Below are 46611 nucleotides of genomic sequence, written 5' to 3' on the forward strand. Positions count from 1 at the left end.
CCTTCCGCGCCCAGCGAGCCGAAGACCTCGTCGGTCGAGATGTGGTGGAAGCGGAAGCCTTGCTTTCGAGCCTCCGGCAGCGCCCGGTAATGCCGCAGCGCCTCCTGCAGCAGCGTGAAAGTGCCGACGACATTCGTCTCGATGAAGGCGGCCGGCCCGTCGATCGAGCGGTCGACATGGCTCTCCGCCGCCAGATGCATCACGATGTCCGGCTGGAAATCGGCGAAGATCGCCTGCATCCGCTCACCGTCGCCGATATCCGCCTGCTCGAAACGATAGCGGTTGCTGCCCGCAACAGGATCCAGCGAGGCCAGATTGCCGGCATAGGTCAGCTTGTCGACGACGCAGACCTCATGCCCGGTCTCACCGATCAGCTTCCGCACAACCGCCGAACCGATGAACCCGGCGCCGCCGGTGACGAGATAACGCAAGGGCACGCCGCAGAACTCCGAGAAAGCCGGTCTCTTCAGCCGCAAGGCTCAGGGCAAGGACCAGCCTTGGGACGGCGTGTCAAGCATCGCGCCTTCGCCGCCTCTCGTCCCGGTCAGCCCTTGAAATGCTTGGAGAGCTTGAGGGCCTGGCCCTGATAGTTCGATTTCAACCCGGCGCCATAGAGCGCCTCCGGCCGCGCCGCCATGGTTTCGTAGACCAGCCTTCCGACGATCTGGCCGTCCTCGATGATGAAGGGCACATCGCGGGAGCGGACCTCAAGCACGGCACGCGCACCTTGTCCGCCGGCGGCGCCGTGGCCGAAGCCGGGATCGAAGAAACCCGCATAGTGCACCCGGAATTCGCCGACGAGTGCATCGAATGGCGTCATCTCCGCGGCATAGTCCGGGGGGACGTGCACGGCTTCCTTGGAGGCGAGGATGTAGAACTGGCCAGGGTCGAGAATCATGCTGCGCGAGCCGTCGGCCGGAATCGGCTCCCAGAAGTCGACGGCGCGATAGGCGCCGACGCGATCGACATCGATCAGCGCGGTGTGATGCTTGCCGCGATAGCCGAGCAGCCCGTCGAAACCCGAGAGATCGACGCTGACGGCAACGCCCCCCTGGAAAGAAGGTTCGGCGGCGCTGACCAGCGTCTCGCGCATATGGACATCTTCCAGAGCGCGGTCATCGAGCCTCGTCTCGCCGGCGCGGAAGCGGATCTGCGAGAGCCTGGAGCCGGACCGCACGAGCACCGGGAAGGTGCGCGGCGAGATCTCGATGAAGAGCGGCCCCTCATAGCCATCCTCGACCAAGTCGAATTCACGCGCGCGATCGGTGATGACACGCGTGAAGACGTCGAGACGGCCGGTCGAGCTCTTCGGATTGGCGGCGGCGCGCAGGCCCTTGGGCAGCTTCAGGCCTTCCATCAGCTCGGCGATATAGACGCAGTCCGTTTCCAGCACCGCGCCGCGCGTCAGATCGATCTCATGCAGCGAGAGATCATCGATCCGGCTGCGCACCGTGCGCTCGGGGCCGGGCAGGAAGCTGGCGCGGACGCGATAAGCGCGATCGCCCAGCCGCAGATCAAGGCTCGCCGGCTGGATCTGCCCCTCGGCAGGCGGCCGGGCGAGCCTGATCGTGCCCTGCTCGATGAAGGCGCGGATGGAGCTGTCTGGCTGGATGCCGGGCGTGAAGGGCAGCATGCAAGGTCCGCGAGGATAATCGATCATAGCTAGCGAAGCGCTCCGGAAAGGCCAAGCACGGCCGAGTGCGTGCGGGCAATAGCCACAGGGTTGTCCACGCCAGAATCAGGACGGGGACGCATTGACGCTGCCGCCGGCAGGCCGATAACTGAGCCGTGGCGGCAGATGTCGTCACAGGCTAGAGAATCGGACCGAAAAGTGGATTCCACTTTTCGGGCAAATCCGATGCGACAGCAAAGAGATAGATCGCCACTTTGCGTCCGGAACGACGCGCGGCGATCTAGCCGGAGCCTCGACCATGTATCAGGCACAGACGCGCGGCGTGCGTGTGACCGTGGCGCCGTCCTTCCTGGAAGCGGAATCCTCGCATGCGCAGGGCCGCTATTTCTGGGCGTACGCGATCGAGATCGTGAATCTTTCGACGCAGACCATTCAGCTGATGACTCGGCACTGGTTCATCACCGACGGGCGCGGCGAGATGCACGAGGTGCGCGGTGAGGGCGTCGTCGGCAAGCAGCCGGTGCTTAGACCGGGCGAGAGCTTCAACTACACCTCCGGCTGTCCGCTGACGACGCCGGACGGCTCGATGCACGGTTTCTACGCCATGCAGGATGAGAGCGGCACGATCTTCGACGTGGAAGTGCCGCTCTTCCCGCTCGACTCCCCCTATGTGAAGAAGGTTCTGCATTGACCGCCTCCGCTCAAACCGGGCAGCGCTACACGCCGCTCGAGATGCTCGCCCGCCTCGTCGCCTTCGACACGGTCAGCGACAAATCCAACCTGTCGCTGATCGATTTCGTCGAGGATTATCTCGCCGGCTGGGGCGTGCCGTCCGTGCGCTTCCCGAATGCAGCGGGCGACAAGACGGCGCTGTTCGCGACCGTCGGCCCGCAGGATCGCGGCGGCGTCGTGCTGTCGGGGCATACCGACGTCGTGCCGGTTACCGGCCAGGCCTGGAGCCGCGACCCGTTCACGCTGCACGTCGAGAACGGCCGCGCCTATGGCCGCGGCGCCGTCGACATGAAAGGCTTCCTCGCGCTGGGGCTGGCGCTCGTGCCGGATTTCCTCGCCGCCGACCTCAACACGCCGATCCACCTGTTCCTGTCCTATGACGAGGAGGTGACCTGCCTCGGCGTCGTCGATGGCATCGCCGCGATGGGCAAGACGTTGCCGCGGCCGCGCGCGGTCATCGTCGGCGAGCCGACCTCGCTCGACATCTGCGACGCGCACAAGGGCGTCAGAACGTTCCAGACCGTCATCAAGGGCTTCGCCGCGCATTCCTCCAAGCCGCAGCTCGGCGCCAGCGCCGTCCATGCCGGGGCGCTGCTCGCGGCCGAGCTCGACCAAATGGCCGAGGACGCCAAGCAGAAGCTGGATGCGAGCGGTCGCTTCGACCCGCCCTACGACACCGTCCATATCGGCTCGTTCCATGGCGGCATCGCCCGCAACATCCTGGCCGATCACAGCGAGATCCTCTGGGAGATCCGCACCCTGCCGACCTCCGATCCCGAGGCGGGTCCCGCACGCTTTGCCGGCGTGTCGGACAAGGTTCAGGCGCGCATGCGCTCCACCGCACCGAGCGCGGCGATCGAGACGGAAATGACCTCGGATGTGCCGGGGCTCGCGCCCGAGCCGGGCTCGGAGGCCGAGCGGCTCGCCATGCGCCTGTCCGGGCGCAACCACACCATCGCGGTCGCTTATGCGACAGAGGCAGGGCATTTCCAACATGCGGGGCTGGCGACCGTGGTGTGCGGGCCCGGTTCGATCGACCAGGCGCATCAGCCCGACGAATACATCACGCTGGAGCAGCTCCAGGCCGGTGAGGCGTTCATGCGCAAGCTGATGGCGGAGTGCCAGCAGGGTTAGGCTGTCCGCTGGCGCTCACGTCGCCCTCTCGTCGTCATGCTCGCCCTTGTGGCGAGCATCCCTACGTCTTGAACACAGCCTTCGGTCGGCGAAGCGAAGACGTGGATGGTCGGGACAAGCCCGACCATGACGGGAGTGCCGTGCTTGGAGATTCCCAGGTCGCCGCCTTGCGGCGCCCGAGAATGACGGCGAGGTCACAGCCCCGCTGACAATCCGTCCTCGACCTCGGCCGGGTCGAAGCTGTAGCGCCGCGAGCAGAACTCGCAGGTGACTCCGAGCTTGCCGTCATCGGCGATCATCGCGCGGCGGTCCTCGGGAGAGAAGCCGCGCAGCATCGTCAGCACGCGCTCGCGTGAACAGCGGCAGGCCTCGCGGACAAGGGCCGGCTCGAAGACACGGGCGCCGCGCTCATGGAAGAGCCGATAGAGCAGGCGCTCGCTCTCCAGCATCGGGTCGAGCAGCTCATGGTCCTCGACCGTCTCGACCAGCGAGCGCGCCTCCATCCAGGCATCATCGCTGATGCCGTCGGGGTCGCTGCCGGTCAGGATCTCATGCCCCTCGGGCGCATCGCCGGGATGGATGTCGGCCGCGCGCAGGCGATCGGGCGAATGCGGCATGAACTGGACGAGGATGCCGCCGGCGCGCCATTGCGGCCGGCCGCCGGTCGTGACCGTGCCCACGCCGAGCCGTACCCGGGTCGGGATCTGCTCGGACTGCCGGAAATACTGATGCGCCGCCTCTTCGAGCCCCTGCCGCTTCAGCGCGACGATGCCCTGATAGCGGGTCGTCGTCGTGCCCTGGTCGACGGTCATGGCGAGATGCCCCTCGCCCAGCAACTCGCCGGTCGAGAGCTTCTCGCGAGCGATCGCCTCGGCGAGCTTGGCTTCGTCGATATGGGCGACGGCGCGGAAATTGTCCGGCGCGTTGAAGTCGACAACCATCATCGAGATGGCGCCGTCGCTCTTGGTCTGGAGCTGGAAACGGCCCTCGAACTTCAGCGCCGTGCCGAGCAGCACGGTCAGCGCAGCCGCCTCGCCCAGCACGCGCGAGACCGGCGCGGGATAGTCGTGCCGCTCGAGAATCGTGTCGATCGAGGGGCCCAGCCGCGCCACGCGGCCGCGCACGTCGAGATCGGGCACGGCGAAGGGCACGACCCGATCGTCGAGCCCCGCGGTAACGCCTGCGTCGTTGGCGGCCATCAGGCCGCCACTCCGCCGAAGCACCAGGCCAAGATGCCCTTCTGCGCATGCAGCCGGTTCTCGGCCTCGTCGAAGACTGCCGATTGCGGGCCGTCCATGATCTGGTCGGTGACCTCCTCGCCGCGCGAGGCCGGCAGGCAATGCATGAAGATCGCGTCCTTCTCGGCACGGTCCATCAGCCTCTCGTCGACCTGATAGGGCCGCAGGAGGTTGTGGCGCGTGCCTTCCTCGTCGCCCATCGAGACCCAGCAATCGGTGATGACGCAATCGGCGCCCTCCACCGCTTCCTCGGGCCGGCTGGTCAGCGAGAGCTTCGCGCCCTGCTTCTTGGCCCAGGCGATCAGGGCCGGAGGCGGCGCGAGTTCCTCGGGCGTCGCGATGGCGAGCTCGAAATCGAGCCGGCCGGCGGCATGGACCCAGGAGGTCAGCACGTTGTTGGTGTCGCCCGTCCAGGCGATGCGCTTGCCCTGGATCGAGCCCTTGCGCTCCTCGAAGGTCATGACATCGGCCATCACCTGGCAGGGATGCTGGCGCTTGGTCAGCCCGTTGATCACCGGCACGGTCGCATATTTCGCCATCTCGACCAGCGAATCGTGATCGAGGATGCGGATCATGATCGCATCGACATAGCGCGAGAGCACGCGGGCGGTGTCGGCGATCGTCTCGCGCTCGCCGAGCTCGATCTCATGGCCCGCGACCATCATCGGCGAGCCGCCGAGCTCGCGGATGCCGACGTCGAAGGATACGCGCGTGCGCAGCGAAGGCTGCTCGAAGATCATGGCGATGACCTTGCCTTCGAGCAGGCGATCCCCCGCAGCGGCCGGTGTACGGCGTCGCGATTTCATCTCCTCGCCGGCGCGCAGGATCGCGCGCAGCTCACTGCCGGAGAAATCGGAGAGATCGAGGAAATGGCGCGTCACGGGCGCTTCCTTCGCTTCGCGGGGTGGGTGGGTTGAACTTATTCGGCGGCCGGGCGCTTCAGCGACGCCTCGACGGCGCTCGCGGCCTTGTCGAGCCGCGAGACCGCCTCGGCGACATCCGCCTCGGTGATGATCAGCGGCGGCAGCAGGCGCACGACATTGTCGCCGGCGCCGACCACGAGCAGACCTTGCGCACGGGCCTCGTTGACGAAGTCGGTGTTCGGCGTGTGGAGCTTGAGGCCCAGCATCAGCCCCTCGCCGCGGATCTCGGCGACGACCTCCGGATGCTTGTCCTTCAACTCGGCCAGCGACTGCTTCAGCCGCAGCGAGATCTTGCCGACATTCTCGATGAAGCCCGGCGCCAGCACGACGTCGAGCACGGCATTGCCCACCGCCATGGCGAGCGGGTTGCCGCCGAAGGTGGTGCCGTGCGTGCCGAGCGTCATGCCGGAAGCGGCTTCCTCCGTCGCGAGGCAGGCGCCCATCGGGAAGCCGCCGCCGATGCCCTTGGCGATGGACATGATGTCCGGCATGACGCCGTACATCTCATGGGCGAAGAACTTGCCGGTGCGGCCGACGCCGGTCTGGATCTCGTCGAAGATCAGCAGCAGGCCGTGCTCGTCGCAGAGCTCGCGCAGGAGCTTGAGGAAGCGGGCCGGTACGGAGCGCAGGCCACCCTCGCCCTGGATCGGCTCGATCATCAGCGCGGCCGTCTCGGGCGTGATCGCGGCCCGCAGCGCCTTCTCGTCGTCGAAGGGAACCTGATCGAAGCCTTCGACCTTGGGGCCGAAGCCGTCGATATATTTCTGCTGGCCGCCGGCAGCGATGGTCGCCAGCGTCCGGCCGTGGAAGGCACCCTCGAAGGTGATGATGCGGTAGCGCTCGGGATGGCCCTTCGCGGCGTGATATTTCCGCGCCATCTTGATGGCGCACTCGTTCGCCTCGGCGCCCGAATTGGTGAAGAAGACGCGCTCGGCGAAGGTGGCCTCGCAGAGCCGCCGCGCCAGGCGTTCGCCGTCCGGCGCGCCATAGAGGTTCGAGGTGTGCCAGATCTTGCCAGCCTGCTCGGTCAGCGTCTTGACGAGATGCGGATGGGCGTGGCCGAGCGCGTTGACCGCGATGCCAGCGCCGAAATCGAGATACCGCGTGCCGTCAGCCGTGATCGCCCAGGGGCCTTCACCGCGCTCGAAGGCGACGGGGGCGCGGGCATAGGTCGGCACGAGCACGGACTGGCTGGCGGAAGCAGGAGCGGGAGCCATGGGGCGAAAATCCTCGCGAAGAGAGACGGGGTGAGAACGGATGGGCGCTGGATTGAGAACGACGATCCGGGATGGGTGCTGCTGGCATGCAGCCATGATACGACCCGGGGACGACGTTATCGTCGCACCCAGCTCCTGACCTCTCGTCGCGCCGTCATCCGCATCGTTCGGGGCCTTGATCCGCAAACATAAGCGCCGCCCGAACGGGGCGGCGTCACCTTGTGGATAAATATGCTTAAGGCGGCCGGAGCTGTCAATTCAAAGCCGCGCTGTCGGTGTTGCCGAAAGGATTCGCTTGACGGYGCAATCGCGAATCGCCTGGGGAAAAGCTGTTTTCGGATTCGCCGACTCTTGTTCGCGAGTCACCGCAGCTTGTATGGTCTGCCTTGTCAGATACGACATTTCGTGCGGCGTCCCCTGTACCGTCTGTTGCGGCAGCAACGGCATTGTCCCCGTGACAAGGCCGCTGATCCCGGATTCCGTCACGAAGCGCCCTTAAAGGCTGGCCTCGCAAGGGCTGGCCGGACAAGACAGGTGATGCGGATGAACGAAGCCGGAGCATGGACTGACGAACGCGTCGAACTGCTCAAGAAGCTCTGGAGCGATGGGCTGAGCGCCAGCCAGATCGCCGCCGAGCTGGGCAATGTCACGCGCAATGCGGTGATCGGAAAGGTTCACCGTCTCGGCCTTTCTGGCCGAGCCAAGAGTGCGGCCCAGCCGGCCGCGCCGCGCAATGCCGCACCCCGCAAGGCGCCGCCGCGCTCGCCGAGCCATCCGATGGCGAGCCCGGCCGCGAACGCCACGCGCGGCGCCCACGCGCTGGCCCCCGCCTTCGCGCCGGAGGCCGAACTCGAGGCCGAGACTGCGCCGCTGCCTTCCGAGGATGTGGTGATCCCGTTCTCGGAGCGCGTCACCATCATGGAACTGCGCGAGTATATGTGCCGCTGGCCGATGGGCGACCCGACGACCCCTGATTTCCGTTTCTGCGGCGCGCGCTCGCAGACCGGCCTGCCCTATTGCAGCCACCACTCGCGCATCGCCTACCAGCCCGCCGCCGACCGCCGGCGCGACCGGAGCAAGGTACGGGCCTGAGCCGCGAGCAATCTCGGACACAGAAAAACCGGCCTTCGGGCCGGTTTTTTATTGCGCGCCCGGAAAGCACGTCATGGTCGGCGTTGCCCCGACCCTCTCCGGCCGAAGGAGCCGCCGGTGGCGTCGCGTCATGAGATTCCCGGGTCTGCGCTTCGCCGCGCTGAGGAATGACGGCAGGAGTCCACCCCCTCAAAGGCGCCGACGGTTCTCCAGCGATCGGCTCCAGCGCGAGAGCGCGAAGCAGATCAGCCAGTAGATCGCGCCGGAAAAGGCATAGGCCTCCATGTTCATGCCGACCCAGTTGGGATCGGCGAGCGAGGCCTGGGCGATGCCGAGCAGGTCGAGGATCGAGACCACCAGCACCAGCGTGGTGTTCTTGATCAGCGCGATGAACTCGTTGGTCATCGCCGGCAGCGAGATGCGCAGCGCCTGCGGCAGGACGATGAGGCCCGTCGCCTTCCAGTAGTTGAGGCCGAGCGCTGTGGCCGCCTCGCGCTGGCCCTTGGGAAGCGCCTGCAGGCCGCCGCGCACGGCTTCCGCCATATAGGCGGCGATCACGAAGCCGAGGCCGATCACGGCGCGCGCCAGCCGGTCGATGCCGATGCCGCCCGGCAGGATCAGCGGCAGCAGCAGCGAGGCCAGGAAGATGACGGCAATGATCGGCACGCCGCGCCAGAACTCGATGAAGACGATGCTGATCAGCCGGATGACGCGCAACTGCGACTGGCGCCCGAGCGCGAAAAGGATGCCGAGCGGGATCGCGATCAGGCTCGAATAGATCGAGATGAACAGGGTCAGCATCAGCCCGCCCCATTCGCGCGTCTCGATATAGCGCAAGCCGAACCCACCCGAGAGCAGCCAGATGCCGAGCGGCGGCAGGATCACGAGCATGGCGATGCCGAGCTTCAGCCTGAGTCGCTGCGGGGCGAAAACGACTGCCGCGATGCCGAGGACGAAGGCGATGCCCGCGATATCAACCCGCCAGCGTTGGTCCGGGGGATAGAGCCCGTACATGAACTGGCCGAAGCGGGCGCGGATGAAGACCCAGCAGGCACCGCCGGGCGCGCAATCGGCCCGCGTCGTGCCGACCCAGGTCGCGTCGATCAGCGCCCAGCGGATCAGCGGCACCGCGACCCAGGCGATGGCAAGCGCCAGGACAACGCTGACGAAGCCGGTGAAGGGCGTGCCGAACAGGCGCTCGCGCCAGAGGGAGAGGGACGAGGCGCGGTTCATCGCGTCACCAGGGCGATACGGGCATTGTACCAGTTCATGATCGCCGACACCGCCAGGCCGATGACGAGATAGACGGCGAGCGTCATGGCGATGATCTCGATGGCCTGGCCGGTATTGTTGAGCGCCGAGCCCATGAACAGGCTGACCACGTCGGGATAAGCGATGGCCGCACCGAAGGACGAGTTCTTCAGAACGTTGAGATACTGGTTGGTCAGCGGCGGGATCATCACGCGCAGCGCCTGCGGGATGGTGACGAGGCGCAGGATCTGCCCCGGGCGCAGCCCCAGGGCCGATCCGGCCTCGGTCTGCCCATGCGAGACCGACTGGATGCCGCCGCGCACGATCTCGGCGATGAAGCCCGCCGTATAGGTGACGAGTGCCGCGAGCAGCGCGACGAATTCAGGGATGACGGCGAAACCGCCGCGATAATTGAAGCCGCGCAGTGCCGGAACGTCCCAGCGCGTCGCCAGCGTCGCCCAGACGATAGCCAGCAGCGGGATGGCGAGCAGCAGGGCGAGGCCGACCCGCAGCGTCGGTGCGTGCAGCCCGGTACGCTCCTGGCGCCGGCGCGCCCAGATCGAGAAGGCCCAGTAGGCGAGGACGCTGACGAGGATCACGAGGCCGGCGACCCGGAAATTCTCCAGCCCTTCCGGAAGCGGGATCGTCACGCCGCGATTGTTGAGGAAGGCGACGCCGAACAGGCTGATGCTCTGACGCGGAGCCGGCAACGCCGCGATGATGCCGAAATACCAGAACAGCACGAAGAACAGCAGCGGGATGTTGCGGACGAACTCGATATAGGCCCCGGCAATGGTCGAGATCAGCCAGTGCGATGACAGCCGGGCAATGCCGACGACGAAGCCGAGCAGCGTCGCCAGCACGATCGCGATCACCGTCACCAGCATGGTGTTGGCGACGCCGACCCAGAACAGACCGAGGATGTTGTCGGCCTGGGTATAGCCGGTCAGGACGAAGGGCACCTCGATGCCGGAGGTGCGCCAGAGGAAGTCGAAGCCGGAGGCGATGCCGGCCTTGACCATGTTCTCCGAGGCGTTGCGCACGAAGAAGACGGTCATGCCGACGAGAAAGACGACGACCGCGATCTGGTAGATCCAGTCGCGGACGCGCTTGTCGTTGATGAGAGAGAAGAAGCTGCTCACGCCGGCCTCGATCGGGAGTCGCGGGCGTCATCCCCGGGCGCCGCGAAGCGCAGTCCCGGGAATCTCGTGACGCTCAGCCTGGTTTCCGAGATGGCCGGGTCAAAGCCCGGCCATGACGTGCTTCAAGCGGCTCTCACTGGAAGGGCGGGGTGAAGAGCAGGCCGCCCTTGGTCCAGAGCTGGTTCTGGCCGCGCTCGAGCTTCAGCGGCGAGCCCATGCCGACGGTGCGCTCGTAGCTTTCGCCGTAGTTTCCGACCTGCTTGATCGCGTTGTACATCCAGTCGTTCGACAGCCCCATCATCGCACCGAAGCCACCCTCGGCGCCGAGCAGGCGGCGCACTTCCGTGTTCTTCGAATTGGCCTTCATGTCGTCGACGTTCTTGGAGGTGACGCCGAGCGCCTCGGCGGCGATCGTGCCGTTCAGCACCCAGCGCACGATGAGCTGCCAGCGCTCGTCGCCCCAGCGCGTCACCGGGCCCTGCGGATCGTTCGAGATCGGCTGGGTCAGGATGATGTGCTCGTCGGGGTTCTTGAGCTTGGCACGCTGGCCGGCAAGGGCGCCCACGCCGGCCGTATAGGCGTCACAGCGGCCCGAATCATAGGCGGTGATGGCGTCGTCGTTCTTCTGGAAATTGGTGATGGTGACCTTGAGATTGCGCTCGCGGAACCAGTCGGCCGCGTTCTTCTCCTCGGTCGAGCCGGCAGCGACGCAGACCGAGGCGCCGTCGAGGCCAGCGGCTTCCTTCACGCCCGTCGACTTGCGGACGACGAAGGTCTGGCCCTCGTAGAAATTGATGCCCTGGAAATTGAGGCCGAGCGTGGCGTTGCGCGAGAAGGTGATGGTCGAGTTGCGTGAGAGCACATCGACCTGGCCCGATTGCAGAATCGGCCAGCGCTGCTGCACCGAGGTCGGCGTGTACTTCACCTTGCTGGCATCGCCGAGCACCGCGGCGGCGAGCGCCCGGCAGTAGTCGACGTCGAGACCGGTCCACTCGCCCTTGTCATTGGCGAAGGAGAAGCCGGGCAGGCCGAGATGCACGCCGCATTCGAGATTGCCGCGTGCCTTGACCGCATCCAGCGTCGGGCTCGGGGCGAGCTGCTGCGCCTGCGCAAGCGAGATTCCGGCGGCAAGCACGCCCGCCACGCTCAAAATTCTGATGGTCATATCCGTCTCCCCGAAGCCATTGGCGGCCTTCTGTGCTGGAAGCGGGACTATGCAACAGCCGCACCGAAAGCGATAGCACCCGGCACGTGCTCGCTTCGGCGCGGCACCTGAACCCTGTCGAAGGCTGTCAGGAGGCCCGTGCAGCCGAGATTTCGGAAGGCTGATCGCGGCCGGCGTTCCGGCGGCCTGAGCCGAACGGCTCAGTTGCCGAACACGGTGTTGAGCTGGCTGCCGACCATGATGAAGGTGGTGCGCTTGGCCACCTCCTTGAGGCTGACCGCGCCGATATAGGTCATCGCCGAGCGCACGCCGCCCATCAGTTCCTGCATCGTGCCCTCGACCGGGCCGCGATAGGGCACCTCGACCGTCTTGCCCTCGGATGCCCGGTACTTGGCGACGCCGCCGGAATACTTGTTCATCGCGGTGTCGGAGGACATGCCGTAGAAGGTCATGGCGACCGGCACCTTCTCGCCGCCGCGCTCCTCGTAGCGGATCTCGCCCTCGCATTCGTCATGGCCGGCGAGCATGCCGCCCATCATCACGAAGTCGGAGCCGCCACCGAAGGCCTTGGCGACATCGCCGGGCACGGTCAGGCCGCCATCGCCGCAGACCAGGCCCTTGAGCCCGTGCGCGGCATCGGAGCATTCGATGATCGCCGAGAGCTGGGGATAGCCGACGCCAGTCATCTTGCGGGTGGTGCAGACCGAGCCCGGGCCGATGCCGACCTTGATGATATCGGCCCCGGCGAGCAGCAGCGCCTCGGTCATGTCGCCGGTGACCACGTTACCGGCCATGATCGCCGCCTCCGGGAAAGCGGCGCGCGTGGCCTTGACCGTGTCGACGAACTTCTCGGTGTAGCCGTTGGCGACGTCGAGGCAGATCTTGCTGATCGGCGACTGAGCATGGACCGCCTTGAGCTTGTCATGGTCGGTGTCGGTCGTGCCGAGCGAGTAGAAGGCGTTGGCCGATCCCGGCTCGCGGAAGAAGGCGATCAGCTCCTCGGCGCTGTAGTGCTTGTGCAGCGCCACCATGGCGCCGTGCTTCAGCAGCGCCCGCGCCATGCTCATCGTGCCGACCACGTCCATGTTGGCGGCGATCAGCGGGAAGCCCTTCCACTCCTTGCCCGTATGGGCGAAGCGGAAGCTGCGCTCGACATCGACTTCGGCGCGGCTGCCGAGCGTCGAACGCTTCGGACGGATCAGCACGTCGCGGAAGTCGAGCTTCGGGTCGTTTTCGATGCGCATGATTGGCCTCTGATGGCGTTCCGGGGGGCTGGAGCCGGAATCCCGAGGGCTTTTGCTCGGGTGACGCACGCGGAAGAGGCGTGCGCCGACACATAGCGCCCGGCCCCTCGCGATGCAATCCGGGGTCTTCCGGCTCAGGCCGAGGCAGGCGAGACCGGCGGCCTCGCGTTCTTGCGGATGGTGTAGAGCGTTGCGCCGATCACGATGACAGCGCCGATCCAGGTGGTGAGCGCCGGTATCTCGGCGAAGAAGACGAAGCCGGTGAAACTCGCCAGCAGCAGGCGGCTGAAGTCGAGCGGCGCCAGCGCCGCCGCCTCGCCGACCTGATAGGCGCGGGTGATCAGCCACTGCCCGGCGGTGCCGAACACGCTCAGGACGACAAGCCAGAACCACTGGTTCGGCGTCGGCGGCTGCCACCAGAGCCAGCACGGCACGGCGAGCAGGGCGATCAGCACGATGCCCTGGTAGAGCAGGATGGTGTCCGTGCGCTCGCTTGCCGCCAGCTTGCGGACGCTGACGGTGATGCCGGCGCCGAAGATGGCCCCGGCGACGGAGAGCAGCGCATAGATATCGAGCCCCTCGCTGCTCGGACGCAGCATGATCAGCACGCCGATGAAGCCGATGATGGTCGCGGCCCAGCGCCGGCCATCGACCGCTTCCTTCAGCACCAGCACCGCGGCGATGGTGACGAAGAGCACCTGGCTGAAGCCGATCGCCGTCGCCTGCGCGAGCGGAATCTTGACCACGGCGGTGAAGCCGCAAAGCATGGAGAGCAGCGTGATCACGCTGCGGAAGATCTGCAGGCCGAGACGCTCCGTATGCAGCGCACGGCGCAAGCTGCCCGCTGCGAAGGCGAGCAGGATCGCGGTCATGATCACCTGCCGGATCAGCAGGATCTGCACCAGCGGGATCGCCTGGCCGACATGCTTGATGCCGGCGACCATCACCGCATAGACCAGCAAGGCCGAGATCATGAAGACCGAGCCCCGCAGATTGGGGCTGGCGCCACGCCACCAGTGCCGCAGCCGGCGCAGGGCCTGTCTGCGGCCCCCCGGCACCTCGGCGAGGACGATCGGACCGGGCGCGTCGGGTGCGACCAACTCGTCGGCGAGCGGCGGCGCAGCCGGCTCCTGCCAGGCGGGCGCTTCGCCTTCCACATCCGTCCGGCTTTGCCGGCCGGCCTGCCGATCCTCGCTCATCGCCCCTCGACTCGGCCGGCATCGGCCGGTCCCGCGTTTCCGCTTCGCGCAAATCATTGATGAAGCGCGGCAATCCGGCCAATGACAATGTCACATGACCGGGTTGTGCCGGCGGCGCGGCCGGAGCGGAGCCGGCATTTCCCGCCAGGGGGTGGGCAACCTCACCAACAGGCTCTAGGAGGGCTCCGGTTTCTGTGCCGCGGAGCACGCGCTTGAAAGTTCTGCTCGAGGATTTCGCGAACGGTGTTCGGGCCCTGGCGCCGAGTTGCTTCCCCTATCGGCGTTTCGCCCTGGCACTGGCGCTAGGCGGACTCGGGGGCTGGCTGTTCGTGCAGGCGCGGCTGCCGCTGCCCTGGATTCTGGGCTCGATGGTGTTCTGCACGGCCGCAGCGCTGATCAAGCTGCGCGTCGCCGCGCCGCCGGTGATCCGGCCGCCGATGACGGCGGTGATCGGCGTGATGCTCGGCGCCTCCTTCAAGCCCGATGTCGTAGCTCAGCTGCCGAACTGGCTGCCGACGCTGGCCGGGCTCGTGCTGTTCATGGTCGCCTGCGGCCTGTGCTGCGTCGGCTATTTCCGCCGCGTTGCCGGCTTCGACCCGGTCACCGCCTTCTTTTCCGGCATGCCGGGCGGGCTCATCGAGATGGTGACGGTCGGCGAGGAGAAGGGCGGCGATGCCCGTATCATCGCCCTGATCCACTCCGCCCGCATCCTGCTGGTGGTCATGACCCTGCCCTTCATCGTGCAATGGATCGGCGGCGTCTCCCTCGGGGGCGGGCGTGTCGCCGGACCATCGTTCGCGCAGACGCCGCTCGGCTCCGAACTCTGGCTCATCAGCTGCGGCATCCTCGGCGTGATCGCCGGTCACTGGCTAAAGTTTCCGGCTAAATACCTGCTCGGACCGATGCTGGTCAGCGCGATCGTCCATGTCACCGGCCTCAGCGCGGCGGTGCCGCCGGCGGAGATCGTCAATGCGGCGCAGCTTGTGCTCGGCGTTACCATCGGCTGCCGCTTCGTCGGCACGGCGCCCCGCATCATCCTGCGTGTGCTGCTGCTCTCGGTCGGCTCGACCGTGATCCTGCTCGCGCTGACGCTGAGCTTCGCCTGGCTGGTCGCGCTCGTCTCGGTGCACGGCCATGTGCCGCTGATCCTTGCCTATTCGCCGGGCGGCCTCGCCGAGATGAGCCTGATCGCGCTGGCGCTGCACACCGAAGTCGCCTTCGTCGCGGCGCACCACATCGTCCGCGTCTTCCTGGTGATGGTCTCGGCCGGGCCGATCTTCGGGCTGATCGGCCGCCGCGAGAAGACCGCGCCGGCGGAATAGCGCCGCGCCAACCGGCTCCGGCGACCAAGCGGGCCGGCTCCTGCGACAATTCCGCCATCTTGGCGTTTTGCATGACCGGTCTGCACCAGCCGCCGAAAGCGGGGCGTCCTCTGGCCGGTGCCGCTCGGCGAAGCTAGGGTGATTCGAACGACAGGGGAGGCTGACGAACATGAACCAAATCGATTTAAAGAACCGCGTCGCCATCGTCACCGGCGGAGCGCAGGGGATTGGGCGGGCCGTCGCTGAGCGCTTCGCCGCCAGCGGCGCGACGGTCGCGATCTGGGATGTCGACGGAGCGCTCGCGGAGAAGGCCGCCGCCGAGATCGGCCATGGCGCCATCGGCGTTGCCGTGGACGTGACGGACGCAGCCGCCGTGCAGAAGGCGAGCGACGCGCTCGAAGCGAAGCTCGGCAGCATCGACATCCTCGTCACCAGCGCGGGTATCGCCGGCCCCAACCACAAGACCTGGGAATACCCGCTCGAGGACTGGGCGCGCGTCATGAAGCTCAATGTCGACGGCACGCTGCATTGTTGCCGGTCGGTCATTCCCGGCATGGTCCAGCGCAACTACGGCCGCATCGTCCTCGTCGCCTCGATCGCCGGCAAGGAAGGCAACCCTAACGCCTCGGCCTATTCGGCCTCGAAGGCCGCGGTGATCGCGCTGACGAAATCCCTCGGCAAGGAGCTCGCCGACAAGGACATCGCCGTGAACTGCATCACCCCGGCTGCCGCACGCACCCGCATCTTCGACCAGATGAGCGAGGAGCATATCGGCTACATGCTGGCCAAGATCCCGCGCGGGCGCTTCCTGCTGCCGGAGGAGGTTGCCTCGATGGTCGCCTTCCTGGCCTCGGCCGAAAACAGCTTCACCACCGCCGGCGTCTTCGACCTCTCGGGTGGACGGGCGACCTACTGACGCGAACGCCGAAAATCGAGCTGCGCCGGCCGGTAGGATTTCCTGGTCCGGCGCAGCGCCTGAATGCCCGCGCCCCACCCTGCGCCAGATAGACGCACAAATATCTTGATCATGTTTACGCCTCGGTAAGGCTCTCTTTTCACCCTGAAGGGGCAAAAGGAGATAAAACGATGATCAAGATGGCGCTCTCAACAGCCGCCCTCGTCCTTCTGACGGCCTCGGCAGCTCAAGCCGTCACCGCCAAACCGCTCGGACAGTTCAGCGACTGGAGCGCGGCGACCTATGAGCAAGGCGATACGCAGCGTTGCTTCATCATGAGCACGCCATCGACTGAAGAACCTTCCAGCCTGCGCCACGGGGAAGTGTTCTTCTTCATGCAGACGGGCGGCAGCGACAGCAATACGGAATCGAGCTTCCAGACCGGCTACGACTTCGCCAAGAACTCGGTCGTCACCGTCACCATCGGCGACGACAGTTTCCGCATGCTGACCGAAGGCAACAACGCCTGGCTCGAGCGGCTGGAACGCGAGCCGGCGCTGCTCGCTGCGATGCGGGCGGGCAACAGCATGGTGCTGGAAGCGCGCTCCGCCCGCGGCAATGCGACGACCTACACCTTCTCGCTTGCCGGCGTCACAGCCGCCTCCCGCATGATGCAGCGCTGCAATACGGGGGCGGCACAGAGCTAGAACAGGACCTTTGCGAAAAACCGGTTCCCAGTTTTTCGTATCCTGCACTAACCTCGCGCCATGACGCAGATGCTTCCTTCCGCCGCCGTCCTCGGTGCCCGCGCCTTTGCCGCGCTTGCCGGCCTCAACCGCTTCAGCGACGAGCCGGGCAAGCTGACCCGGCTCTATCTCTCGCCGGCGCATCGGCAGGCGGCCGAATGGGTCAAGGGCGCGATGGAAGTGGCCGGGCTCACCGCCTTCATCGACGCCGCCGGCTCGGTGCAGGGACGGCGCGAGGGCACGGTCCCCGGCGCGCCCGCCGTGCTGATCGGCTCTCATATCGACACGGTGAAGGATGGCGGCCGCTTCGACGGCAACCTCGGAGTCGTCGCCGGCATCCTCGCGGCGCAGGCGCTGCGCGATGCAGGGATCAGCCTGCCGTTCCCGCTCGAGATCCTGGGCTTCGGCGACGAGGAGAATGTCCGCTTCCCCACGCACCTGTCGACCTCGGAAGCCCTGGCGGGCGCTTACGATCCGGCGTGGCTGGAAGCGCGCGACAGCGAGGGCGTGAGGCTCGGCGATGCGCTCGTCGCCTTCGGCGGAAACCCCGAGGGCATCGCTGCCCTCGCTCGCAAGCCCGGATCGATCCAGGCCTATCTTGAAGTCCATATCGAGCAGGGCCCGGTGCTGGAGGCGGAGAACGAGCCGGTCGGCATCGTCACCGCCATCAACGCCCAGAGCCGGGCCCGGGTGCGCGTCACCGGCGAGGCCGGCCATGCCGGCACCGTGCCTATGGCGCTGCGCAAGGACGCGCTGACGGCCGCCGCCGAGATGGCGCTGGCGCTGGAGGAGATCGCGGCTGGCCATGAACTCGCCGTCGGAACGGTCGGTGTGCTCAGGGCCGAGCCCGGCGCGACCAATGTCGTGCCCGGTGCGGCCGAGTTCACCATCGATTTCCGCGCACCGAAAAACGAGACGCTCGCAGCAATGGAAGCCGCGATCCGCAGCCGCTTTGCCGGGATCGCGGCACGCCGCGGCGTCGGGCTCGAGATCGTGCCCTATGCTAAGGCCGATGCGGTCCCGATGGACCCGCGCCTGCAGGACGCCTTCGCGGCCGGCATCGCCAGGACTGGCAGCAATATCGCCGGCCGCAAGCTCCCGTCCGGTGCAGGGCATGACGCCATGACCATGGCGGCGATCGCGCCGGCGGCCATGCTGTTCGTGCGGAACGAGAAAGGCATCAGCCATTCGCCGCTCGAGAACATGAGCGAGGAAGACGCCGGCATCGCTATCAAAGTCTTGATCGAAACGCTGTTGGAACTGGCCGAACGGTCAAAGTAGAAGAATTCCGGCCGCGACACCGCGCGCCATTCCGCGAGAAACCGGAAAGGCCTACGAGAGGCGCGCCGCAGGAGGCTGGCCATGGATTTCGAGAACTTCTTCCGCCGGGAACTTGAGGGGCTGCACCGCGAGGGCCGCTATCGCGTCTTCGTCGATCTGGAGCGGCAGGCCGGCCGCTTCCCGCTGGCCACCTATCACGGCGAGAGCGGGCCGCGCGAAGTCACCGTCTGGTGCTCGAACGACTATCTCGGCATGGGGCAGCATCCGAAGGTTCTCGCCGCGATGCATGAGGCGCTCGATGGCTGCGGCGCAGGCGCAGGCGGCACCCGCAACATCGGCGGCACCAATCACTACCACGTCCTGTTGGAGCGCGAACTCGCCGATCTGCACGGCAAGGAAGCGGCGCTGCTGTTCAACTCCGGCTATACGTCCAACTGGGCCTCGCTCTCGACGCTCGCGGCCAGGCTTCCCGGCTGCGTCGTCCTGACGGACGCGCTCAACCATGCCTCGATGATCGAGGGCATCCGCCATTCGCGCGTCGAGAAGCATATCTTCGCCCACAACGACCCGGACGATCTGCGCCGCAAGCTCGCCGCGCTCGATCCGGCAAGGCCGAAGCTGATCGCCTTCGAGTCGGTCTATTCGATGGATGGCGACATCGCGCCGATCAGGGAATTCTGCGACATCGCCGACGCATTCGGCGCGATGACCTATCTCGACGAAGTCCATGCGGTCGGGCTCTACGGACCGCGCGGCGGCGGCATCTCCGAGCGCGACGGCCTCACCGACCGGCTGACCCTGATCCAGGGGACGCTGGCGAAGTCCTTCGGCGTGATCGGCGGCTACATTACCGGTTCGGCCGCGCTCTGCGACTTCATCCGCAGCTTCGCCTCCGGCTTCATCTTTTCCAGCTCTCTGCCGCCGGCGGTGGCGGCGGGCGCCATCGCAGCGATCCGGCATCTCAAGGAGAGCTCGGCCGAGCGCGAGCGCCAGCAGGATCGCGTCGCGGCACTGCGCGGCAAGCTCAACGCGGCGGGCATTCCGCATCTGCCGAATCCCAGCCACATCGTGCCGGTGATGGTCGGGGAGGCGAAGGCCTGCAAGTCGATCAGCGACGAGTTGCTGGCGCGCTTCGACATCTATGTCCAGCCGATCAACTATCCGACCGTGCCGCGCGGCACGGAGCGGCTGAGGATCACGCCCTCGCCCTTCCATTCCGACGCCGATATCGACCGTCTGGTCGCCGCGCTCGGCGCGATCTGGGCGCGGGACGGGCTGAAGCGCGCGGCCTGAAGCTGCAGAGGTGTCATTCTCGGGCTAGACCCGAGAATCTCCGGACGAGAAGGCGCCGGAGCCTCCTCCGGCACGAGATGCTCGGGTTAAGCCCGATCATGACGCCTTGCGAGACCGACAATCTCAGAGATTGAAGACGCGGTGCGGGACGAATTCGCCGTTCTCGACCGAGCCGGTCGCGATCAGCGTGCCGGCGCAGGTGGCATAGGCGGCTTTCAACTCGATGGGCGCTCCGGCGCCGCGGAGCAGGGCGCTCTGGCCGCGCTTGATGCGGGCAGCGGCATCGCGGTGGATCACGATCTCCGGGATCAGCGTCAGCGCCGCCTTGACCGGCTGAAGGGCCGCCAGCGCGCTCTCCGGGCTTTCGCGCAGTGTCTCGACGCTCGCCGCTTCAGCCACCGTGAAGGGGCCGACGCGGGTGCGGCGCAGATGCGCGACATGGCCGAGGCAGCCGAGCGCAAGGCCGAGATCGCGGGCGATGGCGCGGACATAGGTGCCCTTGCCGCATTCGGCCTCGAAGGTCGTCGTGGCGCCGTCATGGCTGACGATGGCCAGCGCATCGATCTCGACGGGTCTGGCCTGCAGCTCGACCTCCTCGCCGTCGCGGGCGAGGTCATAGGCGCGCTCGCCGGCGATCTTGATCGCCGAGAACTTCGGCGGGGTCTGCAGGATGGTGCCGGTGAAACGCGGCAGCAGGGCTGCGATGGCGGCCTCGTCCGGACGCTGCTCCGAGGTCGCGATCACCCGGCCCTCGGTGTCGTCCGTATCGGTCTGCGTGCCCCAAGAGACGGTGAACTGATAGGCCTTGCGGCCATCCATGACGAAGGGAACTGTCTTGGTCGCCTCGCCGAGCGCGATCGGCAACAGGCCGGACGCCAGCGGGTCGAGCGTGCCGGCATGGCCGGCCTTCTTGGCGGAAAAAGCCCTCTTCACGACGCTGACCGCATGGGTCGAGGTCATGCCGATCGGCTTGTCGAGCACGACCCAGCCATGAACGTCGCGCTTCTTCGGACGCGGCGCCGGAGCGGCGCCCTGATCCTGGACGGTTTCGGATGGATTCTCAGCGGTCATCGTCACGGCGGTCGTCTTCGGAGGTTTGGTCTTCGTGGTCCTGGTCGATCTTCAGGCGCTGGACCTGCGTATCGCGGCGCACGGCATCGGTATCGAGCAGAGCGTCGATACGCTCGGCCTCGGCGAAGCTCTCATCGGCACGGAAGCGGATGTCCGGCGCGTATTTCAGGTTCACGCGATGGGCGATCTCACCGCGCATATAGCGCTTATTGGCCTCGAGCGCCTTGAGCACCGGCTTAATATCCTGCCCGCCGAGCGGCATGATGTAGGCGGTGGCGAGCTTCAGATCGGGCGAGAGGCGCACCTCAGGCACAGTGACGACGTGCTTTGCCAGCACATCGTCATGGATGTCACCGCGCGCGAGCATGTCGGCCAGCGCATGGCGGATCAGTTCGCCGACGCGCAATTGCCGCTGGGAAGGGCCGGAAGGTTTTGCAGGTTTGGCCATGGTTCTCGTTTTCCGGGATCGGACCGGATGGACGGGTCAACGTCATTGGCCGGGCACGAGGCCCGGCCATCTCTATGGGAGCGCGGATGAACAGGGATAGGCTGCCCGGGTCAAGCCCGGACAAGCCGCCCCATTCTCAGAGGCTGCGCTTGATCTCTTCGACGCGATAGCACTCGATCACGTCGCCGACACGCATGTCCTGGTAGTTCTCGAAGGACATGCCGCATTCCTGGCCGGCCACAACTTCCTTGGCGTCGTCCTTGAAGCGCTTGAGCTGACCGAGCTTGCCCTCGTGAACCACAACGTTGTCGCGGATCAGGCGGACATTGGCGCCGCGCTCGATCGTGCCGTCGGTGACGCGGCAGCCGGCGATCTTGCCGACCTTCGAGACGTTGAAGATCTCGAGGATCGACGCGTTGCCGAGCATGGTCTCGCGCAGGGTCGGCGCCAGCAGGCCCGACATCGCATCCTTCACATCATCCATGAGGTTATAGATGATGTTGTAGTAGCGGATCTCGACGCCGGCCCGGTCGGCCGCCTCGCGCGCTTCCTTATGCGCACGGACGTTGAAGCCAACCACGACCGCGCCCGAAGCCTGGGCGAGCGTGACATCCGACTCGGTGATGGCGCCGACGCCCGAAGAGAGCACACGGGCGCGAACCTCGTCGTTGCCGACCTTCTCAAGCGCGCCGACGATGGCCTCGACCGAACCCTGCACGTCGCCCTTGACGACCAGCGGGAACTCCTTGCGGCCAGCGCCCTCCTTGAGCTCGCGCATCATCTCGGCGAGCGAGCGGCCGGCGCCGGAGGCGGCGCCACGGGCTGCCTGACGATCGCGACGCTGACGCTCGCGGTACTCCGTGATCTCGCGGGCGCGGGCCTCGGACTCGACCACCGCAACGCGGTCGCCGGCCTCGGGCGTGCCGTTGAAACCGAGTACCTCGACCGGCATGGAGGGCGGAGCCTCCTTCACCTGCGCGCCGGTATCGGCGATCAGGGCGCGGACGCGGCCCCATTCGGCACCCGCCACGACGATGTCGCCGGTGCGCAGCGTGCCGCGCTGGACGAGCACGGTCGCGACCGGGCCACGGCCGCGGTCGAGCTTGGCCTCGATGACCGTGCCTTCGGCCGGACGATGGGGATTGGCCTTGAGATCGAGCACCTCGGCCTGCAGCGCAATCGCTTCCAGCAGCTTGTCGAGGTTGTGGCCGGTCTTGGCGGAGACCTCGACTTCGAGGGTCTCGCCGCCGAGGGTCTCGACCTGGATCTCGTACTGCAGCAGTTCGGCGCGGACGCGATCCGGGTTGGCGTCGGACTTGTCGACCTTGTTGATCGCCACGATCAGCGGCACGCCGGCCGCCTTGGCATGATGGATCGCCTCGGCCGTCTGCGGCATGACGCCGTCATCGGCTGCCACGACCAGCACGACGACGTCCGTCACCTTGGCGCCGCGGGCGCGCATCGCCGTGAAGGCGGCGTGGCCGGGGGTGTCGATGAAGGTCACCTGGCTGCCCAGCGGGGTCGTCACCTGATAGGCGCCGATATGCTGGGTGATGCCGCCGGCCTCGCCGGTGACGACCTTGGTCTTGCGGATCGCGTCGAGCAGCGAGGTCTTGCCGTGGTCGACATGGCCCATGATGGTCACGACCGCAGGCCGCGACTCCAGGGTCTCGTCGGTATCCGGCGTGTCGAACAGGCCTTCCTCGACGTCGGATTCGGCGACGCGCTTGACGGTGTGGCCCATTTCCTCGGCGATGAGCTGGGCGGTGTCGGCATCGATCACGTCGGTGATCTTGTGCATCGCGCCCTGCTTCATCAGCAGGCGGATGACATCGACGCCGCGCTCCGTCATGCGGTTCGCGAGTTCCTGGATGGTGATCGTCTCGGGGATGATCACCTCGCGCATCACGCGCTCTTTCTGCACGTCCGAAGCCCGATGGCCGGTCATGCGCTGCACGCGCCGGCGGAACGAGGCGACCGAACGTGTCCGCTCGTCCTCGCTCCCGGTCGCCGTCGATAGCGTCAGGCGACCGCGCGGCTTGTCGTTGGTGGTCTTCGGAGTCTTGGGCGCCGCCGGAGCGGGGCCGCGGCCGGCACCGGCGCCCAGGCCGGGACGGCGGAACGCGGCCTTGACATCGACGTCATCCGAGCGATTGCGCGGGGCGCCGCTCGACGGAGGAGCCTGACGGGTCGGACGAGCAACAGCCGGCTCTGCAGGGGCCGAGGAATCCACACGCGGCGGACGCGGCGAATCGGAACGAGGCGGACGGGAGTCCAGCCGCGGCGGACGCGCGCCAACGTCGCGACCTGGACCGGGCGAGCGCGGCGTGAACTCGCGCGGGCCGGACGGGGCCGGACGGCCGTAATACTGGGTCGGCTGCGGCGCGGGCGCCTGGGCCGGGGGGGCTGCCTCGCGCGGAGCGGCGGGCGGTGCAGCCGGGCGAACAACCTGCTCATCACGCTGGCGAGCAGCGCTCTCGGCGCGACGCTTCTGGTCGTCCTCCTGACGGCGGCGATCCTCTTCCTGGCGCTGGCGGGCAGCGGCGGCATCGCGCTCCTGGCGCTCGCGCTCAATGGCGGCTGCGCGCTGGCGTGCCTCCTCTTCAGCGACGCGGCGCGCCTCGGCCTCGGTGCTGCGCGCTTCGGCGAGAGCGCGCTGACGGGCGTCCTTCTCCTCGTCGGAGAGGGTGCGCAGCAGCATGCTGCCAGCCGGGCGCTGCGGAGCCTGCGGGCTCGGGGCAGCCGGGCGCTGCGGAGCCGCCTGCGGGGCAGGAGCCTGCGGAGCGCGTGGCGCGACCGGTTCCTTCACCTCGTGACCGGCGGCGCGGCGCTTGACCTCGACGACGACCTGCTTCGAACGCCCATGCGAGAAGCTCTGTCGAACAGTGCTCTGCTCGACAGGCCGCTTCAGCGACAGGGTCTTGGGCGGGTTGACGGTCAAAGTCTTGTCGCCCGGGTTTTTGGTATCGGTCATTCCGCGTTCGGTCCTGCCGGTTCGGTCGTGTCTTCAATATCGTTCGGGTCGGATGCGGCGGTATCGTCCGTCCGATACCGGACGAGCCGACGCCAGCGCGAGAGTACGCCCTCGGCCGCTGGTCCCGGAGCAAGCGCGGCATGTATCACATGTGCGCGCCCCAACGCCAATTCCAAATCCGCTGCCGCGAAAATCGCGACGACGGGCAATTCGCGGGCCTTGAGCCCCTCGGCCTCGCGAGCCGCCGCCAACCGGCGGACAGCCTGGCCGATCTTGCGCTTGCCGTCCTCGGCGCCATCGCTCGCGGCGATTACCGCAAGACAACGGCCGGTTTCGATCAGCGCCTCAACCTTGGCGAAGCCAGCGGTAACCAGCCCAGCCTTGTTGGCCATCGACAGCGCCTGCAGCGTGTCGCGGTACATCAGTCCGTCGACAATATCCGGCAAATCCGCCGGAACCGCGACCTTCGCCTTGAGCGAACGCTCGAAGGCTTTCCGCTTGATCGCCTCGGCAACGGTCTTGCGGCTGAGGCTCGCCCAGACGCCGCGTCCGGGAAGCTTGCGCCGCAGATCCGGCACGAGCACGCCGTCCGGCCCGGCGACGAAGCGGATCAGGTCGTCGGGTGCCTTGACGGCCCGTGTGACGACGCAGCTCCGCTCCGGCCCTTCCTTCTGCGCCGCCGCTTTCACCGCGAGGGCTCCACTCAGGCCTCGGCCTCCTCGCCGGCCTCCGCCTCAGGCTCCTCGGCCGGCGCCTCGACCCAGCCGGCGTGGACGCGCGCGGCCATGATGATGGCTTCGGCATCCTGGCGGGAGAGATCGAAGCCATCGAGATAGCCGGCATGGCGAGTCGACTCGCCGTCCTTGCGCTCGGTCCAGCCGACCAGATCGTCGGTGGCGCAGCCGGCGAGATCCTCGACGGTCTTCACATCGTTCTCGCCGAGCGCGACCATCATGGAAGTGGTGATGCCCTCGACCTCGCGCAAGGCGTCCTCGACTCCGAGAGCCCGACGCTTCTCGTCGAGCTCAGCCTCGATCGTGGCGAGATGTTCCTGCGCGCGGGTCTGGATTTCTCCGGCGGTCTCTTCGTCGAAGCCCTCGATCGAGGCGAGCTCGCTGAGTTCGACGTAGGCGAGCTCCTCGACATTGCGGAAGCCTTCCGAGGCCAGCAGCTGGCCGACCGTCTCGTCGACGTTCAGCGCGTTCATGAAGATCTCGGTGCGCTGCACGAACTCCTTCTGGCGGCGCTCCGACTCTTCCTGCTCGGTCAGAATATCGATGTCCCAGCCCGTGAGCTGCGACGCGAGGCGCACGTTCTGGCCGCGGCGGCCGATGGCGAGCGAGAGCTGCTCGTCCGGCACGACGACCTCGATCTTGTCGGCTTCCTCGTCAAGCACCACCTTCGCGACCTCGGCCGGCTGCAGCGCATTGACGACGAAGGTCGCAACGTCCGGCGACCACGGGATGATGTCGATCTTCTCGCCCTGCAGTTCGCCGACCACGGCCTGCACGCGCGAACCGCGCATGCCGACGCAGGCGCCGACCGGATCGATCGAGGAATCGCGGCTGATGACCGCGATCTTGGCGCGCGAGCCCGGATCACGGGCGACCGCCTTCACCTCGACGATGCCGTCATAAATCTCAGGCACTTCCTGGCCGAAGAGCTTGGCCATGAACTGCGGATGGGTGCGCGAGAGGAAGATCTGCGGACCGCGCGGCTCGCGGCGCACATCGTAGACATAGGCGCGCGCGCGATCGCCGACCTTGAAGGTCTCGCGCGGGATCATCTCGTCGCGGCGGATGATCGCCTCGCCACGGCCGAGATCGACGAAGACGTTGCCGTATTCGACGCGCTTGACCGCGCCGTTGACGATCTCGCCGATGCGATCCTTGTACTCGTCGTACTGGCGGTCGCGCTCAGCTTCGCGCACCTTCTGGACGATGACCTGCTTGGCCGACTGGGCCGCGATGCGGCCGAAATCGAAGGGCGGCAGCGGATCGGCGATGACGTCGCCAACCTGGGCGGCCGGGTTGTGCCGCTTGGCCTCGTCGACGGTAATTTCGACCGCCGGATTCTCGACGGTATCGACCACCTGGAGGTGGCGGGCCAGGCGCAGCTCGCCGGTCTTGGTGCTGATCTCGGCATGGACGTCGGTCTCGGCGCCGTAGCGCGAGCGGGCGGCCTTGGCGATGGCATCCTGCATGGCGTCGACGACGATCTGGCGATCGATCGACTTCTCGCGCGCGACTGCGTCGGCGATCTGCAGCAGTTCGAGCCTGTTGGCGCTGACGACCATGACGCTCACTCCTCTTCAGTGTCGTTGTTCTGCGGGGCCGTCTTGCCGGTCTTGCCCGGCCGCGGTCCCAGCGATTTCCCTCGGCCCTTCTTCGGGCCGGCGATCTCATCGGCGGCAGGCATCTCCGGCGGCAGGCCGGACTTGCCGCGACGCAGCGATTCGGTGACGAGCGCATCGGTCAACACCAACCGGGCCTCGGCGATCAGCCGCATCGGAATGGCGACGTCGCGCTCTTCCTCGCTCTTGGCGTCGTCCCGCGTCAGCAGAGCGTCCTGACCGGAAGCGCCGCGCAGGATGCCGCGGAAGCGCTTGCGGCCCGCGACCGGCTCGCTCGTGTCGATCTTGGTGAGGTGGCCGGCCCAGCGCTCGAAATCGCTCGCGCGCACCAGCGGCCGGTCGATCCCCGGCGATGAGATCTCGAGATGATAGGCCGCCTGAATGGGATCGTCGACGTCCAGCGCCGGCGAGATCGCCTGACTGATCTCCTCGCAGCCCTCGACGGTCATCGAGCCGTCCGGCTGCTCGGCCATGATCTGCACGGTGCAGCCGTTCTGAGCAGTGACGCGCACGCGCACCAGCCGATAGCCGAGATCGGCGATCGCCGGCTCGACGATCGCGGCGACGCGCGCAGCCACGCCGTTCTCGACGACGAGGCGCGCTTCCTGATTGGGCGCTGCTGTCGGTTCGCTTGGTTCGTTCATGGTCCGGGCCGTCCCGTCTGCCTCCGGCGGGTTGCGGCCAATAAAAAAGAGCGGGCCGGCCGGCCCGCTCTTGATCATCGGCGTTAACCGATACCAGAGCTGTTGGCCGCTATTTAGTCCGCATCGCCCCGATATGCAAGCTCCGAGCGTTGGCGATAACCCAATGGTCATCCTTGCCTGCCAGTCTGGCCGACGGGATAGCGGTCGAGGACAGAGTATGAGTACGGTCGCAACGTTGCTGCGGGATCTCGAGGCGACGATGGCACGCGGCTCGGGTGACGAGCGCGCCGTCATCCTGTCACGCCTGACGGATCTCTTCCTCGCCACGGCGACCGACATGGACGAACAGCAGGTCGGCGTCTTCGACGCGGTCATCGGGCGGCTGTCGCGAGCCATCGAGCTGCGCGCCCGGATCGAGCTCTCGGAACGGATTTCGCCTGTGCCGAACGCGCCGAGCGGCGTCGTGCGCCAACTCGCCCTCGACGAGATCGCGGTGGCGCGCCCCGTCCTGGTGCAGTCGCCGCGGCTGACCGACCAGGATCTTGTCGCGGTGTCGGCAGCCAAGGGCCGCGACCACATGCTCGCCATCACCGAGCGGCCCGATCTCGGGGAGCCCGTCACCGATTTCCTGATCCTGCGCGGCGGACGGGTCGTCACCCATGCGGTTGCAGCCAATCAGACGGCGCGGTTCTCGCGTCATGGAATGGGCGTTCTGGTGATGCGCGCGGCCCAAGACGATGCACTCCAGGCGACACTCGGCTTGCGGCGCGATATCCCGCCGGAGCTGGTTGGGCAGTTGATGACCGCCGCCAAGAATTCCGCACGCCGCCGCCTGAGCGAGAGCCTGGAGCCGACGCTGGCCGGGGACGTCGACGGTGCGGTCGAACGCGGCGCCGACGCCATCGCGGCCGGCGGCCAGATGCCCGGCGAACTGGGCGCCATCAGCGCCGCGCTCGTCGAGATCCGCGAGCTGAACGAAGCCGGGCTGCTCGACGAGGCCAAGGTGCGCGATTTCGCGCGGCAGGGCGCGACCGAGCACGCCACCTGCGCCGTCGCGGTGCTGGCGCAGCTCGGCCTGCCGGCGAGCGAGCAGGTCATCCTCGGCAGCGACAGGGAGGCCGTCCTGATCGTCGCGCGCGGGCTCGGCTGGTCTTGGGAAACGACGGCAGCCCTGATCTCGCTGCGCAAGGACTTCGGCAAATCGCAAGCCGCCCTTGATCGCGCCCGCGAAAGCTTCCGCAACCTCGCCCAGAGCACGGCTCAGCGCGTGCTCGGCTTCCTCAGGATGCGCGACGCAAAGCCGTGAGATAGCTGGAGATGCGGCCCTCGCGAACCGCCTTCGCCTCGTAGCGGGTGCGAATCCAGCCGGGATAGGGCGTGCGCCAGTCTCCCGGCCGCTCGTCCGTCCAGTCGAAATCGGGCGAGACCAGCAGCCGCGACAGCGTCCAGCCGACATAATCGTCGATGTCGCTGGCGAAGCGGAAGCGGCCGCCGGGACGAAGCGCGCGCGCGAACAAGGAGAGAGTGTGCTCTGAGACGAAGCGACGCTTGCGCTGGCGGCGCTTCGGCCAGGGATCGGGATAGAGCAGGTCGATCGCATCAAGGCTGCCAGCCGGGAAACGCGGCAGTAGCAAAGCGGCATCGTCGTCCCAGACGCGGATATTCGTCAGCCCCTCCCGCTCGGCGACGGCGAGGAACTTGGCCATACCGTTGATGAATGGCTCGACCCCGATGAAGCCGATCTGCGGGCTCTCGCGCATCCGCATCAGCAGATGCTCGCCGCCACCAAAGCCGATCTCGAGCCGCACGGCCTCGACAGGCCCGGGAAAGAGCGCCTTCAGATCGGCGATCTCGCCCTCGGGCAAGCGCAGCCGCGGCAGGGTGTGCTCGATCAGGTGGCTCTGGCCGTCGCGCAGCGCCTTGCCCTTGCGGCGGCCGTAGAAAGCCCTTTCGTCGTGGTCGGGGTCGTGGGTCATGATCCGTGTTCGTACCGCATTATCCGATAGAGCGCCGTCATTCCGGACGCAGCGACGCGGAGATCCGGAGACCTCCGACGGATCCCGCGTCACGCCCGCGATGACGGCGGTGTTTCAGCGACCTCATCCATCAAGTCAAAGAAAAAGGCCGGGTGGACCCCGGCCTTCTCGCTCATGACCCGGCGAGGTCGTTTCAGTTGACGGCCTTCTTCAGCGCGTCGACGAGATCGGTCTTCTCCCAGGAGAAGGAGCCGTCGCGGCCGGCCTTGCGGCCGAAATGGCCATAGGCCGAGGTCTTGGCGTAGATCGGCTTATTGAGGCCGAGATGGTTGCGGATGCCGTTCGGCGACAGATCGACGAGCTTGCCGAGGATGTCCTCGAGCTTGGCCTCGTCGACCTTGCCGGTGCCATGCAGGTCGACATAGATCGACAGCGGCTTGGCGACGCCGATGGCATAGGAGAGCTGGATCGTGGCGCGGTCGGCGAGCTTGGCCGCGACGACGTTCTTGGCGAGGTAGCGCGCCGCATAGGCCGCCGAACGATCGACCTTGGTCGGATCCTTGCCGGAGAAGGCGCCGCCGCCATGCGGGGCTGCGCCGCCATAGGTGTCGACGATGATCTTGCGGCCGGTAAGGCCGGCGTCGCCGTCGGGACCGCCGATCACGAACTTGCCGGTCGGGTTGATGTGCCAGACGGTGTCCTTCGAGATCCAGCCTTCCGGCAGGGCCTCACGGATATAGGGCTCGACGATCTTGCGGACGTCGGCCGAGCTCAGCGACTCGTCGAGATGCTGGGTCGAGAGCACGATCTGGGTGACGCCGACCGGCTTGCCGTTCTCGTACTTGACCGTGACCTGGCTCTTGGCGTCGGGGCCGAGCTTGGCGGCGTCGCCCTCGCCCTTCTTGCGGGCAAGCGTCAGGGTCTCGAGGATCTTGTGGGCGTAGTAGATCGGGGCGGGCAGCAGCTCGGGCGTCTCGCGGCTGGCGTAGCCGAACATGATGCCCTGGTCGCCGGCGCCGACATCCTTGTTGCCGGCCTCGTCGACGCCCTGCGCGATATCGGCCGACTGCGGATGCAGCAGCACGTCGATCTTGCAGGTCTTCCAGTGGAAGCCGGACTGCTCGTAGCCGATGTTGCGGATCGCCTTGCGGGCGGCCGACTTCACCTTCGACTTGATCTGCTTCTCGTCGAGATGGGTGCGGACCTCGCCGGCGATCACGACACGGTTGGTGGTCGCCAGCGTCTCGGCCGCAACGCGGACCTTGGACGGCTCGTAGCCGGCCTTTGCCGCTTCCTTGAAGAAGAGATCGACGATCTCATCGGAAATGCGGTCGCAGACCTTGTCGGGATGTCCCTCGGAGACGGACTCGCTGGTAAACAGATAATTCTGGCGTGACACGGTCGGAGGATCCCTGAATCAGCACATGGAAAAGGCTGGCGCATGACACCAGCCTCAACAAACGCGCCGTCATCGCAGCGGACGCGTTCGGCGTCAAGTGGAAAAATCCGTTAATAGAAAGGCACGTTCGTCAAAACGAACGAAAACACCTCGGAATCACGCATTTTCAGTGTCTTGCTCGGCCAGCGCCTCGACGAGATCGATGATCCGCCTCCGGACGCGGCCGTTCTTGATGCGCGTGAAGGCCTTGGTGAGCTGCACGCCTTCGCTGGTCGCGAGGAAGTCCGAAATATATGCCGTCGCCGCGGAATCGGCGAAACCGCCAGCCGGCATGTCGCCCGTGGGCGCGCCATCAAAGAAAAAGGACACCGGCACGTCGAGCATCTTGGCAATCTGCTGCAGACGGCTCGCGCTGATTCGATTAGAACCCTTCTCGTATTTCTGAACCTGCTGAAAGGTCAGACCCAGTGCGTCACCCAGCTTTTCCTGGCTAATACCGGCAAGCATTCGACGCATGCGGACGCGGCTACCAACATGCTTGTCGACCGGGTTGGGGACTTTCTTGATCATGATTAACCTGCTCTTACGTCAGTCGTCATGACCAGGAGCCGCCATCCTGGTCGGCGCGGAAACGTTGGTGTATTATAGCCGTCACGGACGGTCCACTCTTTCTCGCAAAATTTGTTCCAAATGGGATGATCAGCTTTTTTTGAAGCGAGAAAGCATCAAAAAAACGAGCAGCATGCCGGCGAAAACGGCATCCCCACCCCGGGAATAGGGTGTCACCGGCCCGCTGCGCGGGAGTGGGGCATCCAGTACGCCCTCCACGCCCAGAGGCAGGCTCGCGACGACCCGGCCATAGGCATCGACCACCCCGGAGATACCGGTATTGGCGACCCGGACGAGCGGCAGGCCTTCCTCGACGCTGCGCAGCCGCGCCTGGGCAAAGTGCTGATAGGGGCCGCTGGTCTGGCCGAACCAGCCATCATTGGTCACATTCAGGAAAAAACCTGCGCGGGGCCCGCGCGGAGCGACCTCTCCCGGAAAAACGGCCTCATAGCAGATCAGCGGAGCCGCTACGGGAAGTCCCTTGACCGCAAGGGGCGCCCGGCTCGTTCCAGCTGCAAACCCGCCGGGAACGGAAACGAATTCGGAGAGTCCGACGCGGCGGATCAGCGCATCGAGAAAAGGCGGAAGATACTCGCCGAAGGGGACCAGATGGAGCTTGTCGTAGCTCGCGACGATGACGCCCTCGTCGTTGACGACCTGAATCGCATTGTAGATCGGCGGCCTGCCCTCTCCCGGCAGCATTTCGCCAGCCCTCGCGGCGCCCGTGATCAGGGTCACGTCGGGCGGCAGGGCGGCCGCGATGCGGGACAGCGCACCCGGCGTGCGGCCCAGCAGGAAGGGGAAGGCGGATTCCGGCCAGATCAGATGCGTGACCGATTGCAGGCCGGGCGTCGTCGGGCTCGTCGCCCGATCGCTCAGCGCGAGATACTGGTTGAGAATGGCTTCGCCGTTGCGGCCGTTGAACTTGGCGTCTTGCGCCAGGTTGGGCTGCATGAGCCGGAGCTTCACGCCCGCCACGACCGGCGACGGACCGGACGGGATGCGCCAGACGCCAAAACCGAATAACGCCGCGACAGCGGCCAGCGCGATCAGCGGAGCCACCCACCGACCAGCCGGCGTCTTGGCCGTGCCGATCACCGCCGGCGCTGCACCAATGGCGACAGCGAGCAGCGTCAGGCCGTACAGGCCTGCGAGCGAAGCGAACTGGGCGAGATGGATCTCCCCCGCCAGCATCATGCCGTAGACGTTCCACGGAAAGCCGGTCAGCACATGGCCGCGAAGCCATTCGCTCATCGCCAGCGCTGCGGCCAGGACGAGAATGCGCCGGGCTCCTTCGGGCCAGAACAGGCGAGCGGCGCCAAAAGCCAGGGCCGGAAAGATCGCCAGAAAAGCCGGCAGCGCGACGACCCCCAACGGCATCGCCCAGGCGAATTTGTCGGCTTCGACGAGGAAGGCGGCGCCGAGCCACCACAATCCGGCGAGGAAGAATCCGAAGCCCCACCACCAGCCAGCAGCGAAGGCTGCACGGAAGCGGCCGACGGCAGTGGTGCCAACCGCACCGTCAAGGAGCCAGACCGCCACTGTCATCGGGACAATGACGAGCGGCCAGAGATCGAGGGGCGGCAAGGCAAGCGCACCGCTTGCTCCCGCGAAAAGCGCAATGAGCCGCTTGCGCCATCCCCAAGCGAGAATGACGGCTTCCGCAAGCCCCGCCACGCGCATCAGCCAGGCTCCATCGCCGTTTCTTCGGGGGCCGTCTGGCTGCGGCGATGGATCGTCAGGCGCTTCACGCGGCGCTGATCGGAATCGAGGATCTCGAAGGTCAGCCCTTCCGGCCCTTCGACGATCTCGCCCTGCGCCGGAACACGCCCGGCCAAGGTCACGATCAAACCGCCCAGCGTGTCGATGTCATCGGCCACCTCGTTCCGAGAGAGATCGACGCCGGTCGCACGCTTGAGTTCCTCCAGCGTCGCGCGCGCATCCGCGGCGAAGCTGCCCTCGCCGGTCGGTGCGATCGGGATCTCCTCGAGATCGTGCTCGTCCTCGATGTCGCCGACGACGATCTCGATCAGATCCTCGATCGAGACCAGTCCATCGGTGCCGCCATATTCGTCGATGACGAGCGCGATGTGGGTGCGCGTCGCCTGCATGCGGACCAGAAGATCGACCGCAGGCATCGAGGGTGGAACATAGAGCACCGGTCGCAACAGCTTCGTCGCCGAGAGCGGTGGCGTCAGGTCGACCGCGGCAAGGTCGTGCGGGACGGCAAGCTTGCTTCCGTCTTCGGAAGGCTCGTCCCCTTCGGGGCGGGCCTTCTCCGCGATATATTCCAGAAAGTCGCGGATGTGGACCATGCCGCGCGGATCGTCGAGCGTATCGTCGAAGACCGGCAGGCGCGAATGGCCGGCAGTCCGGAAATGCGCGAGCAATTCGTCCAGCGTCGCGTCCGCCGGCACGGCGACGATGTCGGCGCGGGGGATCATGACGTCGCTCACACGGCGCTCGCGCAGGCTCAGCACATTGCTGAGCATCGCACGCTCCTGGGCGGAAATATCGGCGAGCTCGCCGTTCGCTTCGGCCAGGGCCTCGACGATCTCTTCACGCGCCGTGCCGCCGGCACGCAGGCCGAGACGTTCGAGGAATTGGCCGAGCCAATGGCCGAAGCCGCGGCCATTGGTTTCAGACTGGGATTGTCGACTGTCGTCGCTCATGGCTGCGGGGACTGTATGCTGGAAGGGGCCGGCGCGGCGATGAGCTCGCCATCGGCATAGGGGTCGGCGATGCCGAGGCTGGCGAGCGCCTCGACTTCGAGGGCTTCCATGCGGCGCGCCTCGTCGTCGGTCTCATGATCCTCGCCGAGCAGATGCAGCAGGCCATGAATGACCAGATGGCGCAGATGGTCGGCGATGTCCTTGCCTTCCGCCCGGGCTTCGCGCTCCACCGTCTCGAAGGCGATAACGATGTCTCCGAGCAGCGGGCTGGCCGAAATGCGTTCCGGCGGGGCCGCCGGGAAGGACAGCACGTTCGTCGCCTTGTCGAAGCCACGCCAGTCGCGGTTGACGGTGCGGATGCGCTTGTCGTCGGTCAGCAACAGGCTGAGCTCGGCCCCCGCCATGGGCTTGCGCGGCGCCACGGCAAGGCCCGCGGCCAGCGCCTCGCTGATCACTGCCCGCAGGCTCGCGAGATTGCCCACGGCCTGCCACCGGCGCGACTGAGCCCTCAGATCGAGATCGAGTGACATCGTCTCGGGTCGCGGCGCCGAGCGCCGCCCGCGAGGTCGATCATTCATCGCGGCCGCTCCCGCGCCAACATCCGCTTCAGCCCTTCGCTGTCGCCCTCGCGGTGGAAATCCGCGGGCGAATCGGGATTGCGCAAGCGCTCCTCCCGTTCCTCGCGCTCATGGCGCGACGCCGTCTCATAAGCCATGACGATGCGTCGCACCAGTTCATGCCTGACGACATCCCCCTCCTCGAAGCGGGCGTAGCCGACGCCGTCGACGTCCTTGAGCAGCTTCACAGCCTCGACGAGCCCGGAGCGCTGGCCCGGCGGCAGGTCGATCTGGGAGGGATCGCCGGTGATGATCATGCGCGAGCCTTCGCCGAGGCGCGTGAGGAACATCTTCATCTGCATCGAGGTGGCGTTCTGTGCCTCGTCGAGCAGCACGACGGCGTTGCTCAAGGTACGGCCGCGCATGAAGGCGAGCGGCGCGATTTCGATCATGCCGGTCTGGAGACCGCGCTCGACGTGGCGCGCCTCCATGAAATCGTTGAGCGCGTCATAGATCGGCCGGAGATAGGGGTCGACCTTCTCGCGCATGTCGCCGGGCAGGAAGCCGAGCCGCTCGCCCGCCTCCACCGCCGGGCGCGACAGAATCATGCGCTCGACCACGCCCTGCTCGATCAGCGAGACGGCGTGACCGACCGCGAGCCAGGTCTTGCCGGTGCCTGCCGGGCCTTCCGCGAGCACCAGTTCGTGACGCTTGAGCTGGCGCAGATAGGCGTCCTGCGCCGCGTTGCGCGCCCTGACCGGTCCGCGCTTGCGGGTGACCACGGCATCGAAGGAGGCCTTGCCGACATCCGCCGCCGGGAAGAGCGAGCGCTGGATATTGCTCTCCTCGATGGCACCATCGACCTCGCCGAGGGTGACGGAGGCGCCGGCCTTGGCGCGGGCGTAGAGCGTCTTCAGGACGCGGCCCGCCTGCTCGGCGGTCTCGCGCGGCCCCTTCACCGTGGCGTGGTTGCCGTTGGGATTGACCACGACGCCGAGCCTGCGCTCGAGATGAGCGAGATTCTGGTCGTACTGGCCGAAAACAAGGCTGGCGAGGCGGTTGTCATCGAAGGACAGCACGACCTCGGTGGCCGGCAACCCGTCGCGGCCCGCGCCCTCGGGGCGGGCTGGCGACACCTCGCGTCGCGGGGTCCGGTCGGGTCTTTGCGTCGTCGAATCAGCCTGTGCCAAATGCGTCATCTCCGTAGAGAGGGCTTTTGCGCCCGTTCCCGTCGGGCAGGAGCGCCCGGCCGGGTCGTCTCGCAGCATATCCGAACGCAACAATCTCAGCCTGATGACAGGCGAGAGCCTTCCAGCAGGAGATGGGCACGAACCGCAGCGCGCTCAAGCGGCCATGTCCTTTCCACCCGTTCCATCCGTCCGCCCTGCTTCCGCCAGCCGGCCGAAGAGCGAATTGGAACCCGCACGCTCGATCGTCACCTGGACGATGTCGCCGATCTGATTCGTCTCGCTCTCGATCTGCACAGCCTGCAGATACGGTGACTTTCCGGCAAGCTGACCGGGATGGCGGCCGGCCCGCTCCAGCAAGACATCCACAGTTCGCCCGACCATCGCGGCGTTGAAAGCCTGGCGGTGATGCTCGATGCGCTCCTGCAGCCGGTAGAGGCGCTCATCCATCACCGCGCGCGGAATCTGTGCGTCGAGCTCGGCCGCCGGCGTGCCGGGGCGCGGCGAGTACTTGAAGGAATAGCTCGAGGCGAAGCCGATCTCGTCGACCAGACGGATCGTATCCTCGAAATCGGCGTCGGTCTCGCCGGGGAAACCGACGATGAAATCCGACGAGAGCGCGATATCGGGACGCGCCTGGCGGATGCGTTCGATCAGGCGACGATACTCGTCGCCGGTGTGCTTGCGGTTCATCGCGGCGAGGATGCGGTCCGATCCGGCCTGCACCGGCAGATGCAGGAAGGGCATCGCCTGCGGCAGGTCGCGATGGGCGGCGATGAGGTCATCGTCCATGTCGCGCGGATGGCTCGTCGTGTAGCGGATGCGGGCGATGCCCGGCACCTCGGCAACGCGGCGCATCAGCCGCGCCAGACCCCAGACCGCCCCATCCGGTCCCTCGCCATGATAGGCGTTGACGTTCTGGCCGATCAGCGTGACGTCGCGCACGCCGGCCTCGGCAAGACGCTCGACCTCGGCGAGAACCTGGGCGACGGGGCGCGAAAACTCGGCGCCGCGGGTATAGGGCACGACACAGAAGGCGCAGAACTTGTCGCAACCCTCCTGGACCGTGACGAAGGCGGAAACGCCGCGGGCGCGGATGATCTGCGGCTTCGGCGCCGGCAGGAAGCCGAACTTGTCCTCGATCGGCAGGTCGGTGTCGACGACCCGCTTCCTCGTTGCCTCGGCCAGCAATTCCGGCAGGCGGTGATAGGCCTGCGGCCCGACCACGAGATCGACGGCAGGCTGGCGATGCTGGATTTCGGCGCCCTCGGCCTGGGCGACGCAGCCGGCGACGACGATCTTCGTCTCCTGCCCCTCGGCCGCCTGGGCGTTCTTGATGTCGCGCAGCTTGCCGAGCTCGGAGTAGACCTTCTGCACCGCGCGATCACGGATATGGCAGGTGTTCAGCAGGATCAGATCCGCGCCCTCCGGCGTTGCCGTTTCCTCATAGCCCTGGTGGCTCAGGATGTCGGCCATGCGCTGCCCGTCATAGACGTTCATCTGGCATCCGAAGGACTTGATATGGACTTTCTTCATCGTCGCGGATCGGGTCTCCAAAACGTTTTCTTTACTGCGGATCGGGCGCCTTGGAAACGGCCCGGCTTCACTGACATCGCAACAGGCAAGCCGTGCGCCAACCCGTCTCAGACGGCAGGCCGGCCCGTGACGGCCTCGTTCCGCGCCGCGCGTACCGCATCCTCCGCCCGTCGCGTCGCAGCCTTGCGCGACATCGCGCGGCCCATCACGATCGGTTCACCCCAGACCAGCTCGACATCGATCGCCCCGCATTCCAGCACCAGCTTCAGATGCGGCCAGAGCTCGGTGTCGCCGTACCAGGCAAGCGCAGCGCGCTCGATGCGCCCCCCCGGCAGCCCCTGCCAGCCTGTATAGGTGATGGTCAGCGGGTAGACCGTGACATCCGTCTCGATGTCGCCCATGGCCTGATGCGCCGCGCCAAGCAGCGAGGAGCGGAAGGGCAGGATGCGCGTGCCGTCACTGGTCGTGCCCTCGGCGAAGAGCACAACTTCCTCTCCGGCGGCGATGCGGGCGCCCATCGCGGCGGCAACACCTGCGGTCGCACCGCGACGTTGCCGGTCGATATAGACCGTGCGCTGGAGATTGGCGAGGAAGCCGACCACGGGCCATTGGCCGACCTCGCTCTTCGCCACGAAGGCCAGCTCACGCTCGGCGCCGAGGACACCGATATCGAGCCAGGAGACATGGTTGGCGACGATCAGCGCCCCTGTCCCGGCCGGCGGCGGCAGCCCCCTGACCCGGCGGCGCACGCCCAGGCACCGGCAGGTCAGGCGATGGAAGTGCAACGGCAGGACGCCGCGGTATTTCGGCGCGACCCGCATCACGACGAGCTGGAACAGGACGAGCCCGAACGTGCCGCCGATGAGCAGGGCAAGGCGAAAGAGCGCACCGACGCGGAGGTCTTTCATGCGCGGACGGGTCCGGTCATCGGCAGGGAGAACATTTCGCTGGTCGGAGCGCGTCAATGGCGCGATTATTCAGCAAAGTCACGTGAGATCGAGGCGCATCGCGATCGCGGTGGCGCGGCTGCCATCGGCCTTGGGGTAATACCCCTTGCGGCGGCCGACCTCGCGGAAGCCGAAATGCCGATAGAGGCGCTCCGCGGCCAGATTGCCTTCCTCGACCTCGAGGAAGACGTGCGCGACGCCATCCTCCGCGAGCCTGGCAAGGTGAGCCGAGAGCAGGGCGCGGCCGAGGCCGTCGCGCCGGCTGGCGGGGGAGACCACGATGCTGAGAATCTCGGCCTCGTCGGCCGCCTTGCGCGACATCACAAAGCCAGCCGGATCGCTGCTCCTGCCGAAGACGCCATCGGCGGCGACGCCGGCATCGGCGATCAGCGCGGCGCATTCGGCCGGCTCCCAGCCACGCGCGAAGCCGCCCTGATGGTGCAGGATCGCGACCTGCCGGGCGTAGCCGGCATCGAGTCGCATCGTACGCGCAGGCGCCGAATCAGGGTGCAGAAGCTTGCGCAGCCAATCCATGCCGTTTGTTCGCACGGATTGATGTTTCGGCAACCACCATTTGGAGGAGGCGTTCACCGGCGCGGCAGGCGGGCTTTGTCCTGCGGCGTCGTCTCCGGCGCCTTCAGGTAGAGGGGACGCGGCGGCGCGGTCTCCGGATCGGCGATCAGGCCGAGGCGCGCAACCCAGGCAATGTCCGGCGCCTTCGTATCGTCGACGACCACCGCGTCGAGACCGATCGCCCAGGCCTCGTTGGCGACGGCCAGCGCCGAGGAGCCGACGAGGCTGACGGGGCCGGCGCCGATGGCACGTGCCGCGTCGCGATAGCTGACCTGCCGGAGCGAAACGAGCGGCTTGCCTTCCGAGGTCAGCGCCTGGAACCAGACCTGGCCGTGCTTGGCATCGAGCGCAGCCGCGATGACGCGGCCGGATTCGCGGCCGATCAGCGGGGCGGCGCAGGCGGCGACTGTGGTGACACCGACGGCCGGGATGCCGGCCGCGAAAGCGATGGCGCGGGCCGCGCTGACCCCGACCCGCAGCCCGGTATAGCTGCCGGGACCGACGGTGACCGCGACGCGGCCCAGCGAGGAAAAGCCGCCGTCGACGGCCTTCATCACCCGCTCGACCAGCGGCATCAGCGCCTCCGCATGGCCGCGGTCCATCGCGAGCTGTTCGTGCGCCAGCGGCTCGGTCTCACCGGCCTCCAGGACACAGGCCGAGCAGGCCCCCAACGCCGTATCGATCGCGAGAATGCGCATCAGATCTTCATTCCGCGAAAGCCCGGCCGGTCACGCGCTCATCCCCTGGCCAGCTCAAACCGCCTCGACCTCGCGCACTTCCGGCAGGAAATGGCGCAGCAGGTTCTGAATGCCGTGCTTGAGCGTCGCGGTGGAGGAAGGGCAGCCCGAGCAGGCACCCTTCATGACGAGATAGACCGTGCCGTCGCGATAACCGCGGAAGGTGATGTCGCCGCCGTCGCCGGCCACCGCCGGGCGGATGCGGGTTTCGAGCAGATCCTTGATCGTATCGACCGTCTCGGCATCTTCCGGAGCGAAGAACTCACCTTCCTCGTCGAGATCGGCGGCGGAATTCTCGGCCAGCACCGGAGCGCCGGACATGAAGTGCTCCATGATCGCGCCGAGGATCGCCGGCTTCAAATGCGGCCACTCGCCTTCCGACTTGGTGACGGTGATGAAGTCCGAGCCGAGGAAGACGCCGGAAACGCCGGAAACACCGAACAGGCGCTGGGCCAGCGGCGAGCGGGCGGCGTCATCGCCGTCACGCAGGTCGAGCGTGCCGCTGCCCATGACGATGCGGCCGGGCAGAAACTTCAAGGTCGCCGGATTCGGCGTCGCTTCGGTCTGGATGAACATTGATACCTCCGGTACCGGCGGTTCAAGGTCGCCGTTCCTAGTCTCGATATAAGCGCGTCACTGGAATCATTCCAGCACGAAGGGCGCCGTCATTGCGAGGAGCAAAGCGACGACGCCATCCAGGAGGACTGGGTTGAACGTCTCACGCAGCCCCCCTGGATTGCTTCGCTGCGCTCACTATGACGGTCAGGCGAGCGCGTCGATTTCCTCGTCCTCCAGATGCCCCGGCACGATGGCGACGGGAACCGGGAAGCTCGCCGAGGATTTGCCGGCGAGCGCGCTGACCAGCGGGCCCGGGCCGTCACGCCCCGTGCCAGCGGCGAGCACCAGGAGCGAGATGTCCTCGTCCTCCTCGATCAGCTTGACCAGCTCTCCGGCCTTGTCGCCGATACGCACGACGCGCTCCGGCTCGAGGCCGGCGAGCGTCCGTACCGCGACAGCAGCCGCGTCGAGCCGCTTCTCGGCCTCGGCCTCGGCTTCCGCCCGCATCACGTCGCCGACGCCGAGCCAGGTCTCGTGCTCGGGCGGCGGAGCCACGGCGAGCAGCACGATCGCCGCACCGAGGCGGGCGCAGCGGCGTGCGGCGAAGCGAATCGCCTTGGCGCATTCCTCGGTATCGTCGACCACCGCGAGAAACTTCGGCCGATGGCCCGTCTCGTAGGACCGTCGTTTCTTGACCATGAAACTGTCCTGCCGCCGCTTGAGGGACGAGCATGGTGGCCTGCGCCGGCACCCCGGCGCAAGCCCGTCGCCCCAAGTGCCTTGTCAGCTGCGCACGAAGCCGACGATGTCCTTGACCTCGCGCATGATCGGCGCGGCGATGGCATCGGCCCGGGCCGCGCCTTCCCCGAGGATCGTGTCGATATGCTTCGGCTCGGCCAGCAGGCGGCGCATCTCCACGGCGATGGGCGCGAGCTTCTCGACCGCGAGATCGACCAGAGCCGCCTTGAAGCGCGAGAACTGGCCGCCGCCGAACTCGTTCAGCACATCGCCCTTCGCCATGCCCGAGAGGCCGGCATAGATGCCGACGAGGTTCTCGGCCTCGGGCCGCCCCTCGAGCCCCTTCGCCTCGGAGGGCAGCGCCTCCGGGTCGGTCTTGGCCTTGCGGATCTTCTGGGCGATGGCGTCGGCATCGTCCGTAAGGTTGATGCGCGAATAGTCGGAGGCATCCGATTTCGACATCTTCTTGGTGCCGTCGCGCAGGCTCATGACGCGCTGGGCCGGCCCCAGGATCATCGGCTCCGGGAGCGGGAAGAAGCCAAGTTCGCCCGTGCCCAGGCCCAGCTCGGCGATCTGCGGCGCGAAGTCATTGTTGAACTTCTGGGCGATGTCGCGGGTGAGCTCCAGATGCTGCTTCTGGTCTTCGCCAACCGGCACATGCGTCGCCTTGTAGAGCAGGATGTCGGCCGCCATCAGGCTCGGATAGGCATAGAGGCCGAGCGAGGCATTCTCGCGATCCTTGCCGGCCTTCTCCTTGAACTGGGTCATGCGGTTCATCCAGCCCAGCCGCGCGACGCAGTTGCAGATCCAGGCGAGTTCGGCATGGGCCGAGACCTGGCTCTGGTTGAAGATGATGCTCTTCTGCGGATCGATGCCGGCCGCGATATAGGCGGCGGTGACCTCGCGGATGGCGCGCTTCAGGTCGGCCGGATCCTGCCACATCGTGATCGCATGCATGTCGACGACGCAAAACACGCATTCATGCGTCTTCTGCATCGCCACCCAATTGGTCAGTGCGCCCAAATAATTGCCGAGATGCAGCGTCGAGGTCGGCTGCATGCCTGAGAAAACGCGCTGATGAAAACCCGACATGGGGCACTCCGTCGTCACGATGGAGGAGGGAAGCGGCGCTTCTGGCTCAAGCCCGCCGCTTGCGCAAGGGGAGAGCGCCGAAGGCGCCGAGCACCCAGCCCGCCGTGCCGTAGCTGACAAGGCCTGCGAGGCAGAGCAGGCCGAGCGCGCCGATGCGGCGGAATGCCGGCTGCTCCGTCATCAGCGGCTCCGCCAGCAGGCCCAGCAGGAGGGCCAGCACGGCGAGCATGAGCGCGCTGGCGGCGAGGCTTGCGGCGATGGGGCGTAGATTGCCCAGGCTCGGCCGCCAGATGCCGTCGCGCAGCAGGGCGATACCAAGCATGAGCGCCTGAACGGCAAAGGCGAGCGTCGCCGCCAGGGCCGCCATCTGCGCCGCATCGCGACCGCCCGGCAGCAGAAGCCCGGCAAGCAGCGCGACGAGTACCGCCAGGCCGCCCGAGATCAGCGGCAGCCGCGGCCGGCTGCGTGCGAAATAGACCTGGCCGAAGACCTTCGCCACGACGGCGAAGGGCAGGCCGCAGCCGAAAGCGGCGAGCGCCGCAGCTGTGCGCTCGCGGTCGCCGACATCGAAGCGCCCGTACTCGAACAGCACCGAAACGATCGGCTCGGCCAGCGCGACGAGCGCGGTCGCCGCGGGCAAAGCGAGCGCGAGGCCGAGCGCCAGCGACTGTCCGAGCATGGCATCCGGCCCGCCTCGGGTCGCCGCCAGCGCCATGTCGGAGAGCACGACCGTGCCCATCGCCACGCCGACGAAGCCGAGCGGGAGCTGGAAGACGCGGTCGGCATAGTAGAGCGCCGCCACCGCGCCCGGCTCGGACGAAGCGATCTGTGTCGCGACCAGCAAAACGAGCTGGGCCGCGGAGGCCGCCAGCAGCGTCGCGCCGCCGGTACGGATCAGCCGGGTCATCTCCGGCGACCAGCGCAGGCTTGGACGCGGCAGGCCGGAGCCGCGCAGGCTCGCAAGGATCATGGCCAGGTGGGCGAGCCCGGTCAGACTGACGCAGAGCGCGAGCCAGCGCGCCCCGTCCTCCGGCCCTGCACCCATCACATGCAGGGCGAGCAGGACGCCGAGCAGGATCGCATTCATCAGCGCGGGCGCGAGGGCTGCGACCGCAAAGCGGCGCTCGGCGTTGAGCAGCGCCGCAAGCAGCGCCGCAAGCGTCGTCAGCAGCAGGAAAGGCAGCATCAGCCGCGTATAGGAGGCGGCCATTGCGAGCGTTTCGGGCTCGTCGGCGAAGCCGCCGGCAAGGCCGAGCACGAGCCAGGGCGCGAAGAGCTCGCCGAACGCGACGAGCACGAGCAGCAGCAGGCCGAGCTGGCCAGCCGCCTCACCGGCGAATCGCCGCGCAGCTTTCTCACCCCTGTCCGCCTTGACGGCCAGGTAGAGCGGCACGAAGGGCGCGTTCAACCCGCCCTCGCCGAGCACGCGCCGCACGAGATTGGGCAGGCGCAGCGCCGCGAGGAAGGCGTCGGCGGCCGGCCCGCCGCCGAGCAGGCGCGCGATCAGCACGTCACGCGCGAAACCGAGCAGGCGCGAGGCGACCGTGGCGGCTCCGACAACGGCCGAATCGCGGGCGAGCCGGGAGGAGGCTTCCGGCGCGGACGCGGCCGGCTCGTCCATCAGAGGATGAACCGGCTCAGATCGGCATTCTTCGCCAGATCCCCGATGCGGGCCTCGACATAGGCCGCGTCGATGATCACGGTTTCGCCAGAGCGGTCCGGCGCGGTGAAGGAGATGTCGTCGAGGATGCGCTCGATCACGGTCTGGAGCCGGCGGGCGCCGATGTTCTCGACCGTGGAGTTCACGTCGACGGCGATGCGGGCGATGGCATCGATCGCGTCGGGCTTGAATTCGACGCTGACCTCCTCGGTCGCCATCAGCGCGACCGACTGCTTGATCAGGCTCGCCTCGGTCTCGGTGAGGATGCGCTTGAAATCCTCGATGTCGAGCGGGTTGAGCTCGACGCGGATCGGCAGACGGCCCTGCAGCTCCGGCAGAAGATCGGAGGGGCGGGAGACGTGGAACGCACCCGAGGCGATGAAGAGGATGTGGTCGCTCTTGACCGCGCCGTGCTTGGTCGCGACGGTCGTGCCCTCGATCAGCGGCAGCAGGTCGCGCTGCACGCCCTCGCGCGAAACATCGGCGCCGCCCTTGCCCTCGCGGGCGCAGATCTTGTCGATCTCGTCGAGGAAGACGATGCCGTTCTCCTCGACCTCGCGGATCGCGGCCTGCACGATCGCCTCCTGGTCGATCAGCTTGTCGCTCTCCTCGGCCAGCAGCGGCTGGTAGGCGTCCTTGACCAGCATGCGCTTCGGCTTGCCCTTCTGGCCGAAAGCCTTGCCGAACATGTCGGAGAGGTTGATCGCGCCGATCGAAGCGCCCGGCATGCCGGGAAGCTCGAACATCGGCGTGGCCGCGCCGGCGCCCGCCGCCACCTCGACCTCGATCTCCTTCCCGTCGAGCTCGTTGTCGCGCAGCTTGCGGCGGAAGGAATCACGCGTCGCCTGGCTGGAATTCGCGCCGACCAAAGCGTCGAGCACGCGTTCCTCGGCGGCGAGGTGAGCCTTGGCCTGGACGTCCTTGCGGCGGCTCTCGCGCACCAGCGCGATAGCAATCTCGACGAGGTCGCGCACGATCGATTCAACGTCGCGGCCGACATAGCCGACCTCGGTGAACTTGGTCGCCTCGACCTTGATGAAGGGCGCGTTGGCGAGCTTGGCCAAGCGGCGCGCGATCTCGGTCTTGCCGCAGCCGGTCGGCCCGATCATCAGGATGTTCTTCGGCGAGACCTCCTCGCGCAGCGGCCCTTCGAGCTGCTGCCGGCGCCAGCGGTTACGCAGCGCGACCGCAACGGCGCGCTTGGCGTCCTTCTGGCCGACGATGAAACGATCGAGCTCGGAGACGATCTCGCGGGGGGAAAAGCTGGTCATTACGGTACGATATCCGGGTGAAATGCCTTGGGAAGCGCCTTGGCTACGGCGATCACGCCGCCTCCAGCGTCTCGATGACGAGGCTGTGGTTGGTATAGACGCAGATGTCGCCGGCGATCTTCATCGCCTTGCGCACGATCGTCTCGGCATCGGGCTCGATATCGATCAGAGCGCGCGCTGCCGACAGGGCATAGTTGCCGCCGGAACCGATGGCCATCACCGCGCCGTGCTCGCCCGCCTCCGGCTCCAGCACGTCACCGGTGCCGGAGATCAGCAGGGAAACCTCCTTGTCGGCGACGAGCAGCATCGCCTCGAGCCGACGCAGATAGCGATCCGTGCGCCAGTCCTTAGCGAGCTCGACGCAGGCGCGCAGCAATTGCGTGGGATATTGCTCGAGCTTGCTCTCGAGCCGCTCGAACAGGGTGAAGGCATCGGCCGTCGCCCCGGCGAAGCCGGCAATCACCTGCCCCTTGGCAAGGCGGCGAACTTTCTTCGCATTGCCCTTCATGATCGTCTGGCCGAGCGAGACCTGCCCGTCGCCGCCGATGACGACCCGCCCGGCCTTGCGCACCATCAGGATGGTGGTGGCGTGCATCACAGGGATATTGCTGTGTTCGGACATGGCAATCGTGAACCGGAACTGGACTGCGGAAGACGCCAACATGTTCAGGCGAGCCCGCTCTATCAAGAGGGCACGCGCGCGCCGTCCCTGCAAAGCAGGGTTTTGGCGCCGGATCACGGCGGGCGCCACCCGTGACAGATCACCGGAATCCGGCGCATGAGCCATCGAATAGTTCAAGTGTAAACTGCTTCGATGCCGACTGTTGACTTCGCTGCCGGAGGAAAACTCTTCGACACGTCGAGGACATTTCGAGCGTGAACGAGCCCAAAATCAGGGCGATCGAATCGATCAATTTTTAAGCAGTTTTTTATTGTTAACGACGAATGGTCGCCTTGTGGAAACGACCGCCTCGTTCAGGAGGTCGCCTTGGGACCGTTGTCATGAAATCCATCCGCCTGAAGATTCTCGCCATGCTCGCCATCGTCGCGGGCGGAGCCATTATTTCCGCGATCATCAGTATCTACGGTCTGCAAAAGGCGGATGACCTGAATACGCGTTCTCAAACCCAGGGTAATGTCGCGCTGCTGACGCAGCGGATCAACGGCGTCGTCACGGCCGTGGTGATGGAGTCGCGCGGCATCTACATGGCCAAGACGCCGCAGGAAGCCGAAGCTTACGCCAAGGGGATCGACGATCGCATTCCGACGCTGCGCAAATTCGTGGCCGAGCTGCAGACGGTCGCGTCGGCCGAAGAGCGGGAGACGATCGCGCAGATCACCAAATCCGTCGAGGAATTCATTGCCTTCCGCGTTGAAACAGCCCGGCTCGGACGCCAGGTTTCGCCGGAGGCGGCCAGTGTCCAGGGAAATAACGAGGCCAATCGCGCCAACCGGAAAGCCCTCAACGACCTGCTGATCGGCTTCAGCCAACGCGTCGAAAAGGCTGGCATCCTCGTCGGCGACGAGGCGACGGCCTTTACCCGTCAGGTCCAGTGGCTCATGCCGCTCGTCCTGCTCGCAACCCTGCTGATGTCCGTTGGGGTGGCCCTCGTCTTCGCGCAGCGTTCGATCACGCGCCCGATCCTCGATCTCAGCGAGGTGATGGAGAAGCTCACGGCCGGCGATACCCGCATCGACGTGCCTCATGCCGATCGTCCGGACGAGATCGGCGCCATGGCGCGCGCGGTCTCGGTGCTGCGCGAGAGCACCGAGCAGGTCGCGCTGCTGCAGGAGCAGGAACGCGCCGCGGCGGCCGCCCGCCTGGCGCGGGCGCAGTCGATGGAAGCGGTGGTGTCGGATGTCGGCGAGGTTGTCGCGGCGGCAGCGGCAGGCGATTTCTCCGCCCGGTTGCAGATCGATGACGCCGACGAGCAGATGCAGCGGCTGGTGGCCGGCATCAACGAGATCAACGTGGTGGTTGATTCTGCGACGACGGAGTTTGCGCAGACGCTGTCGGCGATCGCGGGTGGCGACCTGACCAACCGGGTCGAGACGGCCTATCGCGGGCGCTTCGCCGATCTGAAGGGCGCGATCAACGAGAC

Annotated in this window: 43 protein-coding genes; 10 read left to right on the top strand and 33 right to left on the bottom strand. The window is 66.9% G+C overall.

Annotated features, from left to right (window positions below; all coding sequences use genetic code 11):
• Positions 1–437: GDP-mannose 4,6-dehydratase (locus AC1DNE_RS29350; RefSeq protein WP_476841350.1), on the bottom strand; the 437-nt coding region annotated here is incomplete at its 3' end.
• 107 nt (positions 438–544) lie between these two features.
• The gene (locus AC1DNE_RS29355; RefSeq protein ID WP_441473696.1) at positions 545–1633 is read right to left on the bottom strand and encodes a 2'-deoxycytidine 5'-triphosphate deaminase; all 1089 of its coding nucleotides are present in this window, start codon (positions 1631–1633) and stop codon (positions 545–547) included.
• Positions 1634–1931: 298 nt separating this feature from the next.
• On the opposite strand from AC1DNE_RS29355, the gene apaG reads away from it, so the two are divergent.
• Complete coding sequence (apaG, locus tag AC1DNE_RS29360; RefSeq protein WP_149131783.1) at positions 1932–2324, top strand: Co2+/Mg2+ efflux protein ApaG; 393 nt, start codon at positions 1932–1934, stop codon at positions 2322–2324.
• The gene (argE, locus tag AC1DNE_RS29365) at positions 2321–3499 is read left to right on the top strand and encodes an acetylornithine deacetylase (RefSeq protein ID WP_476767104.1); all 1179 of its coding nucleotides are present in this window, start codon (positions 2321–2323) and stop codon (positions 3497–3499) included. The genes apaG and argE overlap by 4 nt, the downstream gene beginning before the upstream one ends.
• Positions 3500–3693: 194 nt before the next feature.
• Here argE and AC1DNE_RS29370 read toward each other — a convergent pair whose 3' ends face one another.
• From AC1DNE_RS29370 to AC1DNE_RS29380, 3 genes are read right to left on the bottom strand one after another with little or no spacing between them, the layout of a single operon-like run.
• Positions 3694–4698, bottom strand: coding sequence for an Hsp33 family molecular chaperone (locus AC1DNE_RS29370; protein WP_441473698.1), 1005 nt, complete (start codon positions 4696–4698; stop codon positions 3694–3696).
• On the bottom strand, positions 4698–5618 hold the full coding sequence (gene argF, locus AC1DNE_RS29375; RefSeq protein WP_441473699.1) for an ornithine carbamoyltransferase: 921 nt from the start codon (positions 5616–5618) through the stop codon (positions 4698–4700). Before argF ends, AC1DNE_RS29370 begins: the two co-directional genes overlap by 1 nt.
• Before the next feature lie 38 nt (positions 5619–5656).
• On the bottom strand, positions 5657–6877 hold the full coding sequence (locus AC1DNE_RS29380; protein ID WP_476767105.1) for an acetylornithine transaminase: 1221 nt from the start codon (positions 6875–6877) through the stop codon (positions 5657–5659).
• 543 nt (positions 6878–7420) lie between these two features.
• On the opposite strand from AC1DNE_RS29380, the gene AC1DNE_RS29385 reads away from it, so the two are divergent.
• Entirely contained in the window at positions 7421–7969 is a 549-nt protein-coding gene (locus tag AC1DNE_RS29385) for a GcrA family cell cycle regulator (RefSeq protein ID WP_441473701.1), read from the top strand.
• A 189-nt stretch (positions 7970–8158) separates the two neighbouring features.
• On the opposite strand, the gene AC1DNE_RS29390 is transcribed toward AC1DNE_RS29385, so the two are convergent.
• The 5 genes from AC1DNE_RS29390 to AC1DNE_RS29410 form a co-directional block, all read right to left on the bottom strand.
• On the bottom strand, positions 8159–9202 hold the full coding sequence (locus AC1DNE_RS29390; protein WP_441473702.1) for an amino acid ABC transporter permease: 1044 nt from the start codon (positions 9200–9202) through the stop codon (positions 8159–8161).
• Positions 9199–10362, bottom strand: a complete 1164-nt coding sequence (locus AC1DNE_RS29395; RefSeq protein WP_476767106.1) for an amino acid ABC transporter permease — start codon at positions 10360–10362, stop codon at positions 9199–9201. The genes AC1DNE_RS29390 and AC1DNE_RS29395 overlap by 4 nt, the downstream gene beginning before the upstream one ends.
• Positions 10363–10495: 133 nt before the next feature.
• Positions 10496–11527 carry an amino acid ABC transporter substrate-binding protein gene (locus AC1DNE_RS29400; RefSeq protein ID WP_441473704.1) on the bottom strand — a complete coding sequence of 344 codons (1032 nt, stop codon included), beginning with the start codon at positions 11525–11527 and terminating at the stop codon, positions 10496–10498.
• Positions 11528–11727: 200 nt separating this feature from the next.
• Positions 11728–12771: a GMP reductase gene (locus tag AC1DNE_RS29405; RefSeq protein WP_441473705.1), complete on the bottom strand. Its 1044-nt coding sequence runs from the start codon at positions 12769–12771 to the stop codon at positions 11728–11730.
• A gap of 134 nt (positions 12772–12905) precedes the next feature.
• The gene (locus tag AC1DNE_RS29410) at positions 12906–13970 is read right to left on the bottom strand and encodes a DMT family transporter (protein WP_476767107.1); all 1065 of its coding nucleotides are present in this window, start codon (positions 13968–13970) and stop codon (positions 12906–12908) included.
• Positions 13971–14182: 212 nt separating this feature from the next.
• On the opposite strand from AC1DNE_RS29410, the gene AC1DNE_RS29415 reads away from it, so the two are divergent.
• The 5 genes from AC1DNE_RS29415 to hemA all read left to right on the top strand — a co-directional run bounded on the left by AC1DNE_RS29415 (position 14183) and on the right by hemA (position 19507).
• Positions 14183–15292, top strand: a complete 1110-nt coding sequence (locus AC1DNE_RS29415) for an AbrB family transcriptional regulator (RefSeq protein ID WP_476767108.1) — start codon at positions 14183–14185, stop codon at positions 15290–15292.
• Positions 15293–15461: 169 nt separating this feature from the next.
• The gene (locus tag AC1DNE_RS29420; protein ID WP_476841351.1) at positions 15462–16208 is read left to right on the top strand and encodes an SDR family NAD(P)-dependent oxidoreductase; all 747 of its coding nucleotides are present in this window, start codon (positions 15462–15464) and stop codon (positions 16206–16208) included.
• 170 nt (positions 16209–16378) lie between these two features.
• Positions 16379–16894, top strand: a complete 516-nt coding sequence (locus AC1DNE_RS29425; protein ID WP_476767110.1) for an invasion associated locus B family protein — start codon at positions 16379–16381, stop codon at positions 16892–16894.
• Positions 16895–16954: 60 nt separating this feature from the next.
• Complete coding sequence (locus AC1DNE_RS29430; protein WP_476767111.1) at positions 16955–18214, top strand: allantoate amidohydrolase; 1260 nt, start codon at positions 16955–16957, stop codon at positions 18212–18214.
• An 81-nt stretch (positions 18215–18295) separates the two neighbouring features.
• Entirely contained in the window at positions 18296–19507 is a 1212-nt protein-coding gene (gene hemA, locus AC1DNE_RS29435) for a 5-aminolevulinate synthase (RefSeq protein ID WP_476767112.1), read from the top strand.
• 123 nt (positions 19508–19630) lie between these two features.
• On the opposite strand, the gene truB is transcribed toward hemA, so the two are convergent.
• The 6 genes from truB to rimP form a co-directional block, all read right to left on the bottom strand.
• Complete coding sequence (truB, locus tag AC1DNE_RS29440) at positions 19631–20578, bottom strand: tRNA pseudouridine(55) synthase TruB (protein ID WP_441473736.1); 948 nt, start codon at positions 20576–20578, stop codon at positions 19631–19633.
• The gene (rbfA, locus tag AC1DNE_RS29445) at positions 20568–21026 is read right to left on the bottom strand and encodes a 30S ribosome-binding factor RbfA (RefSeq protein ID WP_441473712.1); all 459 of its coding nucleotides are present in this window, start codon (positions 21024–21026) and stop codon (positions 20568–20570) included. The genes truB and rbfA overlap by 11 nt, the downstream gene beginning before the upstream one ends.
• A 136-nt stretch (positions 21027–21162) precedes the next feature.
• Positions 21163–24000: a translation initiation factor IF-2 gene (gene infB / locus AC1DNE_RS29450; RefSeq protein ID WP_441473713.1), complete on the bottom strand. Its 2838-nt coding sequence runs from the start codon at positions 23998–24000 to the stop codon at positions 21163–21165.
• Positions 23997–24689 carry an RNA-binding protein gene (locus tag AC1DNE_RS29455; protein ID WP_441473714.1) on the bottom strand — a complete coding sequence of 231 codons (693 nt, stop codon included), beginning with the start codon at positions 24687–24689 and terminating at the stop codon, positions 23997–23999. Before AC1DNE_RS29455 ends, infB begins: the two co-directional genes overlap by 4 nt.
• 14 nt (positions 24690–24703) lie before the next feature.
• Positions 24704–26296 carry a transcription termination factor NusA gene (gene nusA / locus AC1DNE_RS29460; RefSeq protein ID WP_441473715.1) on the bottom strand — a complete coding sequence of 531 codons (1593 nt, stop codon included), beginning with the start codon at positions 26294–26296 and terminating at the stop codon, positions 24704–24706.
• A gap of 5 nt (positions 26297–26301) precedes the next feature.
• The gene (gene rimP, locus AC1DNE_RS29465; protein WP_441473716.1) at positions 26302–26997 is read right to left on the bottom strand and encodes a ribosome maturation factor RimP; all 696 of its coding nucleotides are present in this window, start codon (positions 26995–26997) and stop codon (positions 26302–26304) included.
• A 217-nt stretch (positions 26998–27214) separates the two neighbouring features.
• Here rimP and AC1DNE_RS29470 point away from each other — a divergent pair, with 217 nt between their 5' ends.
• Positions 27215–28303, top strand: coding sequence for a DUF2336 domain-containing protein (locus AC1DNE_RS29470; RefSeq protein ID WP_441473717.1), 1089 nt, complete (start codon positions 27215–27217; stop codon positions 28301–28303).
• Here the strand turns inward: AC1DNE_RS29470 and trmB are convergent.
• The 17 genes from trmB to hslV all read right to left on the bottom strand — a co-directional run bounded on the left by trmB (position 28278) and on the right by hslV (position 45131).
• Positions 28278–28973, bottom strand: coding sequence for a tRNA (guanine(46)-N(7))-methyltransferase TrmB (gene trmB / locus AC1DNE_RS29475; RefSeq protein ID WP_441473718.1), 696 nt, complete (start codon positions 28971–28973; stop codon positions 28278–28280). The genes AC1DNE_RS29470 and trmB overlap by 26 nt on opposite strands.
• 193 nt (positions 28974–29166) lie before the next feature.
• Positions 29167–30372, bottom strand: coding sequence for a methionine adenosyltransferase (gene metK / locus AC1DNE_RS29480; RefSeq protein WP_441473719.1), 1206 nt, complete (start codon positions 30370–30372; stop codon positions 29167–29169).
• A 156-nt stretch (positions 30373–30528) separates the two neighbouring features.
• The gene (locus AC1DNE_RS29485) at positions 30529–30942 is read right to left on the bottom strand and encodes a helix-turn-helix domain-containing protein (RefSeq protein ID WP_441473720.1); all 414 of its coding nucleotides are present in this window, start codon (positions 30940–30942) and stop codon (positions 30529–30531) included.
• Between the two features lie 129 nt (positions 30943–31071).
• Entirely contained in the window at positions 31072–32664 is a 1593-nt protein-coding gene (lnt, locus tag AC1DNE_RS29490) for an apolipoprotein N-acyltransferase (RefSeq protein WP_441473721.1), read from the bottom strand.
• The gene (locus tag AC1DNE_RS29495; protein WP_441473722.1) at positions 32664–33653 is read right to left on the bottom strand and encodes a hemolysin family protein; all 990 of its coding nucleotides are present in this window, start codon (positions 33651–33653) and stop codon (positions 32664–32666) included. The genes lnt and AC1DNE_RS29495 overlap by 1 nt, the downstream gene beginning before the upstream one ends.
• The gene (gene ybeY / locus AC1DNE_RS29500; RefSeq protein ID WP_441473723.1) at positions 33650–34231 is read right to left on the bottom strand and encodes an rRNA maturation RNase YbeY; all 582 of its coding nucleotides are present in this window, start codon (positions 34229–34231) and stop codon (positions 33650–33652) included. Before ybeY ends, AC1DNE_RS29495 begins: the two co-directional genes overlap by 4 nt.
• On the bottom strand, positions 34228–35409 hold the full coding sequence (locus tag AC1DNE_RS29505; protein ID WP_441473737.1) for a PhoH family protein: 1182 nt from the start codon (positions 35407–35409) through the stop codon (positions 34228–34230). Before AC1DNE_RS29505 ends, ybeY begins: the two co-directional genes overlap by 4 nt.
• Before the next feature lie 144 nt (positions 35410–35553).
• Positions 35554–36933 (bottom strand): tRNA (N6-isopentenyl adenosine(37)-C2)-methylthiotransferase MiaB, encoded by a 1380-nt coding sequence (gene miaB / locus AC1DNE_RS29510; RefSeq protein ID WP_441473724.1) that lies wholly within the window; start codon positions 36931–36933, stop codon positions 35554–35556.
• Between the two features lie 107 nt (positions 36934–37040).
• Positions 37041–37841: a lysophospholipid acyltransferase family protein gene (locus AC1DNE_RS29515; protein WP_441473725.1), complete on the bottom strand. Its 801-nt coding sequence runs from the start codon at positions 37839–37841 to the stop codon at positions 37041–37043.
• Positions 37842–37919: 78 nt separating this feature from the next.
• On the bottom strand, positions 37920–38363 hold the full coding sequence (locus AC1DNE_RS29520) for a GNAT family N-acetyltransferase (protein ID WP_441473726.1): 444 nt from the start codon (positions 38361–38363) through the stop codon (positions 37920–37922).
• 104 nt (positions 38364–38467) lie between these two features.
• Positions 38468–39151: a tRNA (adenosine(37)-N6)-threonylcarbamoyltransferase complex dimerization subunit type 1 TsaB gene (gene tsaB, locus AC1DNE_RS29525; RefSeq protein ID WP_441473727.1), complete on the bottom strand. Its 684-nt coding sequence runs from the start codon at positions 39149–39151 to the stop codon at positions 38468–38470.
• 54 nt (positions 39152–39205) lie between these two features.
• Positions 39206–39766, bottom strand: a complete 561-nt coding sequence (locus AC1DNE_RS29530; protein WP_441473728.1) for a NifU family protein — start codon at positions 39764–39766, stop codon at positions 39206–39208.
• 186 nt (positions 39767–39952) lie between these two features.
• A complete protein-coding gene (locus tag AC1DNE_RS29535) occupies positions 39953–40447 on the bottom strand; it encodes a universal stress protein (RefSeq protein ID WP_441473729.1) in 495 nt (164 codons plus the stop codon).
• A gap of 84 nt (positions 40448–40531) precedes the next feature.
• Positions 40532–41578 (bottom strand): tryptophan--tRNA ligase, encoded by a 1047-nt coding sequence (gene trpS / locus AC1DNE_RS29540; RefSeq protein ID WP_441473730.1) that lies wholly within the window; start codon positions 41576–41578, stop codon positions 40532–40534.
• A 46-nt stretch (positions 41579–41624) separates the two neighbouring features.
• Positions 41625–43199 (bottom strand): murein biosynthesis integral membrane protein MurJ, encoded by a 1575-nt coding sequence (gene murJ / locus AC1DNE_RS29545; RefSeq protein ID WP_441473731.1) that lies wholly within the window; start codon positions 43197–43199, stop codon positions 41625–41627.
• Complete coding sequence (hslU, locus tag AC1DNE_RS29550) at positions 43199–44509, bottom strand: ATP-dependent protease ATPase subunit HslU (RefSeq protein WP_441473732.1); 1311 nt, start codon at positions 44507–44509, stop codon at positions 43199–43201. The genes murJ and hslU overlap by 1 nt, the downstream gene beginning before the upstream one ends.
• A 52-nt stretch (positions 44510–44561) precedes the next feature.
• Positions 44562–45131 (bottom strand): ATP-dependent protease subunit HslV, encoded by a 570-nt coding sequence (hslV, locus tag AC1DNE_RS29555; protein ID WP_476767117.1) that lies wholly within the window; start codon positions 45129–45131, stop codon positions 44562–44564.
• Positions 45132–45511: 380 nt separating this feature from the next.
• On the opposite strand from hslV, the gene AC1DNE_RS29560 reads away from it, so the two are divergent.
• A partial coding sequence (locus tag AC1DNE_RS29560) for a HAMP domain-containing protein (RefSeq protein WP_476841352.1) occupies positions 45512–46611 on the top strand: 1100 nt, incomplete at its 3' end.

It is taken from the genome of Allobosea sp. 05L423 (assembly GCF_056397745.1).

Coding starts and splice junctions, on each gene's coding strand:
- AC1DNE_RS29355 (WP_441473696.1), bottom strand. CDS start 1,633: ATGCTGCCCTTCACGCCCGGCATCCAGCCAGACAGCTCCATCCGCGCC.
- apaG (WP_149131783.1), top strand. CDS start 1,932: ATGTATCAGGCACAGACGCGCGGCGTGCGTGTGACCGTGGCGCCGTCC.
- AC1DNE_RS29370 (WP_441473698.1), bottom strand. CDS start 4,698: ATGGCCGCCAACGACGCAGGCGTTACCGCGGGGCTCGACGATCGGGTC.
- AC1DNE_RS29380 (WP_476767105.1), bottom strand. CDS start 6,877: ATGGCTCCCGCTCCTGCTTCCGCCAGCCAGTCCGTGCTCGTGCCGACC.
- AC1DNE_RS29385 (WP_441473701.1), top strand. CDS start 7,421: ATGAACGAAGCCGGAGCATGGACTGACGAACGCGTCGAACTGCTCAAG.
- AC1DNE_RS29390 (WP_441473702.1), bottom strand. CDS start 9,202: ATGAACCGCGCCTCGTCCCTCTCCCTCTGGCGCGAGCGCCTGTTCGGC.
- AC1DNE_RS29400 (WP_441473704.1), bottom strand. CDS start 11,527: ATGACCATCAGAATTTTGAGCGTGGCGGGCGTGCTTGCCGCCGGAATC.
- AC1DNE_RS29405 (WP_441473705.1), bottom strand. CDS start 12,771: ATGCGCATCGAAAACGACCCGAAGCTCGACTTCCGCGACGTGCTGATC.
- AC1DNE_RS29410 (WP_476767107.1), bottom strand. CDS start 13,970: ATGAGCGAGGATCGGCAGGCCGGCCGGCAAAGCCGGACGGATGTGGAA.
- AC1DNE_RS29420 (WP_476841351.1), top strand. CDS start 15,462: ATGAACCAAATCGATTTAAAGAACCGCGTCGCCATCGTCACCGGCGGA.
- AC1DNE_RS29425 (WP_476767110.1), top strand. CDS start 16,379: ATGATCAAGATGGCGCTCTCAACAGCCGCCCTCGTCCTTCTGACGGCC.
- AC1DNE_RS29430 (WP_476767111.1), top strand. CDS start 16,955: ATGACGCAGATGCTTCCTTCCGCCGCCGTCCTCGGTGCCCGCGCCTTT.
- hemA (WP_476767112.1), top strand. CDS start 18,296: ATGGATTTCGAGAACTTCTTCCGCCGGGAACTTGAGGGGCTGCACCGC.
- truB (WP_441473736.1), bottom strand. CDS start 20,578: ATGACCGCTGAGAATCCATCCGAAACCGTCCAGGATCAGGGCGCCGCT.
- rbfA (WP_441473712.1), bottom strand. CDS start 21,026: ATGGCCAAACCTGCAAAACCTTCCGGCCCTTCCCAGCGGCAATTGCGC.
- infB (WP_441473713.1), bottom strand. CDS start 24,000: ATGACCGATACCAAAAACCCGGGCGACAAGACTTTGACCGTCAACCCG.
- nusA (WP_441473715.1), bottom strand. CDS start 26,296: ATGGTCGTCAGCGCCAACAGGCTCGAACTGCTGCAGATCGCCGACGCA.
- rimP (WP_441473716.1), bottom strand. CDS start 26,997: ATGAACGAACCAAGCGAACCGACAGCAGCGCCCAATCAGGAAGCGCGC.
- AC1DNE_RS29470 (WP_441473717.1), top strand. CDS start 27,215: ATGAGTACGGTCGCAACGTTGCTGCGGGATCTCGAGGCGACGATGGCA.
- trmB (WP_441473718.1), bottom strand. CDS start 28,973: ATGACCCACGACCCCGACCACGACGAAAGGGCTTTCTACGGCCGCCGC.
- AC1DNE_RS29485 (WP_441473720.1), bottom strand. CDS start 30,942: ATGATCAAGAAAGTCCCCAACCCGGTCGACAAGCATGTTGGTAGCCGC.
- lnt (WP_441473721.1), bottom strand. CDS start 32,664: ATGCGCGTGGCGGGGCTTGCGGAAGCCGTCATTCTCGCTTGGGGATGG.
- AC1DNE_RS29495 (WP_441473722.1), bottom strand. CDS start 33,653: ATGAGCGACGACAGTCGACAATCCCAGTCTGAAACCAATGGCCGCGGC.
- ybeY (WP_441473723.1), bottom strand. CDS start 34,231: ATGAATGATCGACCTCGCGGGCGGCGCTCGGCGCCGCGACCCGAGACG.
- AC1DNE_RS29505 (WP_441473737.1), bottom strand. CDS start 35,409: ATGACGCATTTGGCACAGGCTGATTCGACGACGCAAAGACCCGACCGG.
- miaB (WP_441473724.1), bottom strand. CDS start 36,933: ATGAAGAAAGTCCATATCAAGTCCTTCGGATGCCAGATGAACGTCTAT.
- AC1DNE_RS29515 (WP_441473725.1), bottom strand. CDS start 37,841: ATGAAAGACCTCCGCGTCGGTGCGCTCTTTCGCCTTGCCCTGCTCATC.
- AC1DNE_RS29520 (WP_441473726.1), bottom strand. CDS start 38,363: ATGCGACTCGATGCCGGCTACGCCCGGCAGGTCGCGATCCTGCACCAT.
- tsaB (WP_441473727.1), bottom strand. CDS start 39,151: ATGCGCATTCTCGCGATCGATACGGCGTTGGGGGCCTGCTCGGCCTGT.
- AC1DNE_RS29530 (WP_441473728.1), bottom strand. CDS start 39,766: ATGTTCATCCAGACCGAAGCGACGCCGAATCCGGCGACCTTGAAGTTT.
- AC1DNE_RS29535 (WP_441473729.1), bottom strand. CDS start 40,447: ATGGTCAAGAAACGACGGTCCTACGAGACGGGCCATCGGCCGAAGTTT.
- trpS (WP_441473730.1), bottom strand. CDS start 41,578: ATGTCGGGTTTTCATCAGCGCGTTTTCTCAGGCATGCAGCCGACCTCG.
- murJ (WP_441473731.1), bottom strand. CDS start 43,199: ATGGACGAGCCGGCCGCGTCCGCGCCGGAAGCCTCCTCCCGGCTCGCC.
- hslU (WP_441473732.1), bottom strand. CDS start 44,509: ATGACCAGCTTTTCCCCCCGCGAGATCGTCTCCGAGCTCGATCGTTTC.
- hslV (WP_476767117.1), bottom strand. CDS start 45,131: ATGTCCGAACACAGCAATATCCCTGTGATGCACGCCACCACCATCCTG.